The organism is Roseovarius sp. E0-M6 (genome assembly GCF_037083845.1).
Lineage (GTDB): Bacteria > Pseudomonadota > Alphaproteobacteria > Rhodobacterales > Rhodobacteraceae > Roseovarius.
Genome location: NZ_JBAPLA010000002.1, coordinates 396,508 through 450,000 on the forward strand (window position 1 = coordinate 396,508; position 53,493 = coordinate 450,000).

Sequence of the window (53,493 nt, forward strand, 5' to 3'; positions counted from 1 at the left end):
GCGTGCCTCGGAAAGCAGGGGGTTCGCGCAGTCGCGGCTTCTGACCCGGTGGGCCGAGATCGCCGGCGAAGAGGTGGCCAGCATCGCGCATCCGGTCGAGGTGTCCTATGGCCGTCAGGGATTTGGCGCGACACTAACCCTTTTGACCACCGGGGCGCAGGCGCCGATGCTGGAAATGCAGAAAGAGCAGCTTCGGGAGAAGGTGAACGCCGTCTATGGCTACAGCGCCATTTCCCGTATCCGTATTACCCAGACCGCGCCCACCGGCTTTGCCGATGGGCAGGTCGCCTTCGCGGGCAAGGCCAAGGAGCCCCCCCGCACCCCCGGCCCCGAGGCCAAGGCGCGGGCAGGCACCCTTGTCGGGCAGGTTCACGACAGCGATCTCAAACGGGCACTGGACGCGCTGGGGGCCAATATCCTATCCAAACGTAAACACTGATCCGGGAAGGAATTTCCATGAGCAGACTGATCATAGCGGGGGCCGTGGCCCTTGCCGTTATCGCGGGCGCCGCATGGTGGACCATGCAAGGCCGCAATACCGACAGCGCCGACGCCGCGCAGAACGGAGACGCGGCGCAGGAAGAGGTCGACACCTCGAGCATTGTTGAAATGACGATGGGCCCGGAAGACGCGAAGGTCACGGTGACGGAATATGCGTCGTTCACCTGTCCGCATTGCGCCAACTTCCACGACAACCAGTTCAAGAAGCTGAAAACCGATTACATCGACACGGGCAAGATTAACTTCGTTTACCGCGACGTGTATTTCGATCAGCTCGGGCTTTGGGCGTCGATGGTTGCCCGCTGTGGCGGAGAAGAGAAGTTCTTTGGCATCGCCGACATGATCTATGAACAGCAACGTGAGTGGATCGGGGAAGGTGACCCGGTGCAGGCCGGAGACGCGCTTCGCAGGATCGGCAAGGTCGCGGGCCTTGATGCCGAGCAGGTGAATGCCTGTCTCGAGAACGAAGAGCGCGCACGCACCCTTGTGGCCTGGTTCCGTCAGAACGCAGAGAAGGACGAAATCGAATCCACTCCGACGCTCCTGATCAACGGTGAAAAGCACGGTAACATGAGCTATTCTGAGCTTAGCGCGCTGATCGACGAGAAGCTGGAGGAATGACCACGCCTCTTGATGGACTGAAAGTCGTCGAACTGGCGCGTATACTGGCCGGTCCATGGGCCGGTCAGACACTGGCCGATCTCGGGGCCGAGGTGATCAAGGTCGAGAGCCCGGGTGGCGATGACACGCGCAACTGGGGCCCGCCCTTCATCGAGCGCGAAGACGACCGGACGGCGGCCTATTTCCACGCGTGCAACCGCGGCAAACGGAGCATTACCGTTGATTTCCGCACCGAAGAAGGGCAGGCGCAGCTACGCGACCTGATCCGGGACGCGGATGTGGTGATCGAGAATTTCAAGGTTGGTGGTCTTGCCAAATACGGGTTGGATTACGCGAGCCTGAGCGAGATCAACCCCGGCCTCATCTATTGTTCGATCACCGGATTTGGGCAGGACGGACCTTATGCGCATCGCGCGGGATATGATTACATCATTCAGGGCATGTCGGGTCTCATGTCGATCACCGGCGATCCGGCGGGTCAGCCGCAGAAGGTGGGCGTGGCGGTCACGGATGTGTTCACCGGGGTCTATGCGACCACGGCCATCCTTGCCGCCCTGCATCAACGGGAGCGCACCGGCGAAGGACAGCAGATCGACATGTCGCTTCTCGATGTGGCGGTGGCGGTGACCGCGAATCAGGCGATGAACTATCTTTCGACCGGGCAGGCGCCGCAGCGGATGGGGAACTATCACCCGAACCTGTCGCCCTATCAGGTCTTTGCCTGTTCGGACGGGCATATCATCATCGCGACCGGCAATGATCGGCAGTATCAGAGGCTATGCGGGGTTCTGGGCTGTGAGGGGCTGGCGCAGGCGCCCGAATTTTTGACCAATGCCGATCGGGTAGAAAACCGAGAGCGCCTGAACGTGCTTCTGGATGAGCGCACGCGCAGCTTTACCAAGGCCGGCCTTTTGGCGGCCTGCGAGGCCGAGGGTGTGCCGGCCGGGCCGATCAACGAAATGGACGAGGTCTTTGCCGATCCGCAGGTCGTGGCGCGGGGCATGCAGATCACCCCGGAGGGTGTGCCCGGAGTGCGTGCGCCGATGACGTTCTCGAATGCGGAGTTGCGGCTGAACCGGGCTTCGCCCAAGCTGGGACAGGATGACCGGGACTGACCCGGCTGCCATACCTGAAGGTGATCGAGCATGCCTGCTTCAGTGAATTATGATTTCTCGGGACGCGTTGCGCTGATTACCGGGGCGGGCGGCGGTATGGGCCTTGCCATAGCTGAGATCATTCTGCACGCGGGCGGCAGCGTGATTTGCATCGACCTCAAGCCGATGCCCGACAGCCTTGCCGCCCATGGGGACCGGGTGCATTTCGCCGTTGGTGATCTGCGAGAGGAACATTTCGTTCGCGACACCGTCGAAGCGGGCGTGGCGCGGTTCGGGCGGCTTGACTGCCTTGCGAATGTCGCGGGGGTGCTGTGGTTCGACCGGGATGTTTCACTTCTTGAGATTGACATGGACGTCTGGGACGAGGTTTTCGCCATCACGCTCAAGTCGATGGTGCATACAGCGCGGGCAGCGGTGCCGCACATGAAGCGCACAGGCGGCGGGGCGATGGTGCATTTCTCGACCGTGCAATGCCTGCGCGGCGACCCCAAGCCACAGGATGCCTATTCCACCGCCAAGGCCGGGGTCGGGGCGCTGTCACGCTCGCTTGCGATGCAGTTGGCGGGTGACGGTATCCGGTCAAACGCGATTTTCCCCGGCTCGGTCGCGACTCCGATGCAGGCGCGCTGGGATAGCGAGGACAAGCTGGCCGAGGTCGGGGCGTTTGCGCCGTTGGGCCGGGTGGCGCGTCCCGATGAGGTGGCGCAGGCGGCGGTGTTCCTGCTCTCGGAGGGGGCGTCCTATATCACCGGAACGGAGCTTGTCGTCGATGGTGGCGCGCTTCTCAGGTGACGCCCGATCGTGGGCCTCAGATCGTGGAGACAAGCGTGTCCGCGATCGCATCCAGCGTCGCGGTCGGCGTGCTGGCGCGGATCATCACGCGCAGACCCAAGTAACCGGAGACCAGAACGCGGGCCTCGGCGCGGCGGCTTTCGATATCGGTGTCGTAAGGTGGGCTTGCCGATAGCACCTGTTCAAAGAGCGCGAGGGTGCCGTCGATACCCGCACGCGCACTCTCGGCCGTGGCCGCATCCTCATGGGCGCGGTCGATGGCGGAATTGCACAGAAAACAGCCCGAACGATCCCCCCGGCGCGGCGCATCCAGCACCACATCGAGAAAATGCCGAAAGCGGGTTCTGGCGTCGCCCGGTCCCTGAAGAACGCCGGCAAGTTCGGCCACGTCGCGCGTCATGTAAAGTTCCATCGCGCGGTCATACATGGAGTCCTTGTTGCCGAATTCGCGATAGAGTGATTGCTTGCGAAGCCCGGTCGCATCTTCGAGATCATGCATCGACGTGCCATGATAGCCGTTCATCCAGAAGGCTTTCTGGATGTCCTTCAGGGCCTTGTCAGGGTCGAATTCGCGGGGGCGGGCCATTGTGTTTGCCTTCCTCATGGATACGGTGCCACCACGCCCGAAACGTGTAGTGGACCGTGTGGTCCACTATAGGTAGGCGATCAAACCCGTGTGAACAACCCCCCGGCCTTGCTGGGCCTTATTCGAGCATGTCGCGGATCACCGAAAGAAGCGCGGCGACCTCGGCTTCGGTATTATAGTGGCACAGGGAAATTCGCACCGCATCATTCAGGTCAAGTGGGGTGAGCACGTTACCCGAATAGTGATCGGCCTTGCGGATATGGGTGCGAATGCCATGGTCGTTGAGACGGGTAACCACATCGCCCGAAGCGTGCCCGTCGATGGCAATCGAGACCAGCCCTTCGCGCGCCGGGTTGTCGACGCCGCCGATGATCGTGACGCCCTCCATTTCGGCAAGGCCGGGCAAATTACCGGTCCCGTGAATCAGCGCGTTGGTGAGGTGCGTTTCATAGGCGTGGATCGCTTGGCCCGCTGCTTCGATCCGGGCCCGGGGCTCTGTGGCGTCGGACACCTCGCCGCCCAGCCAGTCGAAGTAAGAGACCACATCCGACATGGTGGCATAGGCCCCGGTGTCGCGCGTGCCGAATTCCCAGCCTGTGGCGGGCGCGTCGATCAGCATGTCATGCGGCAGAGCCGTCATCCGGTCGGAAATCCATGCGACGCCATAGCCGTGGCGCGAGAAGGCCTTGTAGGGAGAGATCACGTAGCCGTCGATGTCATAGCTGTCGAGGTCGAGCTGACCGTGGGCCGCGTGTTGGATGCCATCGACGATGATAAGCGCGTCGGGGGCGATCTCGCGGATGGTTTTGGCGATACCGGCGACATCCATTCCTATCCCGGTCACGGGCGACGCATGGACGATCGTGGCCACAGCGACATCGGGTGTAAGTTTTGCGCGGTAATGCTCAGGTGTGACCATCCCCGTTGCGGCATCGTGCCCGACATCGACATAAGGCAGGTCCGCGATTTCAGCCCAACGCCGAGCGGCAGAGCGGCTGGCCGGGTGTTCGATGGATGATCCGATGACCACCCCGCCCTGAGATGCATTGACGCAGGCGGTTCGGATCAGGCGAAAGAGCAATTCAGTGCCGCTTTCCCCGACGAAGAACTGACCAGACGAGGTATTCATCAGCGTGGCCATGTCCGCGCGTGCCCGGGCGATGATATCGACGAGCGCGTGGCTGGCCGGATTGTCACGGCCCTGATTGTCGGGGATGGCCGCAAATCGTGCCGATGTATCGACCACCGATTTGAGCGTGAGCGCGCCGCCTGCGTTTTCAAAGAAGATGCGCGGCCCCTGAAACGGGCATTCGTCCACATGGGCGAAGCGGTCACGAATGGCGGCGATAAGCTCGGGTCTGGTCTGAATCATGTCTGAACACTCGGATCATTGGTGTGAGTCGGTGCCTGTGTGCCACAGTTGCTAGGGGATTGGCAGCCTTGGATGCCGGGGTGTGACGAGAGCGAAAGAACAGGATCGACCCCGCACCTAATGGGAACAATTCGCGCAGCGCCCGGTTGTATCAGGTTGGTAGAAGTTGGAACCGGATAGGTGGGACATGCCGGAAGCTTGGCAGGGGCCGGGAATGTGCGGCCCGGAACAAACCAGTGGGATGGATGCGACCGCGCGGATGCGCGATGCCTGAGACCGGCCCGCTTAGCGAGATCATGAACCGTTTACGAACCCTCTCCGAGAGCGAACGTGTGTCATTCGGCGATATGCTGGAAAACCTTGGCAATCGCAGCATTCTTCCGTTGATCCTGATTCCCGCCCTGATCGCTGCAACGCCGCTTTCGGGGATTCCAGGCGTTTCCATGGCCTGTGGGGTGCTTATTGCGATCCTGTCCGCTGAGCTTTTGCTGCGATTTCGCAAGGTGCGGCTTCCGCACAAGCTTACCAAGCGAACGGTGGATGGCGACAGGCTCAGGTCCGCACTCGACAAGGCGGCCCCCTATGTAAACTGGATCGAGCGGCACACGCGCAACCGGATGACATTCCTGTTTCACAGGCCGATGATCTGGATTCCGCAAATCCTGTGTGTGCTGACCGGAGCGCTCATGCCGTTTCTGGAATTCATTCCGTTCTCATCCTCTCTGGGTGCGATCGCTGTCTGCTTTCTCGTCATGGCGCTTTTGACCGAGGATGGTTTGTTCTTTGTCCTTGCGCTCCTGCCTTATGCCGGTGGGGCCTATCTGATCACTCAGGTCCTACAGTGACGGGGCGAGCGGTCTGGATAAGTCTGCCTTTGCTCGCTGGCTGCTCTGGTGTGCAATCGGTGCTCGATCCGGCGGGACGCGATGCGCAGGTGCTTGCGGAGCTTTTTTGGGTGATGCTGGCGGGCGCGGTGGTGCTCTGGCTTCTGGTCAACGGTCTGATCCTTTATGTCACGCGGATCGCCCCCCAACCGCTCAGCCGGCGCGGGGCGGAGGCACTCATCATCGGGGGCGGCATCATTTTCCCCGCGGTCGTGCTGGCCGGGCTTCTGGTCTATGGATTGTCCGAGATGCCCAAGCAGCGGGCCGAAGGAGCGGGGCTGACCCTTCGGGTGACAGGACATCAGTTCTGGTGGCGGGTGGAATACTGGCCAGACGGGGCCGACGCGCCAATCCTCGCGGCGAACGAAGTGCGGCTGCCGACCGGTCAGCGCAGTGAGATCAAACTGAACGCGGAGCGGGTGATTCACTCTTTCTGGATTCCGGCATTGGGCGGCAAGACGGACATGATCCCCGGTCGCGAGACGCGCATGTCGCTCGAACCTGAAAAGCCGGGCACTTATCGCGGCCAATGCACCGAATTCTGTGGCGAAAGTCACGCTTACATGGCATTCGGTGCGGTGGTCATGAGCCCCGAGGCGTTTGACGCCTGGCTTGAGCGGGAAGCGGCGGACGCGGTCGCGCCGGAGACCCAGAAAGCCCGGCGCGGGCAGCAAATTTTTCTGTCCGAGGGATGCGGCGGGTGCCACCAGATCAGGGGCACGCCGGCCGATGCACAGGTGGGGCCGGACCTGACGCATCTTGCCGGGCGCACGACACTTGCCGCGGGGATACTGCCGATGTCCCATTCGGCGCTGCGCGACTGGATCGCCGATCCCGAGGCGTTCAAGCCGGGGGTTGAAATGCCGGGTTATGGTCATCTTTCCGACGACGACATCGGGGCTCTGGCCACCTATCTGATGAGTTTGAAATGACCGACAGCCGCACGTCATCGCATCCCGCTCCGACGGAGGAAGAACAGGCCGCCAGACCGGTGGGGACATATCCGCCGACGCAAGAGCTTCTGGATGCGCCTGACGACCCTCAGGCGCGTGCCGAGCGCGAGGCGCAGCTGCGGGAGGCGTGGAAAACCCCAAGGGGCTGGCGCTATCTTTCGGCGGTGAACAATACCGAAGTGGGCGCTTGGTATGCGCTTTCGGCGTTTGGTTTCATGCTGTGTGCGGGGGTTCTTGCGCTTTTGATCCGGGTGCAGCTTGCCGTGCCGGACAATGATTTCTTGAGTGCGGACCGCTTCAACCAGTTTTTCACGATGCACGGCTCGGCGATGATGTTCCTGTTCGCCGTGCCGATGTTCGAGGCGATATCGATCCTGCTTTTGCCAGCGTTTCTGGGTGCGCGCGACATGCCGTTTCCGCGCCTTTCGGCCTATGGCTATTGGTGTTTCCTGATCGGTGGCAGTTTTGTTCTGGGATCGGTGCTTTTTAACGTGGCGCCCAAATCGGGGTGGTTCATGTATCCCCCCCTCGCGACAGAGCAGGAGGGGATAGGGCCAGATATCTGGCTTCTGGGATTGTCCTTCATCGAAATCGCGTCGATCGCGGCGGCGGTTGAGCTTATCGTGGGGGTGATCAAATGCCGCCCGCCGGGCATGCGCATCAACATTATGCCGCTTTATGCGTGGTATGTTCTGGTGGTCGGGGTGATGATCCTGTTCGCCTTTCCGCCGCTCATCGCCGGGGATTTCCTGTTTGAGCTGCAACGCTCGCTCGACTGGCCGTTTTTCGACCCTGACCGCGGCGGTGATCCGATGCTGTGGCAGCACCTGTTCTGGATTTTCGGTCATCCGGAGGTCTATATCGTTTTCCTGCCCTCGATCGCGATTGCGGCGATGGTGGTGCCCACCGCATCTCAGCGGCCTATCGTGGGATATTCGTGGATCGTCCTGTCGGCGGTGGGCGTCGGGTTCCTGAGCTTTGGGCTCTGGGTGCATCACATGTTCACCACCGGCCTGCCGTCCTTGTCGCTTGGGTTTTTCTCGGCGGCCTCTCAGGCGGTGGTGATCCCGACAGGCGTTCAGATTTTTGCCTTTGTCGCCACGCTGATGGTGGGGCGGGTCAAAATGATTCAGCCGATGTTGTGGATCGCAGGGGCGCTCGCGATCTTTACCATGGGCGGGCTGACCGGCGTGATGGTGGCCATCGCCCCGTTCGACTGGCAGGTGCATGACACCTATTTCATCGTGGCGCACCTGCACTACACGTTATTTGGCGGTTTGGTCTTTCCGCTTCTTGGTGGGGTCTATTATTTCTATCCGTTCTTCACCAAGCGGATGATGTCCGACAGGCTTGGCCGGATATCGTTCTGGACCACATTCATCGGGTTCAATGTCTGTTTTCTGCCGATGCATTTGACCGGGCTTATGGGAATGCCGCGGCGAGTGGCCTCTTATTCAAGCGATATGGGGTGGGACTGGCTCAACCTATTGTCGTCGGTGGGGAGCTTTATCGTGGCGACTGGTATCCTGATATTCGCGTGGGATCTGGTGCGGCCCAAGCGGGATCAGCCGCTTGCGCCGCGCAATCCGTGGAACGGCGGCACTCTTGAATGGTCGCATGATGTGCCGGCGGAGGCGTGGGGGTCGCGGTCGGTTCCCTATGTGTCTTCGCGGTATCCGTTGTGGGAGGATGATAAATTCCTGGAACGGCTGGATGGCGGCCGGTTTTATATTCCCGACGCACCCGAGGGAAAACGCGAAACCCTCGTGACTTCGGCGGTGGATGCCGAACCGCAAGGCGCGCTTCCGATCACCGGGCCGGCATGGTGTACGATCTGGGCAGCGGCGTTTACCGGGGGGGCGTTCATACTTCCGGTGTTCAAGCTTTACTGGCTGGCGTCGCTATCGGGGGCCGGGGCCGTGGCCTGTGTGGTCTATTGGCTTTGGACCGCCACGGCGCAGGTTCCCAAGGCGCCGGATCGTGACGTGGGGCTCGGTCTGCGCCTGCCGGTCTACGTCACGGGGTTTCGGGCACCCGGATGGTGGGCCATGTTCATCACCATGCTTGGGGATGCGACGGCCTTTGCCAGCATTGTCTTCGGGGTGTTCTTTTTTTGGACCGCGCGGCCCGATTTCCCGCCCGAAGGCGCGGCCCATGCCGATGCCACGCTGATCGCGCTTTCGGCGTTGGGGTTCGTGTTGGCATGGGGGGCCACGATCACCGCACGCGAGGTGAACCGGAGAGGCCGGCAGCGCGCGGCACGGGCCCTGGTCGGGGCGGGTGTTCTTTGCACGCTGGGTGCCGCGGGCGCGATGGGTCTCGCGCTCTGGCTTCCGGGTATGGCGCCTTCGTCTCATGCCTATCCTGCGACCATGTATGCGCTGGGCGTTTGGGTCGGGGCGCATTCGGGTGCGGGCGTTGTGATGCTACTGTATTGCCTTGCCGGAAGCTGGGCGGGCAAGCTCACGCCGCGGTATGATGCTGATCTGGTGAATACGACACTATTCTGGCATTTCCTGTGCCTGATGGGATTGGTGACCGCCCTGATGATGGGCGTTTTCCCGAGGCTCGCCTCATGAAGGATCAAAAGCCGCCATATCGCCACCGGAGCCTTTGGCACATGGTCCTTGCCCCGACTGTCTGGGCCTTTCACTTCGTCTTTTGCTATGCGGTGATGTCTGTGGCCTGTATCAAGCTCGGGGCACCGGACATTGCGCGGCTGGGAGTGGCCGCTCTGACTGTCATCGCGCTTGGGATCATCGGATTTCTGGGATGGCGGGCCTGGGTGCAATGGAATTTCCGGCCCGGCGACAACTATAAACACGATCGCCCCACAGAGTCACAGCGCCGCGAATTTCTGGGACATGGCGGGTTCTTGCTGTCGATCGTATCGGCGGTCGGCGTCATCTTCGACGCATTGCCGATTTTTATCATCGAGAGCTGCATATGACGCGTGTGGCGACATATAGTGCGGCGCTGAGCCTTGGGGCGCTCTACCTTCTGCCCTGGGAAGGCTGGCTGGGTCAATTCGCGGGCCATATGTTGCGCCATATGGGGCTTGTGGCGGTGGTCGCGCCGCTTCTTGTGCTGGCTGCGCCCGGTCTGGCGCGGCGGGCGGGCATTCCCGTCTTGCTGGGCGCATTGATCGAGTTCCTCGTGGTGTGGTTCTGGCATCTTCCGGGGTTGCATGGACCGGCGCGCGGCGTGCTTTGGGTTGCGATGATCGAGCAGGCGAGCTTTCTGGCCGCTGGATGGGCCGTTTGGGCCAGCGCGCTCATGGCGCGCGAGCCGTTGCTGGGTGCGGGCGGGCTTTTCCTGACGTCGATGCACATGACGCTTCTGGGGGTGCTTTTGATCCTTGCGCCGACGGATCTCTATGCTGAGGTTTGTGGCCGCGCCCCCAATCTGACGGGACAACAGCTTGGTGGGATGATGATGCTGGGGATCGGCACGCCGATATATCTGTTCGGTGCGCTTGCGCTTGCGCGGGCAAGTTTGCGGGAGGGCCATGATGAGATTGCGTGATCTGGACCGTCGCACGGTGGTTGCCGTTATCGGCGCGCTGGCGCTGGCCGGTGCGATTGCCGGCTTAGCCGTCGTGTCATTGGGTCTTTACAACGTGTCCGCGCGCAAGGAGCACTGGCCCGGTGTCGGCTGGACGCTTCATACCACGTTCGAGAATGCGGTGATCCTGAGGTCCCCGAATGAGGCCGAGACGCCCGAGGATCTGGATGGCCCCGGCATGGTGGCGCTGGGTGCGGGGCACTATGACACCGCCTGCAAGGAGTGCCACGGCGCGCCGGGGGTGCCGCGCAGCGCGACGATACGTGCGATGCAGCCCGTGCCGCCCCGTCTTGACGACGTCAGCACAAAATGGACCGCCACCGAATTGCACTGGATCGTTCACAACGGTGTCAAGATGAGTGGCATGCCCGCATGGCCGGCCGAACGCCGCGACGATGTCTGGCCGGTTGTGGCGTTTCTGAGGGCGATGGGTGATATGAGCGCGGACCGATACGGCACCCTCACTGGTGGTGGTGCGCCGCCGGGGCGTTGCGCCATGTGCCACGGAGAGACTGGCGCGAGTGGCAATCCGCATGTGCCGCGTCTTGATATCCTGTCCGAGACTTATATCGCGCAAAGTCTCAGGGCCTATAAATCGGGTGCTCGTGACAGCGGGATCATGGCGCAGGTGATGTCGCGTGTGTCGGAGAGGGCGATCCCGGGATTTGCGCTCAGGTATGCCAGCATTCGCCCGGAAGGCGAAGAGGGCGACCAAGGTGAACTGTTCCAAGCGGGCCGATCCTTGGCTTATGCGCGGAATGGGTCCGACAGTGTGCCTTCCTGTCGCGCCTGTCACGGCCCGTGGCCCGAGCCGCTCAACCCTGCGTTTCCATCGCTTGCGGGGCAGGGTGCGCCCTATCTTGCGACGCAACTCAGGCTTTGGCGCGAGGGCAATCGCGGCGGCGGACCGGCGGCGCAACTCATGTTCAGGGCCGCGCATGACCTGTCGGACAAGGAAATCGAAGCGCTGGCCGCCTTTTACGGAGCGCTGACTCCTGCTAGGCTCAACTCGGTCCGAGACTGAGCCAAGGGGGAGGAATCGGACCCGCACCCCGTTTGCGGGAACAAGCGGCGGGGCTGCGCCGTTGTCACCACAAAGGGGAACGCAACGATGGCACTGTCTTTTCGCGCGAAATGGATCACGCGGCCCATACACAATTGGGCGCAATCCGTGCTGCCGCAATTGTCCGACACCGAATCCGAGGCGCTGACCGCCGGCGAAATCTGGTGGGAGTCGGACCTGTTCTCGGGCAATCCCGATTGGTCGAAGCTGCACGACGTGAAGGCTCCGAAGCTGACCGAGGAAGAGCAAGCCTTCCTGGACGGCCCGTGCGAGGAGTTGTGCAACATGATCGACGATTGGTCGATCAACCATGAAACCGGTGACCTTGCCCCTGAGGTTTGGGATTTCATGCGCGACAAGAAATTTTTCGGCATGATCATCGAAAAGAAATACGGTGGGCTCGGATTTTCGGCCTATGCGCATTCCGAGGTTGTCCGCTATATCGCCACGCGCTCGGTTGCGGCGGCGGTGACGGTGATGGTGCCCAACTCGCTTGGTCCCGGTGAGCTTCTTCATATGTTCGGCACCGATACACAGAAAGATTACTGGTTGCCGGGCCTTGCCGATGGGCGCGAACTTCCCGCCTTTGGCCTGACCAGCGATCAGGCAGGGTCGGACGCGTCCGCGATGATCGACGAAGGCATCATCGAAAAGGGCGAATGGCAGGGCGAGGAGGTGCTTGGAATCCGGCTTAACTGGGCCAAGCGATATATCACGCTTTCGCCTGTTTGCTCGGTTCTCGGGCTGGCCTTCAAACTGCGTGACCCTGATGGTCATCTGGGCGGCGAAGAGGATATCGGCATCACCTGCGCCCTTGTGCCGACCGATCTTCCAGGTGTGGAAACAGGGCGTCGGCATATCCCGTCCACGACGATGTTCATGAACGGGCCAACCACCGGCGAAGACGTGTTCATCCCGCTTGAGAACATTATCGGTGGAGAAGAGTATGCCGGGCGCGGCTGGATGATGCTGATGAGTGCGCTGGCCGCAGGACGAGGTATTTCGTTGCCGTCCATGGGGGCCGCGGCGATCGCGCTTTCGGCCCATACGACGGGGGCTTATGCGCGGATTCGGGAACAGTTTGGCCTTCCCATCGGGAAATTCGGCGGTGTGCAGACCCGGATGGGCCGTCTTGCCGCCGACGCCTATGTGATCGAATCGGCCCGGCGCCTGACCTGTGCCGGACTGGATGAGGGGCGCTCTCTCTCGGTGATTTCGGCCATCATGAAGGCTCATGCCACCTTCCGTATGCGCGAGGCGCTTAACGATGCGATGGACGTGCATTCTGGCAAGGCGGTGGTCGACGGGCCGTCAAACTATCTTCTGCCGCTGTATCGCGCGGTGCCCATCGGGATCACGGTGGAGGGCGCCAATATCGTGACCCGTTCGCTGATTATTTTCGGGCAAGGGTCGATCCGAGCGCATCCCCATTTGTTGGACGAAATGCTCGCCCTTCAGGAGCCTGACAAAGAGAAAAGCCTTGTCGCGTTCGACAAGTCATTCTGGGCGCATGTGGGGCACACGACAAAAACCGTGGGACGTAGCATTCTGCGCTCTTGGTCCGGGTCGCGCCTTTCGCCCGCGCCGGACGATGCCGCTGCTGCCGCGCCCATTTATCGCGAACTGTCGCGTTGGTCCGCCTCTTATGCGCTGATTGCCGATCTGGCGTTCCTCACCATGGGGGGCGATCTCAAGCGGAAAGAGATGATTTCGACCCGGATGGGCGATATCCTGTCCGAGATGTATCTTCTCTCTGCCGCCCTCAAACGTTGGCGTGACGACGGCAAGCCGAACGAGGACGTGCCTCTGTTGCGGTTTGCGGCGGCCCGTGCCTTTGCCGCGGTCCGCACGGCGATGGATGAGGTTCTTGCCAACTTTCCGTCGCGGTTTGCGGCCGGGCTGGGGCGGGTGCTTACGGTGCCGGGAGGTGCCGCACGTGGCCCCGCCGACAAGCTGACCGAGCAATGCGCCGACCTGATTTATACGCCATCCGGCACACGCGACCGTATCACCGGGCGAATCGATGCGGGCTGTGCCCGTAGCGGGATTGCCGTTCTGAACGAGGCCTATGAAAAAGTGACCACCCTCGCGCCGCTGATGAAGAAGCTGCGCGAGGCCGAAAAATCTCCTGACGAGGCGCTTTCCGCAGGTCTTATTTCGCAGGCTGACCGCGACCGGATCGCGGAAAGCGAGGCGTTGACCGCCCAGGTGATCGCCGTTGATGACTTCACGCCCGAGGAACTTTCCCGGTTCTATGAGGGCTTTGACAAGAACCGCATCGAAAGGGTGGCTGCGCAATGACCCGACCTGTTTACCTTGTCGATGGGGCGCGAACCCCGTTTCTGAAGGCCGAAGGAAAGCCCGGACCATTCACTCCGGTCGATCTCGCCGTGCAATGCGGCCGGCCACTTCTGGCGCGGCAGCCGTTTGACCGTCAGCTGTTCGATCTGGTGATTCTGGGATGTGTCAATGTCATCGCGGATGAGATGAACCCAGCGCGCGTCGCGGCGCTCCGCCTTGGTCTGGGCGAGGAGATGGTGGCGTTTACCATGCAGATCAATTGCGGATCTGGAATGCAATCGATCGACACGGCCTACCGCTATGTTCGTGATGGTAGCCACGACATGATCCTTGCCGGAGGTGCCGAAGCCCTGAGCCATGCGCCGCTTGTCCTGCGCAGTAGTGCGGCGGAATGGTTCGGCCAATTGGCACAGGCGCGCGGCCCGCTGGAGCAAGCGAAGGCGATGACCGGGCTCAGGCCGGAATTTTTCAAGCCAGTGATCGGGCTTGAAAGGGGGCTAACCGATCCGATTACCGACCTGAACATGGGGCAGACCGCCGAAGTTCTGGCCCATCGGTTCAATATTGATCGCAAGACGGCAGACGCCTATGCGATGGAAAGCCATCATCGTCTTGCACGTGCGCAGAACGAAGGCTGGCTCGACGATGAGGTAATGCCGGCCTTTGACCGCGACGGCAACGCCTATGATCACGATACCGGCGTGCGGCCCGATAGTGACATGGACGGGCTGGCCAAGCCGAAAGCGGCCTTTGAAAAGCCCTATGGCAAGGTGACCGCCGGCAATTCGAGTCAGATCACGGATGGCGCATCCTGGGTGATCGTGGCGTCCGAACAGGCCGTCGAAGAGCACGGTCTCACGCCGCTGGCGCGCATCGTGGATAGCGAGTGGGCCGCGCTTGATCCCTCGGTGATGGGGCTTGGCCCGGTCCTGAGCGCGACGCCCCTTGTGCAGCGGCACAACCTGTCGGTGGATGACGTGGATCTTTGGGAACTGAACGAGGCGTTTGCGGCGCAGGTTCTTTCCTGTGTCGCCGCGTGGCAGGACGATGCGTTCTGCCGGGATGTTCTTGGCCTTGATGGCGCCTTCGGCGCGATTGACCGCGACCGGCTCAATGTCGATGGCGGGGCGATTTCGCTGGGTCATCCGGTGGGCACGAGCGGCAATCGTATCGTGCTTCATCTTGTCAACGCGATGAAACGGCAAGGCCACAAGACAGGCATCGCCACGGAATGCATCGGTGGCGGCCTTGGTGGTGCAATGCTGATGGAGGCTGTGTGATGGCGGGACCTGTTCTGACGCATCTGGGCGAAACGAAACTGGAGCTTGGCCCGGCCGAGGATGTCGCGGGCCATCCGTGGCGCAGAGGTAAGGCGGACGGGATTGTCTGGCTCGCTCTCGATTGTGAAGACACGGGAACGAACACGATTTCACGAGACGTGATCGAGCGACTTGAGGAGGAGATCGCGAAGCTGGAACAAGAGACCCCGAAAGCGGTGGTCATCCGGTCCGCCAAACAGGGCGGATTTGCAGCCGGTGCCGATATCGAGGGTTTCGAGGACATGAGTGATGCGGGCGCGGCAGACCTGCTGCGACAGGGCCACAAGGTTCTTGATCGGTTCGAGAAGCTTAATTGTCCGACCGTGGCGGTGGTCCATGGTGCCGCACTTGGTGCCGGGTTCGAGATTGCACTGGCCTGCGAGTATCGGATTGCCGTGGACGGGGCCAGCTTTGCCTTTCCCGAGGTCAATCTGGGGCTGCACCCCGGCCTTGGTGGGACTTACCGCCTGACCGATCTGATCGACCCGTTCGAAGCGATGACCCTGATGCTGACTGGCAAGACCGCGCATACCAAGAAGGCCAAATCGCTTGGCATCGCCGATGTCGTGACCGAAGAGCGCCACGTGCGCGCCGCCATCGACGCCGTTATCGCGGGCAAGTTGGAGCGCGATGGCAAGAGCCTCAAGGCGCGGGCCATGGGTTTTGATCAGGCCCGCAACCTTGCCGCGCGCAAAATGCGGTCGGAAACCGAGAAGAAGGCATCGCAAACCCATTATCCCGCGCCCTATGCCCTGATCGACCTGTGGGAGGAACACGGCGACGATCGTGACGCTATGCAAACCGCCGAGATTGAAAGTTTTGCGCGGCTTCTGGACACTGATACATCGCGCAACCTGCGGCGGGTATTTTTCCTGCGGCAAGGGTTGCGGGATGCCGCCAAGGGCGACGATGGCATCGCGCATGTTCACGTTATCGGCGCCGGGTCGATGGGTGCGGAAATCGCGGCATGGGCCGCGATCCGGGGTAAGCAGGTCACACTCGGTGACGTCAAGCTTGAACCGCTAGGCGAGGCGATCAAGGCTGCCGCCGCCGTTTGCAAGGACAAGCATCTCAGCGGGATCGAGACGCGCGATGCGCTTGATCGGCTTATGCCCGATCCGAAAGGATACGGGCTTTCCCGGGCCGACCTGATCATCGAGGCGGTGCCGGAAGACCCTGACCTCAAGGCCAGCATTTATTCCGATGCCAAGGCGCAGATGAAATCGGACGCGATCCTCGCGACCAACACGTCGAGCCTGCCGCTCTCTGATTTGAAGGCGCATGTCGGCGACGCGAAACGGTTTGCCGGTCTGCATTTCTTTAATCCCGTGTCCAAGATGCAGCTTGTCGAAGTGGTGCGCCACGATGACACCGATGACGATGTCATTGATCGTTTGGCCGCCTTCTGTGGTGCGATTGACCGGTTGCCGGCGCGGGTGACGGACTATCCCGGTTTCCTCGTCAACCGGGCGCTGACCCCCTATCTGATGGAGGCCATGGTCCTGATGGACGAGGATGTGGACAAGGAAGTCATCGACAAGGCCGCAATGGATTTCGGCATGCCGATGGGCCCCGTGACACTTGCCGATCAGGTGGGGCTCGATATTTGCCTGCACGTGGCCGAGAGCTTGCGCGCAACGCTTGAAAAGCCGATGCCGGAAATCACCGGCAAGCTGCGCGAAAAGGTCGAGGCTGGCGAAACCGGTAAAAAGGCCGGAAAGGGCTTTTACGACTGGTCCGACGGAACCCCGCACCCCGAAACCGACACCGAGGTGCCGAAGGACGTGACCGACCGGCTTATCCTTCCGATGCTGGATGCCTGTGTTGAATGCCTGCGTCGGGATGTGGCCCGGAGCGCCGACGAGGTGGATGGAGCGATGATCTTTGCCACCGGTTTCGCACCGTTCCGGGGCGGGCCTATGCACTATGCCAAAACGCGTGGGGCCCAAGAGATACGCGAGAGGCTTGAGCAACTGGCGGAGCGTCATGGGGAGCGGTTCGCGCCTGATGCGGGCTGGAGCGAGTTTTGACACTGACCCGGCTGAGCGACGCCGATGCCGCGGCGCATGCCATTTTCGAACGGACCGGTGGGGAGGTGCGGCTGGCGCTGCCCTTGGGATTGGGCAAGCCTGTCACGCTGGTCAATGCATTGGTGCGGCACGCGCGCGACACCCCTGGAACAAAGCTGACGATTTTTACCGCTCTGACGCTGGAGCGCCCCGAGCCGGGTTCGGATGTCGAACGGCGGTTCCTTGAGCCCGCGATGGACCGGTTATTCGGGGCCTATCCTCAGTTGCTCTATGCCGAGATGCTGCGCGGTGAGGGCCTTCCCGAAAATATCGGCGTGACCGAGTTTTTCCTGCTGGCGGGCCGGTGGCTTGGTGTGGCGCCGATGCAGCAAAGCTATGTCTCGGCCAACTATACCCATGCACGCGATGTTCTGATCGACAGCCGGCCGAATGTCCTTGTGCAGCTTTTGCCCGAGGACAACGGCCGTTTCAGCCTGTCATGCAACACCGATATCTCGACCGATCTTTTTAGGATGCGGCGTGAGGGGTCACTTGATTTCATGGCGGCGGGAGAGGTGAACCCCGAGTTGCCGTTTCTTGGCGGTGAGGGCGCGGTGATCGGCGAGGAGGAGCTTGATCTGGTGCTTGAACCCTCTGCACCGTTTGAGCTTTTCTCGGCGGTCAAGCGCCCGGTGGACGATGCCGCGCAGGCCATCGGGCTAAATGTTTCGCGCCTCATCGAAGACGGTGGCACGCTTCAGATCGGGATTGGCGCCATCGGTGACGCAGTCTCGCAGGCGCTGCTGCTCAGGCATCGGGGTGAGATCAAGGCGATACAGGATGATTGCCCGTTCGCCATGGATTATGGCCCCGGCGGAAAATTCGAAACCGGGCTTTATGCCGTGACCGAAATGTTCGTCGGCGGCCTTCTCACGCTTTTCGAAGCGGGCGTGATCCGGCGGGAGGTCGAGGGCAAGGCGATCCATGCAGGGTTTTTCGTGGAGACACGAGACTTCTACCGGCGTCTGCGTGAGTTGCCGCGCGAAAAACGCGACAAGATCGCGATGATGCCCGTGAGCTTCACCAATCAGCTTTATGGGGATGAGGCGGCAAAGCGTGCCGCACGTGCGAAGGCGCGGTTCATCAACGGGGCAATGAAGGTCTCGCTTCTGGGTGGCGTGATGTCCGATACCGTCGCCGATGGCCAAGTGGTGAGCGGTGTTGGCGGACAGTTCAACTTTGTCGAACAGGCCTTCGCGCTCGATGATGCGCAGTCGGTCATCACGCTTCCGGCGACGCGGCGGTCGGGCGGTGAACTTGAAAGCAATATAGCGTGGGACCTCGATAGCGTGACAGTGCCCCGGCACATGCGCGACGTGGTGGTGACGGAGTATGGCATCGCGGAATTACGCGGAGCCTCGGACGCTCAGGTGATCGCGCGGCTGATCGAAATCGCGGACAGCCGGTTTCAGGAAGAATTGATCCAGCGGGCCAAGAAGGCCGGCAAGCTTCCCGAGAGCTACGCGTTACCGGATACCGCGCGCCGCAACCTGCCCGATACGGTGCGTGGCTGGCTTGATCCGCACCGGGCGGTATTGCCGGAGTTTCCGCTTGGCACGGATTTCGACGGGATCGAGAAAACCCTGATCCCGGCGTTGCAGCGCCTTTCGGACCTGTCCCCCACTATGCGCGGCAAGCTGCTTTTGCTTGGCGCTTCGGTGTTTCAGGCCCCTCACCCCAAGGAAGCGGAGGCGATGGCGCGCATGGGCTATGACGGCGATGGAGGGCTGACCGCCCGTGCGCTGCGCGGCGCGCTGCGCCTTGTCGCGGCCGAGAACAGCGACGATGACAGCCGGTGAATATGTCGCGGCGCGGCCTATTGGCGTGCTTTGCAGGCTGGTGTAAGCCGAGGGCTGTCATGACACGTAACGCCCCTACACTCATGCGGTATCTGACCGTGCTGGCGCTTCTGGTCGCCTTTGCGACGGCGGGCCTGTCCCATCGTGCGGCAAGCCAACTGCCCGATCCCGACCTTGTTGCCTATGTTCAGGCGGGTGGCGTGCTCTCGGATATCTGTGGCGATGCCGACGGGGGCGCGCATATTGGGGCGTCCACCTGTGAGGCGTGCCGCCTTGTCGGGGTGGCGGTCCTGCCGGAATGGGCAGGTATTTCCGCGCCTGCATTCGCATCGCGCGACATGGCACACCGGCCCTTGCCCAGATTGGCCAAGGCGTCAGCCGGTCTTGAGTTTTCGCGCACCGCCCGTGGGCCGCCTGCGACCTGATCGCAGACCCTTTTCCAATCGACTCAGCATGGCCCGCGAGGCGCGTGGCCCCAAACCCATGGAGACCAACCATGAAACTGAATGTTATCGCGGCATTGGCCGCTTTCACCCTGAGCGCACAACCTGTTCTTGGCCATGAATTCAAGGTGGGTGACCTCATTGTCGATCATCCGGTTGCCTTTGAAACCACACCGATGTCGAAATCCGGCGCAGGGTATTTGAGCATAACCAATGCGGGCGATGTGTCCGACCGCCTGATCGAGGTGCGGGCAGATTTTCCGCATGTGTCGATCCACAAGAGTGAAGAGGCCGACGGCGTGATGCGCATGATGCCGGTCGAGGCCATCGAGATTCCGGCTGGTGAGACTGTCACGCTCGAGCCCGGCGGGTTTCACGTCATGTTCATGGGTCTCAGCGACCCGTTGGAGGCGGGACAGGATATCCCTGCCACGCTGATCTTTGACAAGGCGGGTGAGGTTGCCGTAACGTTCGCAATCGAAGCGCGCAATGCCAAGCAGAGCGACGAGATGGATCACTCAGATCACGACATGTCCGACTGAGCCCGCATCCATAAGGTAAAACCTTGGCCGGGGCGTCGCATTGCGGCGCCCTTGAGCTTTTGCGGGATCAAAGGCCGAGCTGTTCAAGCGCGGTCTCGAGCGCGCCGGTATCGTCAAGCTCAAGCCGCACGGGCAAGGTCAGCACCTTTTGCCGAAATTCAGGCGGGAGGCGCACCGCGTCCTTTTCGGTCGTGACCAGTTGCGCGCCGAGAAGCGCCGCTTCGGCCTCAAGCCGGGTCATGAGCGCGGGTGTCAGGGGCTGATGATCGTCAAGCGGCTCGGTTCGGGCCAGCTCGGCACCTAGCGCGCGCAGGGTTGCAAAGAACTTCGCGGGATGCCCGATACCGGCAAAGGCGAGCGCGCGGGTGTCGTGCCAATCCATACCGGTCTTGAGCGGTGCAAGCTGTCCTGTAAGGTGCGGGACGGTGATTGCCTGACCCCAGTCGCGGGCAAACTGCGCCTGTGCCTTGGGCGCGCCGATGGACAACAGAAGATCGGCCCGTCGCATGCCGACGGCAACAGGTTCGCGAAGTGGCCCGGCGGGAAGGCACCGCCCGTTGCCGAACCCGGTCGCGGCATCGACCACGATAATGGATAGACCCTTGGCCAGATCGGGGTTTTGAAAGCCGTCATCCATCACGATGACCTGTGCGCCGGCCTCCTGCGCGGTGCGGGCACCGGCGGCGCGATCACGGGCCACCCATGTTGGCGCGAAGGCCGCCAAGAGAAGCGGTTCGTCCCCGACATCGGCTGCGCCGTGCATCTGCGGGTCCACCCGTGCCGGGCCGATCAGATGCCCACCATGGCCACGGCTGACAACATGGGCGGTGATGCCTCTGAGACCCAGCAGGGTGACCAAGGCGATGACCGTGGGTGTTTTGCCCGTGCCGCCCGCGTTGAGGTTGCCCACACAGATTACCGGGACCGCCGCGGAGAAGGCGGGCTCGCGTGCTACGCGGCGCGCTGTGGCATGGGCATAGAGCCGCCCCAATGGCGACAGCAGCCGCGCAAGGGGCGCGGGCCGTGCAGGCGGAGTGGACCAGAAGCGCGGTGCCCGCATCAGCGCTGCCCAAGCACGTCGAGCGTGTCCTGCACAAGGTCGAGAATCCTGTCCGTCACTTCGGCGCCGACCGTGGCCACATCCCAAGCTGCATGCGCCATGGCCGCCGACTGATCGGGTGCGATCAGATGTTCGAGAGCGGCCGAAAGCGTGTCGGCATCGCGGACTATCCGGGCGGCGCCGGCCCCTGCATAACGCTTGTAGGAGGCAAGATGGCGGCCAACATTAGGCCCATAGAGAATCGCCGACCCATGCGCGGCGGGTTCGTTTGGGTCGCGCCCTCCCTGACCGGGGACGAGCGAACTGCACATGAGCGAGATCGTCGCTAGCCGGTACCAGAGCCCAAGATCGCCGCGGGTATCTGCCAAAAGAACCTGCGTGGCGTCTTCGGGGCGGGCACCTTCGGACCACCTTGCCGTTACGTACCCGTCGCGCGCTAGCCATGACGCGAAAACATCGCCGTCATCGGGATCGTCTGGCACGAGAATCAGAAGCAAGCGGTGAAAGACACGGCTTGCCTTGCGGTGTGCGGCGAGGATGATCTCGAACTCTTCGGGCTGCGCCATGGCGGCAAGCCAGACCGGACGAGAGCCAAGCTCCTGTCCAAGGTCCTGCCGTTCATCGTCGTTACAGCCGAGCGGGTGCGCCCCTTCCTGAAAGCCGCCGGTAACGGCCACTTCTGTGTCGCGGACGCCCAGCCGGTGCAACGCGTGTTCGGTCGCGTCATTCCGTGCGAGAATGACCGAAAAACGCCGCAGAACCGAGCGCGACATATCGGGCCACCATTTCCGGCTGAGGCGCGAGAGATCTTCTTCTGTTGCGTCAACGAGAAACAGGGGCACGTCCTGACGGTCTGCGCAGGTCAGGAGCGCGGGCCGAAGGCTACCGCCCGTCCACAGACATAGATCAGGGTGCCAATGTGCGAGAAAAGCTTCGACGGCGGCTATCGATTCTTCGGGTAGCGTGTCGCGGATCATCCCGTCCGCAGTCAGCATCGTTTCTTCGAGCGCCGAGGGCGTGGTGAGCAAAAGTGTCAGGTCGGGCCTGAGCTGAACCAGCCGTTTGAAAAGTTGAATGAGCGCGTGGGCGTGTTCGACCGTGCTGGCATGGCCCCAGATGCATTCGCCATCGGGGCGCGGGGGGCGCTGCGTGTCCGGTCCGGCCCCGCCGCGCCTCCGTGCCGTGGCCAGATAAGCCGCAAGACTGATCGAACGGACCATCCGCGCGGCGTTAGCCGAGTTCTTCGGTCGGAGACGCCTCAACGTCCTCGTCCCGCAGGCGGTGAAGATGAGCTATGAAATAGCGCATGTGAGCATTGTCCACCGTGCGCTGTGCTTCGGACTTCCATGCATCATAGGCAGATTCGTAGTCTGGAAAGATGCCAACGATATGGAGGTCGTCCACATTCTTGAACACGTTCTTCGTGGGGTCGGTCAGTTCGCCCCCGAAAACAAGGTGCAGGCGTTGAGTCATGTCGATGATCCCCCAATCCGGTAAGCTGCGCGCAACCTATTCTTTTGACCAAGCGCGTCAAGGTGCAGGAGGGGGCCTGACGCCGGCCCCTTGCACAAGATCGTGTTCTGCGTAGATAACGGGATCGAAAATGTCTTTATCGGCCCCAACGCAGGGCCAAGCTTTAAGGGGCCCATGGCAAAACCGTTTCTGATCCTGCAATTGCGCCCCGAGACCCCGGCATCGGACAGTGAATTCGCGGCCTTTCTTGAGAAGGGGCGGCTTGCCCCACAGGACGTGCGCCGTGTGCGGCTGGATCAGGAGCCGTTGCCATGCGACCTTGACCTCGATGACCTGAGCGGTGTGATCGTCGGGGGAGGGCCCGGCTGTGTCAGCGACCCGCCCGAGGCAAAAAGCGATGTCGAGGCGCGCATCGAAGCTGCGGTTCTGTCGCTGATGCCCGAGATAACGTGCCGGGATTTTCCGTTCCTGGGGTGTTGTTACGGTATCGGTATTCTGGGGGCGCATTTGGACGGAGACGTGAGCAAGGACCGCTTTGGTGAACCTGTGGGCACCTCATCCTGCCGCGTGACCGAGGCAGGGCGGCAGGATGCGCTGTTGCGGGACGTGAGTGATACGTTTGACGCGTTCGTGGGTCACAAGGAGGCCATGCAAAGCCTGCCCGATGCGTGTGTGCATCTGGTCGCCTCGGATGCGTGCCCCTTTCAGATGGTCCGCCATGGCCGCAACGTCTATGCAACACAGTTTCATCCCGAGGCGGATGCGGATGGGTTCGAGACGCGTATTCATATCTACAAGGACCGTGGTTATTTCGCGCCCGAACAGGCCAATGACCTGATCGCCATGTGTCGTGCTGCGGATGTTCATGCCCCCGAAACGATCCTGCGCAATTTCGTCGCGCGGTATCGGAGCGATGCGTGATGCGCTCTTCGGGAGGCCGGTATAATGCGAAAAAGGCGCACTATTCGGCAAATATATTTCGTTTTCATGATGCCATCAGAATTGTCATGATGGCCGGGTCGGTGCCGCTCGGTCTTTGGGCCTGCACCATCCGAGGCTGGACATGGAGTATGGATTGGCACATGGAGATGCGGCGTCCGACACGCAAACCACTGGCAGGAGCGATGATCGCCCAATGAGTACCCACAGGCAGAATTTCATCGACGCGATGCGTCAGGTCGCCTCGACGGTGACGGTGGTGACGACGGACGGTCCGGCAGGCCAAGCAGGTGCCACTGTGAGCGCGTTCAGTTCACTTTCGGCTGACCCGCCTTCGGTTCTGGTATGCCTCAAGGCCGATTCCCGCATCGCGGAGGCGGTCGCGGCCAATGGCACATTCTGTGTGAACATCCTGTCGGAGGACGGTGTCGAACTTGCGCAGCGATTCGCGGGGGCCTTCGATCAGATGACACCCGACCGGTTCGAGGGACTGGACGTGAACAACACCGAGTTCGGTCCGACACTGCCGCGTGCCACCTCGTTCACCTGCACGATGCGGCATAGGCATGTTCACGGCAGTCATGCGATCTGTATCGGGGATGTCACCGGCATCTCGAACGCGGGGGAAAAACCGCTCACTTACATGAGCGGGACATTCCATATCGTGCGGCCCCAAGCGGACGACTGACCGCTGGCATCTCTTACGCGTTGAAAACGCAGTCACCTTCCGAGATATACGCAGCGCCCAGAATACCTGTCATATAGGCACCGGTATCCAGCGAAATACGTCCGTCGCCGATTGTGGGTTCGGCCATGACGGTATGGCCATGCACGACCGTTTGGCCATCGGTGCGCGGCTCTCTGAGGAAATCCTCATGTCCCCAAAGAAGCGTGCGCTGACTCTGTGACTCGGTCGATTTGTTGGGGTTCATCGCGGCGTGAACGCAATGCATGTTCCCGTTGGACCATTTGAGCGGCAGGTTGCGCAACCACCCCTGAAGCCCTTCGGGCAACGCCGCCTCAAGCGCATCGGCCGTCTCGACAGCATTTTCAGAATCCATCTTGGCGGCCTTGGCGGAAATACCGTAATTCCCGAGCGTTTCATCCCCGCCATTCACGAGCCATCGCGCGCCCTTGCCGATCGGGTCGTCGATAAACTCCAGCATCATCTTCTCATGGTTGCCCATGAGACAGATCACCGTCTCGGGAGAGTCGGTTTGCCATTTGAACAGCGTGTTGAGCGTCTCGGCCGAGTTTACCCCACGGTCGATATAATCGCCAAGGAACACGACAGGCGTCTCGGAGCCAAGATCCTTGCGGATATTCTCGAACATCGGGATCATCAGGTCGCAGCGCCCGTGTACGTCACCGATGGCGACGAAGGGCCGCTCGGGGGCGAGCACGGTTTCCACGGTGGGACGAGGCGCGACATGGCCCCTTGCCGGCTCCTGCCGGTCCGAGCCGAACATCGATTTGAGACGTCTCACAACCACGCGTCACCTCCGATCGCGCGAGTGCATTCTCCGGGAACTTTGGTGGTGCATACCCGGTCGCAATTGAAAGATCGCATGGGAAGAACAGCCCTTACATAACATGTGTTCACAGACACTTCCTGTTACGCGGCTTGGGCGGTCAAGTCCAGCTATGCGCACCTGTGGGGTATCGTCTCAGGCCAGAAGATCAAAGACGCCCGCGCCGATCCGAAGGTTGATTTCGTTCTGATCCTCGCCATCCACAAGGGCCCAGATGATCTGGGCCGTTGGCCGATAGATGATGAACGCCTCTGCAACGCCGTCCTGTCCGGCGTTGGCGGTGTCGGCCCAGTTGATCTGAAAATTCGAAGGTGCGGTCGCGCCTCCGCCCCAGAACAGGACATCGCCTTCAGCCGCGTTATAATCCTGAACCCAGTCGGAGCCGTGATCCGCGATCCCGAGGTGATAGAACCTGTCCGCGCCGGCACCGCCGTTGAGCCTGTCAAACCCGAAGCCCCCGTTGAGGAAATCATTCCCGTCCCCGCCAAAGATAAGATCGGACCATGCCGACCCCGTGATGACATCGTCGCCCCCCTGTCCGATCAGTTCATCGACACCGAAACCACCTTCGATACTGTCGTCACCGGCACCGCCATAGACAAGATCGTTCCCGTAGCCGGCTTCGACCCGATCATTCCCGCCGCCGGCAAAGACAACATCGCGCAGGTCAGCCTCTGTCGTGCCGCCACGAATGACGTCATCGCCTTCACCGCCGTTGAGTGTATCGGCACCATCGCCGCCGAACAGCCAATCTGCCCCGTCATGCCCGCGCAGCACATCGTTGCTGTCGCCGCCGCGCAGAATGTCGTCTGCGGCCCCCCCTTCAAGGACATTCGCACCCGAATCGCCGATTACGGTCTGTCCATTCACGGGGGTCGCAGCGGGCAGGGCCCCATCGCGCATTTCAAATGTCCATAGCCCGGGTTCTCCGGTGTTCCCGACTGTCAGGTGAAGCTGATCCGCCGCGCCGCCGGGCAGAACCGGATTTGGCAGGCGGTGCCCAGCAAGGATCACATCGGCGCCTGCGTCACCCTCGGCGGTGCCGCGGGTCCATTCGATCCTCTCGTAGCGGAAGCTAAGGTCGAAATCGCCGTTGCCCTGATCCGCGATCTGAACCTGAAAGAGGTTCGTATCCTCGGCCTGCCGGCGAAAGGATCCAACGCCGTCCCATGTGATCGTCAAGGTATTGGTCGCGGTGTCCTGATCTATCCAGATCTGGCCGCTTTCGGCCCCTTCCCCGTCGATGCGCGTGTCCACGTCGGCCCAGAACGGGGCAAGCACATCCTGCGCCAACGGACCGGACCCGAGTGTGGGATATCCCGCAAGCGCGCTGCCAAAGCTGATGGCGCCGTTGGTGTTAAGCCAAATATCATTGCCCGCATGATGGCTGCCGAAGACCGAAAGCCCCTCTTGAAAGAGGGCGCGCGCGTCGATTCTCAGCGCGCCGTCATCCGAGCGCGGCATCGCTGTTTCACCGAACCCGCGCGGACCACCCAGACCGCGCATGACCTGTCCTGTCGGCATGACCTGACCCCCGTATTTGTTCTGTCGCGGAACAGTCTAGGGCCAAAAGATTTCGACCGGCTGAAGATAGCTGAAGGGATTTGATGTGCTTTTTACTGGCAGAATGCTTCAGGCCAGAAGAATGATGACCACACCCAGAATCATCAGGGCACCAAGTATGCTCACGCTCCACCGGTTGCGTATAGGCGTATCGGAATAACAGCGACTACATTTCGTCTGCCCAAAACGCAGACGATGATTGCAGTTTGAGCAAGGAAAGAGGCGAAGAGCCATCACGATTGTCCGATCATTATAGCTATGGCCAAACACGGCCAAACCAATGTGCTGAGCTAAAAAATTATGTGAAATCCTGTAAATTATCTTCAAAAATTATAGCGTAGCGCGCTTGCGGTATCAATTGTGTATTTGCCTAATGTGCGAAGGCTTGGTGCGAGCTGAGCCCTTAAAAAATGAAGTCGCTGGCGGTGAAATCATCGGCTGAGAGCATGGACCCGTCATCGGTGTAAAGCCTGACGTGAAATTCGCCATGGCGAATCTCGGCACCACCCGGGCGCCCGATGATCGTCAGGGATTGCGGGTCGTGAATCCGGCCCCACCTAGTTGGATCAAAAAGATCCTCGCCATGAGAAAAGTCGGTGATGACGTCGCCTTGTATGTCCGGGCTGAGAAGGAAGGTATCGCGCCCGGCCCCGCCCGTCATACGGTCCGCGCCCGCCCCGCCCATCAGGATATCATCGCCCGCCCCGCCCGACAGCGTATCGTTTCCGGCGTCACCCCAGAGAAGATCATTGCCAGACCCCCCGCTCAGGTTGTCGGTCCCTTGGGTGCCAATCAACGGGTCGCTGATCGCGCGTGTATCGAGCGACGCCAGCGTGACGCCCGGTTGCCCGGCGGCGGCGATCTGAATTTCGTTCGGAAATGTCGCCGTGGCCAGCCCGGAAATGTTCTCAAGCGCGCCGCCGTTCATGTTGACCAACGGCTCATATGCGATGAGGCTGTAATCGGGTAGGATTTCAAGAAGGCTGATCCCGTCATCCGCGCCCCCGGCAAACAGGAAACCGCGCGCGCCGACCGAGGCGCCTGCCACTGCGTCAACATTCTGAAACCGGGATGTGAGGCTGTCGTTCTCATGGTCTTCGACAAAGAAGACACCCATCGGATTCACACGGATCAGCGTGAGCGAGGACGAATTCGTCGCCGCGACGGCGACGAAACTGTCACCATGGGCCTCGACCGTGCTCAGGCTGTCGAGGCCCGAGACCCAGAGACCATCCTTGGCGCCGAGTGTGTCAACGAGAGCCATCTCGCCATTGGCGGCCAGCGCAAAAGAGCTTATCGCACCATCCGCCGGCGAGCCGGTGATCACATAGGGCGTGCCCTCCACTGTGACGGTCTCCAGATCGCTGGTGTTCGCGACTGCCACCTTGGCGTGATCGGTCACCGTGTCGCGCAGGATCGGTGTGCCCGGTGCGGACCATTCAAAGACATTGAGCCCCGGTGCGTCGCGGGTGCCGGTGATCAGAAAATCCGTGCCCTCTACGGTGACACTGGTAATTTTCGTCACCGGGCCGGCAAGCGGGGAAATGATCAGGGTCTGATTGACGAGGCCCCCGCCCGAGGTGACGTCAAAGGTGTTGACCTGTTGGGTGTGGACGCGGCTGACCAGAAGTTGCTGATCCGGGCCGGCGCCGATCATGGCAAGGTCCGCCGCGCGAAAGTCCGAACCGTTGCCGGAAATCGAAATGGTCACCGGGGCGCGCAGGCCCGCCCCTTCGTCAAGGCCGAAGGTCGAGAGCGTTCCGGTGGCCGAGGACGCGGCATAAAGCCAAGCCTGACCGCTGTTGGCATCTTGCCATGTCAGAAAGGAATCGATCCCGCTCAGGGTGAAAGGGTCTTCGCTCAGCAAGGTGGAGCGCAACGCAAGCGATAGCATGGGGCCTCCGGCACGGGTGGAACATGCCGGGATGGTGCGCGTGCGTCATGGATCTGTCGCGGCCCGATTGTGGCGAGGCCGTGACCCTGCGTTCGGATTTTTGGAAAAGTTTCCGGGGTTCGCGCCCGGGATCAAAGACACCCCAAGCGCGCGGCGATCCGCAGAAGCGTATTTTGCCCCATGCCGTGCCGCGCGGCCGCGAGGCGGGCAGGCCCTCCGGCGTCAAGTGTGGCGCGAAACGCATCAAGCTGTGCGCGGGCGCGCGGCGTCAGGGCGGCGCGCGCGTCGTCAAGCGCGGCAAGATGCGCGCGCAGCCAGCCGCCATAGCGCCCGTTGAAAAGGCAGCGCGCGCGGTGGAGGGCGGCGCGCGGTCCCAGAGCGGCCCCGAGCACGTTCGCACCGTGCTGACGATAGAGAAGCCCCGCACGCGGATCAGTGCGCACATGACCCCCGGCACCGGTGACAAGCGCATAGATGAACCAGTCGGGAAAATACGGCATGTGGCCCGCTTTTGGAGCCATCCGCCGCAGCAGTTCGCCGGCGGCGGCATTGAGAACGGTCGCGTTGGCCGGCGCCGCGTTCTGAACCAGCGCGTTGGCGAAACCGGTGGTGCGAGGCGGCGGCAGGTACCCGCGATGGTCAAGTGCCGCATTGGTGACGATCCGCGCCGAGACATGCAGGGCGGGACGCGCCGCGCTGGCAAGAGCCACCTGCGCCTGCGCCAGCCGATCGGGCAGCCATACGTCGTCCTGATCACAAAAGGCGAGCATCCCGGATGGTGCAGCGCGGATCAGAGCGCAGACGTTGTGGGCAAGTCCAAGTCGCGGCCCCTGCATGAGCGTGACCGCGAAAGGCGCGGTGCGGGCGAAGTCGGAAACGATGTCGGGGCTGCCATCGCTTGATCCGTCATCCGACACGATCAGATGGTGTGGCGGCAGGCTTTGACGTGCGAGGCTGTGAAGCTGCTCGGGCAGGAAGCGCGCGCCATTTCGCAACGGCAACAGCACCGTGAGGACGGGATTGTTCCGGGCCCGCGCTCGCACAGGTTTAGCGCAGCCATGGGGGGAGCTGACCCCGCATGAGATATCCGTGATGTTCGATCGCGCGGGCCACACGCGCATAGAAGAAGAGCCGCCCGTTCTCGAGCACGGCACCTGAGGTGCAAAGCCGTTCGAGAAGCTCCATGGAGTGTGACACGACGACCGCGCTGGCATGTTCGAGGCGAGCATGCAGCAGCGCCTCGCTCTTTTGGCGGAAGGCACCGTCGCCAACCGATGTCACCTCGTCGATGAGGTAGGTGTCGAACGGGATCGCCATCGAAGTCGCGAAGGCCAGCCGGGCCCGCATTCCCGCCGAATAGCTTCGGACAGGAAGATGGAAATGCGCGCCCAGATTGGTGAACTCCGCGACAAAACGTGTGACCTCGTCCGTATCGGCACCATAGACGCGTGCCACGAAGCGCGTGTTTTCAAGACCGGTGAGATCAGGATGAAAGCTGCCTTGAAAGCCGACCGGCCACGAAACCTTACCGCGACGGCGGATGCGGCCGGCGTCGGGTTTCATTGTGCCCGCGATCATCTGAAGAAGGCTGGACTTGCCCGCACCGTTACGGCCCAAGAGCGCCATCGCCTGTCCCTTGGGAAACTCGAAACAAAGATCACGGGCCACGCATTTCCTGACGCCGCGGCTCACATGGCTTTTGCAGACATGGTTCAGTGAAATCATCCTGATCGCGTCCTGTCAGGTCCGGTCGCGCAGGCTATAGGCCACGAGCACGACCACCGACCACAAAAGCAGCAGCCCCGCCGCGATCGCCGCCAGAAGAACGATTCGGTCGGGATAGACAGAGCGTTCCGACAGGGTCGGATCGCTGTAGGTGGCCAGATACCGCACCTGTCGATCGGTTTCCGCGCGTGACGCCTCATATGCGGCGAGAGAGAGAACATACGCCTCCTGCGCCACCTCGACATCGACTTTGAGTCTTTCGAAGTCGCCCATGATACGGGCATAGTCACGCGCGCCGTCCGCGCCGCCAAACTTCTTGCGTTCTTCGACGATCCGGGCGCGCATGACCTCTATCTTGCGTTCGCTCTGTGTGATGCGGACATCCGTGATTTCGCCCTTGCGGGTGTTGGTTTTTCCCTGTCCGGTGGTCGCGCGCAGAATGTCGAGGGCGACCAGCTCTTCGGCGAGGCTATGTTGAAGCTGCTGGATCACTCCCATTTCCCCGGCAAGATCGGCCATGGGATCGACGATCTGATGGCGCACGCGAAACCCGGTCAGAGCCTGCCGCGCCTCACGCAGCCGGGTGACGGACCGGTCAAGTTCACGCTCTGCATGTGCCAGCCTGTCCTGCCGGGCGACGGCACTCAGACGGTTGATCAACTCGCTGCATGCGGCCTCGATGGATTCGGCGATGCGCTGTGCCCCATCGGGATCGAAGGCGCGTGCCTCGATGGTCATGATGCCCGCGCCCGAATCATACGAAACCTTGACCATGCGTTTCCAGTAGCCTGTGAGGTCTTCGATCGAGCCATCGGGATCGAACGCAAAGACCGGGTCGTTTTCGGGTGCAGACCACAGACCGCGCAGGTCCACCTTGTTGTCGATCCGGGCCACCAGCGCCTGAGAGTGGAGATATTCATAAAGAATATCGGTGTCCGAGGATTGCGCGCCCGAAAGCGCAGCCAAACCAGACATCTTTTGCAGGATGGAGCCCGAACTGTCCGACTCGCTATGCACGGCGAAGCCGAAGGTCGATCCATACTGATCCGCGGCCCGATCATAGAGATACCATCCGGCCAGAATCACCTGACCCAGAACAAGACCCACAAAGCTGAGGGCGAGCATGATATGGCGTTTGCGCGGACGCGCCGGAGAGGCGGGGGCGGGCTGTGCGCCGGATCTGGGTTGCGCGGGCACCAGTGCCGGAAACATGCGCGCCGCCGGCACCGTTTCGGTGCGGTGCTGAGGCAAGGTGTTGGTCGAACGTGACATGGCAGACCTTTGCAGGGTGAACGCTAAGAGGTTCTTCACCCCTATGGTCTAATGCTCAGGTCTCAAGATTTGCCTAATGCCGGAGCAGTCATGCCACCTTTCACCGCGACGCGCGCCACCTCGGCCCTTATCCTGCGCGAGATGGCGTCGACCTTCGGTCGCACGCCGGGCGGCTATGTCTGGGCCGTGCTTGAGCCGGTGGCGGCGGTCGGGCTTCTGGCCGGAATCTTTGCATTGGCGTTCGACAGGCCACCGCTCGGACGCGACTTTGCGCTATTCTATGCGAGCGGATACCTGCCCTTCGTATTCTATAGTGATCTGGCCCAGAAGATCGGTGTCGCGTTGCGCTTTTCCCGTCCGCTCATGACCTATCCCGCGATCAGTTGGTGGGATGCTCTGGCGGCGCGGTTCATCCTGAATACGCTCACCCATCTGGTGGTTGTCGCACTTGTACTTGCGGCGCTTTTCGCGTGGTCCGGCATCCCGGTTTCCCTGAACCTGCCCGCACTCGGCGGGGCTTTGGGCCTTGCGGCGGCACTGGGTGCTGGGCTTGGTGTGCTCAATGCCTACCTGTTCGAGGCTTGGCCGATCTGGGAGCGGGCCTGGGCCATTCTCAACCGGCCGCTCTTTATCCTGTCTGGTGTCCTGTTTCTTCCCGATGCGGTGCCGCGCCCCTATGATGCCTGGCTTTGGCTCAATCCGCTTGTTCACGTGATTTCCCAGATGCGGGCGGGCCTTTATGTGGGCTATCGCCCCGAAGAGCTGTCACCGCTTTACGTGCTTGTCGTGGCCGGGATCGCGATGGCGTTCGGCCTGTTGCTGCTGCGCCGGGCGGCGAGCGAAATCATGGCCCGGACCTGAAGAAAATCAGGCGAGACTTCAGGGGGGATTAACGGCTTTGTCCTAGTCTGGCGCAGACCGATCACAGGAGGATGCCGATGAGTCGCTTGCGCTTGACCCTGGGACGTGCCGCCAAGGCGGCGGCCCTGTTGTTTCCGCCGTTTCGCACGCTGCGATATGTGCGTGACATGCGGCGTAGCGGGCTGTTCGATGCAGCATTTTACCGGGGCGCGCATCCGGGTCTGAACCGGCTGTGCCGCGCATTGCCCATGCGCCACTATGCCTTGTGGGGCGAAGCCATGGGTCTTCAGCCCAACCCCGATTTCTCGCCCGAGGCTTATCTGCGGCTCAACCCCGATGTGGCGACTTCAGGCATGTCCGCGTTTCAGCATTTCCTCGCTTCGGGGCGGCGCGAAGGCCGGCTTGGCAAGCTGGCCGCGCCGGAAAAGGCCCTGCCGACCTACCGCATGTCGCCGCTGCGCTTCGATCCGGACCGGGCCAAGGCGCGGTTCGCGGTGCATCTTCATATATACTATCCCGAGCTTTGGTCCGAATTCGCCCGGCGCTTTGCGGCACTTGACCTTGCGTTTGATCTATACGTCACGATCACGTGGCGCGGAGACGAGACGCTTTGGCTCGCCGATGAGATCAGAGAGGCCTTTCCCCAGGCGTTCGTGACGCCGGTGCCCAACTGTGGCCGCGACATCCTGCCGTTTGTCCGTCTGGTGAACGCGGGCGCCTTCGACGGCTATGAGGCGGTATGCAAGGTGCATACCAAGAAATCACCGCACCGGCCCGATGGCGATGCGTGGCGCCGCCGTCTTGTGGATGGAATCCTTCCCGAGGATGGGCTTGGGCCACTGCTCGATAGGTTCGGAACGGATACCGATGCTGCCTTCTGGGTGGCCGACGGACAGAAATACCGCGCGGCGGATTGGTGGGGGTCCAACCGTGACAAGACCGCCGCACTTCTGCGCCGGGTGGAGCTGGACGACATGACCGATACGCTCGATTTTCCGGCGGGGTCGATGTATTGGCTCAAACCGCTGATGATCGGCATGATCCGGGCCCTTCGCCTTGGCGAGGAGATGTTCGAGCCGGAACAGGGACAGGTCGACGGCACGCTGGCTCATGCGTTCGAGCGCGGTATCGGTGGCCTTGCCGCCGCCGCAGGCCAGAAGATTGTCCAGACCACGGAAATGCAGAGGCGCACGCCCCGGGAGGCAGGCCGAGCACCGCGCTATGTCTCGGCGTTTTACCTGCCGCAGTTCCACCCCATCCCCGAGAACGATGCCTGGTGGGGCAAAGGCTTTACCGAGTGGCGGGGCGTCGTTGATGCCGTCTCGGCCTTTCCCGGCCACGTTCAGCCGGTGCGGCCCGCCGATCTTGGTTTCTACGATTTGCGGGCGACCGAGGTCATGGGCGCGCAGGCGGAGATGGCACGCGGCGCGGGGGTAGATGCTTTTTGTGTCTATCATTACTGGTTCGGTGGCCGCCGTGTGCTCGAGGCACCTCTTGATAACCTGTTGACCCGGCCCGAGGTCGCATTTCCCTTTTACCTATGCTGGGCCAACGAAAGCTGGCGGCGCAACTGGGACGGGCTCTCGGGTGAAATACTTCTGGATCAGGCCTATGCGCCGGGGTTCGAAGAGGCGCTGGTGGGCTCCACGCTGCCCTATATGCGCGACCCAAGATATCAGCGCCCCGACGGTCGCAGGCCGCGTTTCGTGATCTACCGGCCCGAAGACATGCCGGCCCCGGAACAGAACATCGCCCGGATGCGCAAGGCGTGGATCGAGGCCGGTATCGGTCCGGTCGAACTCGGTGCCGTCTGCTTCCATGTCGGTGGCGATGCGCCCGTCGACCCGGCGCTCTTCGATTTCTGGGTGGAAATGCCGCCCCATGGTCTCGTCAAAGGTGAGGATTTCGTCTTTGGCGGTGCCTTGGGCAACCGGCTCGGGGCGGCGGGGCCGGGTGCGGGCTTCGGGGGGCTGATCTATGATTATCGGGCGGTGGCAAGACGGAGCCTCTCGCCTAGATATCGCGCCTCGCTGCCGGCGAACACGATCACGGGCGTCATGCCAAGCTAGGATAACACGGCGCGGCGCGGCCCTCGGGCCCATATCGCACGCGGCGCCAATCCGGCCACCTTCCACAAGTGGATGCGCGGTTTACAGGAAGGATCGCTTTGCGGTTCCTATCGCGGTGAGCTTTTCGTCAATGCCTGGAACGAATGGGCCGAGAAGGCGATGCTTGAGCCATCGGATGTGTTCGGCCACCTTTATCTTGACGTGCTTGCGGAGTGCACAGGCGCGCGGCGTGCGCCCCTGCACCACCGTCATACCGCCCATGGCTAGGCTCGTTCTTCACATCGGGACGCACAAGACCGGCACGACCACCGTGCAGGATATCCTGCACGCGAACCGGGCGCTCTTGGCGGAACATGCGGTGATCTATCCTGACTGCGCACCGCACACCGGCCATCACGGGTTCCTGACCGATTGGATTGCGCTACCCGCGGCCTATGTCCGCGATGGGGGTGGTCGAAGGGGCCTTGCTCGGCTTGCCGATATCTGGCGCGGCACGGAGGCGACGCTGCTGCTTTCGAGCGAGGAATTCTCGCGCGCGGGCGGCGTAGGGGGGCGTGTCGATTTCGAGGAGTTGCGCCGTATCTTCGAAGGGTACGATACGCTCGTCCTGTGTGTCTTGCGCGAACAATGGCAATTCCTGCAATCCGTCTATGTCGAGGTCGCGCGCAGCCGCGTGCCGCCACGGCCCCCGAACCTCATCACCGGGGCATTGGCCACCGGGCTGGTGGATGGGCTTTTTTGCGACTATGGGCGGCTTCATGGGAAACTGCGACACCATTTCGCTGCCGACGAGATGCGCTTTTTCGATTATGCCGTGGCGCGATCATCCCCCGGCGGTGTTGTCGGAACCCTGTTGCGCCACGTTGCACCTGCGCTGACGGTGGATCGGCTGCTACCGGTCAATTGCGGCATGTCCAACGTCTCTCCAAGGGCGCTGTCGCTTTGGGCGGCGCTGGCCGTGGCGGGAAACAAGCTTCCTGATACAGAGCTGCGCGACGCGGCGAGCACCGCCTTCGATCTGGAATATCCCGGTGGGGTCGCTTCGTGCCTTTTCACCCGCGAGGAGCTGCGCGAGATGGCCGGGCATTTCACCGCGACCAACGCGGCCCTGTGTGAGGCTGTATCGCGTGTGCAGTCCGGCTTCGCGCTTTCGCGCAACAGCGTTGCCGCTGATGCCATTTGCCGCGAAGACATATCCTCGGCCTACTTCCTGCGGCTTGCCCGGCGGCTCTGGATGGCGCAGCGCGAAACGGGTGAGAGCCTCATGCGCCACGCCGACGGCTAAAGCGTTTCGCAAAATCTGTGAGCCGGGCTTTCGCGGAACGCTTTAGGGCCGCGATCTTGGTGATCCCTCTGGCAAACCGGACCGCCAGATGCAGAAGCTCAGAGCATGTGCCCGGACTTCTCGGCCTTGGTGCGCAGATAGGCCCGGTTGTGAACATTCTCGCCCAGTTGCAGGGGCACCCTTTCGGCAACCGCGATGCCCGTCTGCTCCATCATCGCGATCTTGCCGGGGTTGTTCGTCATGAGCCGCACCGAGGAGAACCCCATTTGCCGAAGAATGGTCGAGCCGATCCTGAAATCGCGCTCGTCATCCTCAAAGCCGAGCCGGTGATTGGCCTCGACCGTGTCGAACCCCTGATCCTGAAGGGCATAGGCGCGCATCTTGTTGGCAAGCCCGATCCCGCGCCCTTCCTGATTGAGATAGAGCAGCACTCCCGCCCCTTCGCGGCCCATCTGTGCGAGAGCCCCGCGAAGCTGTGGCCCGCAATCGCATTTGAGAGACCCCAAGAGATCGCCGGTGAAGCAGGCCGAATGCAACCGCGACAAAACGGGTGCGTCGCGGTCGGGGCGCCCGATTTCCACCGCATAGTGTTCCTCGCTGCCGTCCTCGGGGCGAAAGACATGCAAGCGCCCGGCCTCGGACACGGTCAGCGGCAGGCGCGCATTGATCACCTCGCCCAGCGCCACTTCGAAACCGAGATGCCCCTCGGCGGCGTCCACGTCGAACTCGGTCAGCACATTGTCCGAGTTGAGCCGCACGAGATCGGCACCGTCGAGAACCAGCGCCGCCGGCAGAAGCCGTGCCGACTTGACCAGTCGGATCGCCATCCGGTGCAGCGCGCCCGAGCCGCCGCGCGCAGATTGAAACGGCCCTTTCATCGGCGTCGCGAGATCGTCGGCGGGATCTGCCACCGCCCTGATCCAAGCCAGATCGGCGTCGGCCGGGACGAGAATGCGGGCCATGTCACCGTCGTAGGCCCGTGCCTTGAGCGTTTCCGCGCGTCGGGCCGTGATCGCCACGGTCAGCTCTCCGTGTTCGGCGCGCAATGTGGACAGGCGCGCCGCGCTGGCGGTCTCGGCGGCCAGCACGATGGCGGTCTCTTCGCCCGAGCGCATCGCAATGGGCACGCCCATGCGCAGGTCGGCCCGCGCCCGGGCCAGTATCTCGGACATGTCTGGGTGCAGGGTCATCGGTGATTCCTGATCAATGCGCCACGAGGTCTACGGCATTCGTTCGCATAATGAAACAAAACGCCCCATTGCAACACTTGGGCGTGATCGGGGGACTGAAAGGGTTGCCCGGGCCCGCATGATCGCCAACAGTGATGGGCAATCCGCATCAGGACGGAACACCGCAAAGAGCAAGGGAACGCCATGGGACAGCTCAAGAAAATTCTTCTTGTCGATGATGACGAGGATCTGCGCGAGGCGCTGAGCGAACAACTGGTCATGACCGAGGATTTCGACGTCTTCGAGGCGGGCAATGGCAGCGAAGGCATGACACGGATCAAGGACACGATATTTGATCTCATCATCCTTGATGTGGGCCTGCCTGATACCGACGGGCGCGAGCTTTGCCGCGTGATGCGAAAGCAGGGGGTCAAAAGCCCGATCCTGATGCTGACAGGGCATGACGGCGATGCCGATACGATTCTAGGGCTGGACGCGGGAGCGAACGATTACGTCACCAAGCCCTTCAAGTTTCCCGTCTTGCTTGCCCGTATCAGGGCGCAGCTTCGCCAGCATGAACAGTCCGAGGACGCGGTGTTTCAGCTTGGGCCCTATACCTTCAAGCCGGCGATGAAGATGCTGGTGGACGAAGAAGACCGCAAGGTCAGGTTGACCGAGAAGGAAACCAACATCCTGAAATATCTTTACCGGTCACCGGACGGCGTGGTTGCGCGCGATGTTCTGCTGCACGAGGTCTGGGGATACAATGCGGGGGTCACGACCCACACGCTTGAAACCCATATCTATCGGCTCCGCCAGAAGATCGAGCCAGACCCCTCGAACGCGAGGCTTCTTGTGACGGAATCCGGGGGCTATCGGCTTTTGGGCTAGGGTGGACGGTTATTCACGCCGCCCGAGTGTGGCCTGAAGGTTCCCGTCCATGACGATTCTCTCCTCGCCGTCGATAATCTGACCGTCCGCCCCGCCTGGCACCATAGCGGCGACCAAACTTGCAGCGACGATCAGGTCTTCTCCGACAATATCCAACGCCTCGATATCGAACGAGACATTTGTGCCTTCCCCCTCCAGACGGCGTCGGCGTTTGGTTTGTGATAGGCCACAGAGACGTCCGACGCCTCAAGACGCGTTGGGCCACCCTCTGCACTGAACTCCACCACCAGAGCCCCGGAAAGGCTATCGGCGCCGGCGCCGGGCGTGCCAACAATCCTGACGTCATAGCCGGCGTCTGTCGCGGTCCAGCCGCTCGATATGTCTGTCCTGTCGGCTGAGGTGATGACCCAAGTGGCCTCCTCAAGCGCGAGTGTGCCAGAGATCGTGCCATTGGCGGATTGTGCGCCTGCCGACGTTGCGATGGTCGCAACCGCGAGCATGGCGCTGAAGGGGAGTTGGGACAAGGTGCGCATCGGCGACATAGATTTCATCCTTCTGTCATTTTCGACGTGTCATGACCGAGATGTCAAAGTTGAAACGCGGGGCCCAAGTCGATGGTTCCACCCTTCGTTGCCTCTTCGGTAAGGTCTTTAGAGTGCGCGCGAGGCCGCTGGACCTTCGGGCGTGACGCGCATAGGGTCCGGCCAAAATTGCCGGAGGCCCGAATGACCCTTACTCTCGCCACCTGGAACATCAACTCGGTCCGCCTGCGCGAGCCTATCGTGTGCAAGCTTTTGCAAGAAGAGGGGCCGGACATCCTGTGCCTTCAGGAATGCAAGAGCCCGGTCGAGAAAATCCCGACCGATGGCTTCACCGAACTTGGGTATCCTTACATGGTTGCCCGGGGCCAGAAGGGCTATAACGGGGTTGCGATCCTGTCGAGATTTCCGATCGAGGATGTGGGCGACAAGGATTTCGCGCGCCTTGGGCACGCGCGTCACGTTGCCGGACGGCTTGAGAACGGGGTTACCATTCACAATTTCTATGTGCCCGCCGGGGGCGATGTCCCGGACCGTGAGGTGAATGCGAAATTCGGTCAGAAGCTCGACTATCTGACCGAGATGCGCGACTGGATGCGCGGCGACAAGCCGCAAAAGTCCATTCTTGTGGGCGACCTCAACATAGCGCCGCGTGAGGATGACGTCTGGAGCCACAAGCAGCTTCTCAAGGTGGTGAGCCACACACCTGTCGAGGTGGAGCATCTTGGACAGGTGATGGAGGCAGGTGACTGGTCCGATGTGACCCGTGCGGACATTCCGGATGGCCAACTCTATAGCTGGTGGAGCTACCGCGCCCGCGACTGGGACGCCGCCGACAAGGGCCGAAGGCTCGATCACATATGGGCCTCGTCAGATATCCGCAACGCCGCCCATTCAAGCCGCATCCTGCGCAGTGCCCGTGGATGGGAAAAGCCGTCGGATCACGCGCCGGTCTTTGCCAGCTTCGACCTTTGACCGCCTGTCGGGCCTGACCCCTTGCAACCGAAAGGGTGCTGCGCCATGTAGGCGGCATAAATGCGGTCCGAACACGAGAGGCGAGAGATGATCGAACTTGGCGCAAACCAACCAGCCGCGGACGACCTGATTAAGGACGTGTCCGAGGCCGACTTTATGGCCGAGGTGGTCGAAGCCTCGCAAACCGTTCCCGTCATCGTGGATTTTTGGGCACCTTGGTGCGGTCCTTGCAAGACGCTTGGTCCGGCGCTTGAGGCGGCGGTGACCAAGGCCAACGGCGCGGTGCGCATGGCCAAGGTCAACGTGGATGAAAACCAGATGATCGCCAGTCAGCTTCGGGTGCAGTCAATCCCCACAGTCTATGCTTTTTGGCAGGGTCAGCCCGTAGACGGGTTTCAGGGGGCCGTTGCGCAATCCGAGCTTGAGGCATTTGTCGAACGCGTGGTTCAGGCCGCCGGCGGCGATGAGGGAAACGGGCTGGATGATGCGATCGCTGCCGCCGAAGACATGCTGGATGCCGGTGCCGCCACCGATGCCGCCCAGACTTTCGCCGCCATCCTTGAAGAGGACCCGCAGAACGCCCGTGCCTTTGCAGGCATGGCGCGCGCCCACATCACGATGGGCGATACCGATCAGGCCGAGGCGATTCTGAACGGTGCGCCAGCCGAAATTGCCAAAACGCCCGAGATCGAAGCCGCCCACGCCCAGCTTGCGCTGGCGCGGCAGGCGGCAGATGCCGGCCCGGTGGGCGAATTGCGCGCCGCGGTCGAAGCCGATCCAGACGATCATCAGGCGCGCTTCGATCTTGCGCAGGCACTGCACGCCAATGGTGAGGCCGAAGAAGCCGTCGATCAGCTTCTTGAGCTTTTCCGCCGGGATCGGGAATGGAACGACGGCGCCGCGAAACAGCAGCTTTTCACTATTTTCGAGGCGCTAAAACCGAACGATCCGATCGTCCTTAACGGGCGGCGCAGACTCAGTTCAATGATATTTGCCTGAGCCGGGTTTTGGACTAGGTCCACGATCATGATTCAGCAACCTGACCTTCCCGAGGTGATCCCGGTCTTTCCATTGCCCGGAGCCCTTCTTCTGCCGCGCGCGCGGCTTCCGCTGCACCTGTTTGAGCCGCGCTATCTTCAGATGCTTGAAGATTGCCTGAAAACGCCGGGCCGCCTGATCGGGATGGTTCAGCCGATGACGGTTCCGGGCCGTGAGGAAAAGGGCCTGCACCGGATTGGATGTGTGGGGCGGGTCACGCAATTCTCGGAAACCGAGGATGGCAGATACATGATCACGCTGACCGGGCTGTCACGGTTTCGCGTGCTCGAAGAAGTCGACGGCTTCACGCCATATCGCCGCTGCAAAGTAAGCTGGGAAGGGTTCGGTCGTGATCTTGGTCCTGCTGAACTTGATCCCGAATTCGACAGGGCCGCGTTCCTTGGACTGCTCGCCCAGTTTCTGACCGCCGAGGAATTGCAGACCGACTGGGAATCTCTGAAAGAGGCCGATGACGAGTTGCTGATCAACTCCTTGTCGATGTTGCTTGGCTTTGATTACGAGGACAAGCAGGCCCTGCTTGAGGCCCCTTCGCTTTCGACACGGCGCGAAACTCTTGTGACCCTGATGGAGTTCGCGCTGCGTGGCGGAGCAAATGACGAGGTGATGCAATGACCGATTCAGCCCAACCCGATCATTTTGACAGGCGCATGCTCGAGGTGCTGATTTGCCCCAAAACGCATGCCGGCCTTGAATATGACGCGGATGCACAGGAATTGATCAGCCGCAATGCCGGGCTGGCCTATCCTATTCGCGACGGCATTCCCGTTCTTTTGATCGATGAGGCACGGGTGCTGCCGGATTAAAGCGTTTCGAGCAAAACCCGAGACACAGATTTCCGCGCAACCGTTCGGAAGATTGACCTTGGGTGCGCAAACCATCCGCATTGCGCATGTTCCGGGTCGTCTGCCGCCGGGGGCCGGGTAAAACAGGTGCATGACACCTCAAAAGACACCCGGAATTGACCTCGTTTCCGCCGCGATGCTTCTGCTTCTGGCGCTTGTCTGGGGTGGCTCTTTCTTCTTTGCCGAGGTGACATTGACCGAGGTGCCGCCGCTTACGATCACGCTTCACCGGGTCAGTTGGGCGCTGCCGGTTCTCTACATGGTGCTTCGCCTGCGCGGCTTTGTCCTGCCGCGGGGGGCGCGGATCTGGGCGGCCTATCTTGTGATGGGCGCGCTCAACAATGCGATCCCTTTCTCGCTCATCTTCTGGGGTCAGACACAAATCACCAGCGGTCTGGCCGCGATCCTCAATGGAACAACAGCAGTGTTCGGCGCCGTGGTGGCCGGGCTTCTTCTGGCGGATGAACCGCTGTTGCCGCGCAAGGTGGCGGGGGCCTGTCTTGGGCTTGCCGGGGTGGCGGTGATCATCGGGCCCGGTGCCCTGACGGATCTTTCCCTACGCAATATCGCCCAACTTGCCGTTCTTGGCGCGGCGCTGTCCTATGCGCTGGCGAGTGTCTGGGCCAAGACCGCGCTTGGGGCACAGCCCCCTGTGGTCAACGCGTTTGGCATGCTTGCGGGGAGCACGGTTCTGATGATCCCCGTCGTGCTCGTGGTGGACGGTGTGCCGTCGGTCTCGCTCGGGCTTGGGGTTTGGGCCGCGCTGGGCGGTGTGGCGCTTCTCTCGACCGCGCTGGCCTATATGCTTTACTTTTCCATTCTGGCGCGGGCAGGGGCCGCGAACCTGATGCTGGTCACCCTGTTGATCCCGCCCTTCGCGATCATCCTTGGCGCGCTCTTTCTGGATGAGCGGATCGACGGTGCGGCCCTTGCCGGGTTCGGCATTATCGCCCTTGGGTTAATCGTGACGGATGGTAGGATTCAGGTGGGTGTCAGGCGGTGCATATTGCGCACAGTAATGAAACAATAATGTTGATTTTGTTCTGTTGTTGCGCGAATTCGCGGGGCTGGCTTATACTGACCTGAAAATAGTGCAGACGTGCCAAGCGTTGCAAACCGAAACGAAGCAGGCAGTTACAAAGATGGCGTCACAACCCGATGACGAAGCCCCGGCCGTTCCGCGATGGTTCGATGATTTGCGGCCCGGTGCCGAGGGCGAGGGCTTCCTGATCAAGACGTTGCGCCACAGCCTGCTTTGCGCCCAGCGCAAGAGCGACCGGCTTCTGGTCACGTTCGACAATCTTTCCAACGTCAATGACGACAAGACCGAGCGCGAACCCTGGGCCTACAAGTTCGCGCAGGACGAGGGCCTCGCGCATCTGGGCATCATGGCGCATGTGTCCGACTGGTATCGCGATGCCGCCCTCATGGAGCGGTTCGAGAAAATGGCCGCCGGAGGTTTCTTCGAAGGCTACAAGCGGGTGATCTTTGCCGGTGTGTCGATGGGCGGCTACGCGGCGCTTGCCTATTCGTCTTATGCGCCGGGCGCGCATGTCATCGCCGTCAACCCGCAAAGCACGCTGGATTCATCGCTCGTGCCTTGGGAGACCCGGTATGAGAACGGGCGCCGACAGGATTGGGCGTTGCCGCTGGCCGATGCTGCGGCGGTGACCGGATCGGCCGAGCGTGTGAACATCTTCTACGATCCCTATCACGCGCTTGATCAGAAGCATGTGGACCGGTTTTCGGGGGATAACATCCGCATTTTCAAGTGCTGGTTCTCGCATCACAAGACGGCTGTTTTCCTGCGCAAGATCGACGCGCTAAAGCCTGTCATGCGGCATGTCATCTTTGATGAGTTGACCGAAAAGGATTTCTATCAGCTTTACCGGGCGCGGCGGAATCTTCCGTGGTATCGCGGGTCGGTGGCAGGCTATTTTCGCGACAAGGGCCGCGAGGAGCTGGCGACTCATTTCGACAAGACGTTTCGCCGGCGGTTGCGGCGCAAGGCCCGCAAGGATGCCGAAGCCCAGGCGGAACCGCCCGCCGCGCCCGCCGCAGAAAAACCCAAGGAGCCGGCCTATACTGAAGAGGCCAAGCCAAAGCCCACGCCAAAGAAGGCCGAAGGCCCCGACCATGATTGCCAGATCGTCGCCCCGGCGAACGCGGGCGCCAAAGCACCGGCCAAGCAGGGCAAGGGCAGCCGCCTGATCGTCACCACGATGAAGAACGAAGGCCCGTTCATGCTTGAATGGGTGGCCTTCAACCGAGCCATCGGCTTTACCGATTTTCTGATTTATACGAACGATTGCGCCGATGGCACCGACAAGATTGCCGCGCGGCTTGAGGAAATGGGCCTCGCTCAGCATCGGCAGAATCCATTCAAAAAAGGCGGCAGCCCACAGCGTGCCGCACTCAGGGCGGCCCGCAAAGAGCCCGTATATCAGAACGCCGACTGGCTCATTTGTGCTGATTGTGACGAATTTCTGAATATCCGTGTGGGCAAGGGGCGTCTTGACGATCTTTTTGCCGCTGTGGGGGATGCTGATGGCATCTCGGTCTGCTGGAAGCTTTTTGGCAATAGCGGCCGGGTGGAATACGCTGATGGCTTTGTTCTGGAACAGTTCGACCGCTGCTGTGGTGAATTCGAGTTTCCGAATTATCGCGCGCAAGGAATGAAAACGCTGGCCCGCAACACCGACCGGTTTGAGCGGCTCAAGATTCACCGCCCGTCCTATCACGTCGATCGGGGCGATGTGGCTTGGGTGGATGGCAGCGGCAAACCGATGCCCAGCGCCTATCTGGATCAGGGATGGAAAGCATATTCCGGCTTTGGTCATGACCTCGTGCGAATGCATCACTATGCGGTGCGGTCGGTCGACAGCTTTCTTGTGAAACGCGACCGTGGCCGCACCAACCACGTCAATGACGACCAAGGCGTGACCTATTGGGAGAATATGAACTTCAACACGACGCGCGATGTGTCGCTTCATGCCCGCCTGCCGGATCTCAAGCGGGAGTTCACGCGCCTGATGAAGGACGAAACACTGGCCGCGCTGCACAAGGAGGCCTGTACTTGGCACCGGTCCAAGATCGAAGAGCTCAAGGCGCGCGATGGCTGGGGCGAGTTCCGCGAGAAGATCACCCATATCAACGCGGCCCCCGATCTGGTCGAAGGGTGAGCGCGCGTGGACGGCGACCTGCCTTACGTCGTTGTGCATGGCGGAGTGCACAAGACCGCGACAAGCTTCATTCAGGGGCGGCTTCAGCGCAACGCCGGGCGGTTGCGCAAAAGCGGCGTTCACTATCTCAACCATCGTCAGGTGCGCAAAGAATACACCTTCCCAAGTCAGCTTAATGGCTATGAGAAAATCGGTCTGAACTATAAGACCAAGGTGCCGGATGCCGATCTTGATACGCGGGCGCGTGCGTTCTTCGGTGACATCGGCGCGGGCCCCGGTGAGCGGATCATCCTGTCAGACGAAAACATGCCGGGCCATTCCGGCCATTGCGTGCGCTCGGGCAAGCTTTACCAGAGGCGCAACACGCTTATTCCGATCTTTGCAGAGTTCATTCCCTATCCGGTGACCGAAGTGCATCTCGCGCTTCGCAACTATGCGGATTTCTTCGCCTCGACCTATGTGGAATTTCTGCGCTCGGCCACGGGGCGAAACGTCTTTCCCGAGGCCCAGATGAAGCGGCGCGTTCTGTCGAAAGTGCCAAGCTGGGCGCGGTTCATCGATCTCGTGCAGAAGTCTTTTCCCGATGCCGAGCTTATTCTGTGGCGCCATGAGGATTTTCGCGACCTTTCCCAGCGCATCCTTGCCAATCTCTGTGGCCCCGACATCGATGTGGCCGACCTCGCCGTGCCCCAGCGAAACCGTGGCCGCCCTTCGGCGAGTCATCGCGCGGTTCAGGAAATCCTGATCGAGATCGAGCGGTCCGGTGGGGAAACCGCGCTGGCCAAACGGGTCGAGATTCAGGAAGCCTTTCCACGTGGTCCAGAGTTCCCCGGCTATGATCCGTGGGAGCCGAGTGAGCGCGCGCATCTGAGCCGGGTCTATGATCAGGACATCGAAACCATACGCAAGAAGACGGGGGTGCAGTTCCTTGAACCGTCGTGATCCCCCACAACCACGAACCACACAGATTTACGGGATAGCCACATTCCGAATAGGCATTTTGAAGTAGAGAAAGTGCGCGGACAACGCGCAGAACAGGTGCGGAAATGAGACGTCAGAAGCTTGAAGAACCTACCGTGAAAAGGGGCGTAGGATGAATGTAACCGTGGTCGCATGCATGAAGAATGAAGGGCCGTTCATTCTGGAATGGCTCGCCCATCATCGCGCCATCGGGGTCAATCGTTTCATTATCTTTAGCAATGATTGCACCGACGGCACCAAGGAACTTCTGGATGCGCTTGATGATGCCGGGGTGATCCGACATCTCGAAAATCCAAACTGTCTTGTGCAATCGAACCAGCGCATCAACGTGGCCTTCGCCTATGCCCGCCATCTCAAGGAATATCAGCGCGCGGATTACGTAGCGTTGATCGACGTGGATGAATTCATCAACGTCAAGGCGGGCGACGGCACGCTAAAGGCCGCGTTCGACGAAATCGGTCCCTTCGATGTGCTGTCTTTCAATCATGTCAATTTCGGGTTCGGCGGAGTGATCAGCTTTGATCCCGTCCCGCTTACCGATCAGTTTTTCATGACCGGGGGCGAACAGGTGGGTGCCGGCGTCAAGGCGCGCACCGCGATCAAAAGCTTGCACCGTGTGCGCGACGATATCCTGCCGTTCAATCACTTTCCGACCATTCCGCCCGCGTCCTACGATAAGGTCGCATGGTGTGACGGGTCGGGAAACCACCTTCGGATTTCGGCGAAAAAACCCCGGCGCAAGATGCTTAAGGTCAGCCAGCGTACCGAGCTGTTGCAGCTCAATCATTATGTGCTCCGCTCGGTCGAGAGCTTTCTTGTGAAGCATGACCGCGGCAATGTCTTTGGCTTCGACAAGATCGACGCCATCCGATACGCGACCGAATATAACCATAACCGGGTCGAAGACCGCTCGATCCTGCAAAGCAGCCAGATACGCGAGACCGAGATGGACCGGCTTCTTGGCTTGCCTGATATTCGCCACTGGCATGACATAAGTGTCGCACGCCACCGCGCCCGGATCGAGGCCCTGATGGAGGATGAGCAGGGCAAGAAGCTTTATGATACGCTTGCGGAGAAGGTTCATGCCGAGAAGGCCGAGTCTTGTGCGAGCTTGTGATCATAGCGGATGACTTCGCCAAAGTGATGAGCCGCGCAGGATGACAGGCAAACACGTAAATGGAAGCATAAGGCCGGGTTGCATATGCTCCCGGCATAGCCAAGGGGATACATGGGACAGATGCCAGAGGACGTAGCAGTCGACCAAGGAGCCGAAACAGAAGAGTTCATCGATATCTATCGACTCAAGATTCGCAATGACCCCAAGATCATCACGCCACGCATGTATCGCGTGCTCAAGAACGGTCGCTATGAAGAGACCGAAGCCAAGCTTGCCCGCCGTTATCTTAACGCCGATGATACGGTGCTTGAGTTCGGGTCGGGGCTTGGCGTGGTAGCGGCCATTGCTATCAAGCGGGCCAAGGTCAAAAAGGTCGTTTCAGTCGAGGCGAACCCCGATCTTCTTCCAATCATTCGGGACACGCTGGCCAATTCGGGCGTGCCGCAGGACAGATACGAGCTGATTTATGGTGCAGTATCTCTCGAACCGGATGAGGAACTGACATTCTATCGGCGCGGTGATTTCTGGGGTTCATCCCTTTCGCCCAAGCCGGGCAAGGTCGTCTCGACCGAAACCGTGCCGTGCATCGACCCTGCCGAGCTTATTGCGACGCACAATCCCACCGTCATCTTTTCGGATATCGAAGGCGCCGAGCTTGACCTCTTTCCCGCGCTCGATCTCAGTAGTCTGCGCGCCGTTGTGATGGAGGTCCACCCGCGCGTCTATGGCGACAAGGGCGTTCTCTCAATTTTCAAGGCAATGCACGACAAGGGCTTTGTCTATAACAAGCAAAGCAGCGGCTCCGTGATCGTGTTTCAGAAGATGTGAGAGTCGACGAGGAGCCCAAGCGCAATGACCATCGCCCAGCCTAAGGGTGCGCTGCCTCTCTTTCTGTTTCTCGGCCAGAGCTATTTTGGCAAGAACAGCAATAATGGCCGCATCCTGTCGCCGCCCGAACCGAACCCTGCGCGCATGCTCAATGGCCCCCATCAGCTTTTCGGGGCAGGGGCCGAGCCGCTGCATGAGCCTTTTGATGGACTGACCGCCGCGGTGGATTTCATGCCGCGCGTCCAAAGCCCGGTGACTGCGTTTCTATACCGCTATGCCGCGCGCGCCTCCGGGGCGGGGTTGCCACCGGAATGCCTTGGCCATTCCGAATCCCGCAGCAATGGTTCGATTGCGCATCTCTTGCCACCTGCGCATGAATGGCACAGCGATTCTGCCGTTTTCGAGAACCTGATGGCGGCGGTTTCGGCGGCAGTTCGCGACGTTTCGGCCGAGGGCGGCAAGGTTCATGTGCCCGCGCTTTTCTTTTGTCAGGGCACCGGCGACCGCGAGATGGACAAGGCCTCGTATCTCGCGCGGCTTGGGGCGCTGTTCGATGCGCTGGGACCGGCGATCACGTTGCGCACCGGCCAAGAGGCCCCGCCGCATTATTTCATCGTGCAGCCACCGGCAAAGCCCTTTGACGGGCGCTGGCCTTGCCTTCAGGCCCATCTCGATATTTGCGAGACGCGGAGCGATTGCACGCTCGCCATGGCGGGCTGGGCCGTGCCGCAGCATGACCGCACCCATTTTACCGGCGCGGGCTGTGTCTCCGTCGGGGAAATCTTGGCCGAGGTCTATCTTGCCGCACTTCGCGGCGAGGATCTTTCTGCCCCGCGCATCGCGCGCGTTCGTCGCACGGGGCGCACCCTCCATGCCGATATCGCCGGGGCCGCCGATGTGATCGCAGATATGGGCCCCGATACCCCGCGGCACCGCGTCGGGGGGGCTCCGCTTCCGCATCATGGCCTGCAACTGGACCAAGGCGAGATCGAGACGGTCGAGATCGAAGGCAGGACCCTGCGCCTCACCCTCACCGAAGAGAGCGCGCCACCCACCATACTGCACTTTGCCCATGCAAATCGCCAAAGTCTTGGCCTGCAAAAGATGAAGGACAAGGCCAACCAGTCGCTCAATCGTGGGAACATCCGTGCCGACCGTCAAATCGACAGCCTGTTCCTCGATACCCCGCTACATCAGTGGATGGCCTCTTCGGTCCACAGCATCGAGACGGTTTAGACCTGCGCAATGTGGCGCGACAGACTCACCCAGCTAGCAGTTTGTCACGGTCGAACTGTTCGATTGCCATGAAATTTCCGAAACGCTAACCTTTCGGTGGGCAAAACAGGCGCGATATCAACGGGCCGGCCCGAGCAGGTTCAGAACGGGCAGTCCATGGGTCAGACATATCATATCGCAATGCTGTGGGTCGAAGGCCCACTCAGCTATGTTGAGCAGCTTTGCGCGAAATCCTTCCTTGATGCCGGCCATGAGGTCACGCTTTATCACTATGGTCCTGTGGATCGTGTGCCAAAGGGTGCGAATGTCGTGCATGGCGACCAGATTCTGGCGCGCGATGATTTCATTCAGCACGGCCGCACCGGAAGCCTCGCACTTTTTTCCGATGTGTTTCGCTATCACCTTCTGACCAAGCTCGACCATACGATCTGGGCCGACACGGATGCTTATTGCATGCGCCCGTTCGAAACGCCGACAGGGCATTATTTCGGGTGGGAATCGATGAGCCATATCAACGGTGGGGTTCTCGGCCTGCCCAAGGATAGCGCCGCTCTCGCCGGTCTGCTTGAGATGACCGAGGATGAATACGGCATCCCCTTTTGGTTTAGTGATACCGCCAAAGCCAAATACCAGGCCCTGGCGGATGCGGGCACACCCGTCCATGTCAGTGAGATGCCCTGGGGTGTCTGGGGGCCTCATGCCGTCACAGCCCATGTCCACAGAACGGGTGAAGACAAGTATGCCTTCCCGCGCGACGTGCTTTATCCCGTGCCGTTTGAACACCGCCGCCGCATGGTAAAGAAAGCCCGCCGCAAATCGGCGGAAGCATACCTGACCGACAAGACAACCTCGATTCACCTTTATGGTCGGCGTATCCGGGAATTCTTGGCCAGCCGTCCCGAGGGGCTGCCGGATGAGGGCGGACTGATAGACCATCTTTTGAAAAAACACGACATTGACCCGCACGAGGCGCCCATTCCCAGAAAGGCGGAGCCCAAGGATACCGCCGACGCCGCGGAATAGCACAAGGAATAGAGCATGCTGGATTCGGGGTCTTCGACCATGAGCACGAAAAACATGAACCTGACGGACCTTGCAGATCATTACGGATCGGACAAGGGCAGCACGAAGCATCGCTACACCGAGCTTTATCACATGCTCTTTCACCCCTATCGCCCGCGCAAGATCAACTTTCTGGAGATGGGTCTGCTGATTGGTGGCCCCGAGCATGGGGTGGACAAGGACCGCAAGACCGAAGACCTGCCATCGATCCGCATGTGGCTGGATTATTTTCCGAAGGCGCGGATTCACGGGCTTGATGTCTCCGACTTTTCTTGGTTCGAACATGAGCGATTTTCGTTCCATCGGTGCGATATGGATGACCGCGCCGAGATCGCCGCCGCGATGGATGGGATCGAAGGCGGGCTCGATATCGTGGTCGACGACGCGAGCCATGCCTCGCATCATCAACAGAACGCATTCCTTGAAATCTTTCCCAAGCTAAGGCCGGGCGGGCTATACGTGATCGAGGATCTGCGCTGGCAGCCCGAAACCTACGAACAACCGGGCATCACCAAAACGGCCGCCCTTTTCCGGTCGTTTGTCGATGACCGAAAGTTCAGCCATTCCGACCCGGCCATCGCCGAGGCGTTCAATGCCCTTGTTCCCGACATGTCGGCCTGTATCGTTGTTCCCGCGCTCTATCAGAAAAAGCGCAAGGATCAGGTTGCGGTCATTCACAAGCGGTAAGCTCCGCGCGCTGCTGATGATTGGCGCGTGCCTGTCGCAGTTTGCTCGGGGCACAGGATTGTCTATCGGAGATTTGCCGTGAGTTACGCCATGAACCTGCTGGAACTTCTCGCCGTCACCTTCGTGCTGGCGCTGGGCATTGTGGTTCTCGCGGTGCTTTTGTTCTACGTGATCGACCGGACCCAGACGGGTGATGCGATCCGGCGCAATTATCCTGTGATCGGACGCTTTCGTGGCTGGTTCAGCACCTTGGGCGAATTCTTTCGTCAGTATTTCTTTGCCATGGACCGCGAGGAGATGCCTTTCAACCGGGCGCAGCGGGATTGGGTCAAGCACGCGGCCCGCGGCAAGGGCAACACAGTGGCCTTCGGCTCGACCCGAAATATAACGGTGGCCGGCACGCCGATTTTCGTGCCGGCGGCCTTTCCTCCGCTCACGGCACAATTCGCGCATACCGAACCGATGGAGATTGGACCCTATGCCGCGATCCCCTATCGCGCGCCATCGATCTTCAACATCTCCGGTATGAGTTATGGCGCCATATCGCGCCCCGCGATCGAGGCCCTTAGCCGTGGCGCGGCCAAGGCGGGCGTGTGGCTCAACACCGGGGAGGGTGGGATTGCGCCCTATCACCTCAAGGGCGGCTGCGACGTGGTGTTTCAGATAGGAACCGCCAAATATGGCGTGCGGGATGAGAATGGCACGCTCAACGACGATAAACTGCGCGAGATCGCGGAAAACCCCTATGTCAGAATGTTCGAGTTGAAGCTCGCGCAAGGGGCCAAGCCCGGCAAGGGCGGTATCCTTCCCGGTGAAAAGGTCACGGCCGAGATCGCCGCGATCCGCGGCATCCCCGAAGGAGAGGACAGCATTTCACCGAACCGGCATATAGAGGTGGACGATTACGGCACGCTTCTGGACATGATCGGACACATCCGGGACGTCACCGGTAAGCCGGTGGGTTTCAAGACGGTGATCGGATCATCCGATGCCTGGGCAGGTTTCTTTCAGCTCATCAACGAGCGCGGTGTCGAAAGCGCGCCGGACTTTATCACCGTGGATGGCGGTGAAGGCGGAACGGGTGCGGCACCGATGCCGCTGATGGATCTGGTGGGCCTGCCCCTGCGCGAGGCTTTGTTGCGAATGGTGGACATGCGCGACCGGCATGGATTGAAGGAGCGAATTCGCATCATCGCCAGCGGCAAGCTCGTGAATCCCAGCGATGTGGCCTGGGCGATCTGCGCGGGTGCGGATTTCGTGACCTCGGCGCGCGGTTTCATGTTCTCGCTCGGCTGTATTCAGGCGCTCAAGTGCAACCGCAATACATGTCCCACCGGCGTGACCACGCATGTTCCGCGCCTTCAGGCCGGGCTTGTCGTTGAAGACAAGTTCAGGAAGGTTGCGCATTACGCCGATCAGATCATCAAAGAGGTTGAGACCATCGCCCATTCTGTCGGTGTGGCCGAACCGCGCGAGATGCGCCGCCGGCATGTGCGCATCGTTCAGCCCGATGGCAGTTCTATCCCGATGAACAAGATCCGCCCCAGCATCAATTCCGAATTGGCGGGCTAAGCCGCGCCGTTTGTTACAATCACCCCAACCGATTGTGAGGCGGATTGTTTTGCGCGAAACGCAAATGACCTATTACTTAGCTGGGACGTAATCTTTCCGGAGTTTTTCATGGCCCGCCGCTGGACGAATACGCTTGGCCCACGGGATGTCACCCCCGAGGCCGTCTTTTTGAACCGTCGTCAGATCATTGCCGGGGCCGCCGGGGCCGCGCTTGTGGGCCTGCCGGGGGCAGGGCGCGCGAATACGCTCGAGCCCAACAGCTGGGAGGATATCACCAGCTACAACAATTATTACGAATTCGGGACCCGTAAGGACGACCCTGAGAAATACGCCCATATGCTGACGACCGAACCGTGGACGGTGAGGATCGAGGGCATGGTGGACCGACCGGGCGATTATGCGTTTGCCGACATCATGCAGGAAATGACGGTGGAGGAGCGCATCTATCGTTTCCGCTGTGTCGAGGCGTGGTCGATGGTGATCCCATGGACCGGCTTTGAGTTGGCCGACCTTCTGGGCCTGGCGGGGGCACAGTCGGGCGCAGAATATGTGGCGTTTGAAACCGCGCTGCGGCCTGATGAAATGCCGGGTGTTCACTATAATGTTCTGGACTGGCCATATGTCGAGGGTTTGCGCATGGACGAGGCGCTGCATCCACTGACGATCATGGCGACCGGAATTTATGGCAAGGATATCCCGAACCAGAACGGCGCACCGCTTCGATTGGTGGTGCCGTGGAAATATGGATTCAAGTCGATCAAGTCCGTGGTGCGCATCACCGTTACCGAGGACGAACCGCCGACAAGCTGGAACAAGGCAAACGCGCGTGAATACGGGTTCTACAGCAACGTGAACCCGAATGTGCCCCATCGGCGTTGGTCCCAGGCCAGCGAGAAAGTGATCGGCACCGGTCTCTTCCCCACGCGGCAGGACACCCTGATGTTCAACGGATATGCCGACGAGGTTGCCGGCCTCTATGAGGGAATGGATCTCTCGCGGAATTTCTGACGAGGATGGACCGTCTCAATAAGCTTCTGCGCAATCTTCCCGCATGGCCCGCCTATCCGGTCAGCCTTCTCTATATAGGGTGGCTGGTCTGGCTCGGTGCGACAGGCCAACTGGGGGTCGAGCCGGTCGAGACGCTCGAGCACGAGTTGGGCAAGGTTGCGCTGTATCTTCTGGTGGCCGGTCTGGCCGTGACACCGCTCCGGCGTTACGTCGGGCTCAACCTCATGAAGTTCCGACGCGCAATCGGTCTGTCGTGCTTTATCTTCGTGCTCGCGCATCTGCTTGTCTGGGCCGTGCTCGATGTTCAGGCGCTCGGGCGGGTCTGGGCGGATATTCTGCGCCGGCCTTATGTCACCGTTGGCATGGCCGGGTTCCTTTTGCTGCTGCCATTGGCGATCACATCGAACAACCTGTCTGTCCGCAAGCTCGGGCCGCGGTGGCGAAAGCTGCATCGCCTGACCTATGGGGCGGCGATTCTGGGGGCGGTCCACTATGTGATGGTCGTCAAAGGGTTTCAGATTCGTCCGATCCTGTTTCTGGTCGCGATTCTTGGACTTCTGGCGCTTCGGATTCGATGGAAATCGGTGATTCAGTCGGTTCGGAGGAAGAATCTCACCCCGACTCGCTGAAATTTCGGGCGAGTCGGTGGCGATGATCCCGATTCCGACGGCCGAGTCTCGGGATTCCGGTCCGGATTCTGGGGATAAGTCGGTGTGGTGGCCCGAAATGCCCTGATTTGGGCCGATCT

General features: G+C 61.2%; 50 protein-coding genes and 1 pseudogene (1 of these 51 only partly in view). 38 read left to right on the forward strand and 13 right to left on the reverse strand.

The window, feature by feature from the left end; genetic code table 11:
• The 4 genes in view from V8359_RS08325 to V8359_RS08340 are tightly spaced (at most 30 nt apart) and all read left to right on the forward strand, a layout consistent with a single transcriptional unit that may run on beyond the window.
• Positions 1-439: the 3' portion of a DUF721 domain-containing protein gene (locus V8359_RS08325; protein WP_336428299.1), read on the forward strand. It extends 65 nt beyond the left edge of the window; 439 of the gene's 504 nt are visible here — the last part of the coding sequence; the start codon falls outside the window, past its left edge; its stop codon occupies positions 437-439.
• A 17-nt stretch (positions 440-456) separates the two neighbouring features.
• On the forward strand, positions 457-1,122 hold the full coding sequence (locus V8359_RS08330) for a DsbA family protein (RefSeq protein ID WP_336428300.1): 666 nt from the start codon (positions 457-459) through the stop codon (positions 1,120-1,122).
• The gene (locus tag V8359_RS08335) at positions 1,119-2,237 is read left to right on the forward strand and encodes a CaiB/BaiF CoA transferase family protein (protein WP_336428301.1); all 1,119 of its coding nucleotides are present in this window, start codon (positions 1,119-1,121) and stop codon (positions 2,235-2,237) included. Before V8359_RS08330 ends, V8359_RS08335 begins: the two co-directional genes overlap by 4 nt.
• Positions 2,238-2,267: 30 nt before the next feature.
• Positions 2,268-3,029: an SDR family NAD(P)-dependent oxidoreductase gene (locus tag V8359_RS08340; RefSeq protein ID WP_336428302.1), complete on the forward strand. Its 762-nt coding sequence runs from the start codon at positions 2,268-2,270 to the stop codon at positions 3,027-3,029.
• 16 nt (positions 3,030-3,045) lie between these two features.
• Here the strand turns inward: V8359_RS08340 and V8359_RS08345 are convergent, their stop codons facing one another.
• Positions 3,046-3,615 carry a TetR/AcrR family transcriptional regulator gene (locus tag V8359_RS08345; protein WP_336428303.1) on the reverse strand — a complete coding sequence of 190 codons (570 nt, stop codon included), beginning with the start codon at positions 3,613-3,615 and terminating at the stop codon, positions 3,046-3,048.
• Positions 3,616-3,733: 118 nt separating this feature from the next.
• Positions 3,734-4,987 carry an aminotransferase class V-fold PLP-dependent enzyme gene (locus V8359_RS08350; RefSeq protein WP_336428304.1) on the reverse strand — a complete coding sequence of 418 codons (1,254 nt, stop codon included), beginning with the start codon at positions 4,985-4,987 and terminating at the stop codon, positions 3,734-3,736.
• Positions 4,988-5,253: 266 nt separating this feature from the next.
• On the opposite strand from V8359_RS08350, the gene V8359_RS08355 reads away from it, so the two are divergent.
• From V8359_RS08355 to V8359_RS08410, 12 genes are all read left to right on the forward strand, one after another.
• Positions 5,254-5,832, forward strand: a complete 579-nt coding sequence (locus tag V8359_RS08355; RefSeq protein ID WP_336428305.1) for an exopolysaccharide biosynthesis protein — start codon at positions 5,254-5,256, stop codon at positions 5,830-5,832.
• Positions 5,829-6,803 carry a cytochrome c oxidase subunit II gene (gene coxB, locus V8359_RS08360; RefSeq protein WP_336428306.1) on the forward strand — a complete coding sequence of 325 codons (975 nt, stop codon included), beginning with the start codon at positions 5,829-5,831 and terminating at the stop codon, positions 6,801-6,803. The genes V8359_RS08355 and coxB overlap by 4 nt, the downstream gene beginning before the upstream one ends.
• Positions 6,800-9,403 (forward strand): cytochrome c oxidase subunit I, encoded by a 2,604-nt coding sequence (ctaD, locus tag V8359_RS08365; protein ID WP_336428307.1) that lies wholly within the window; start codon positions 6,800-6,802, stop codon positions 9,401-9,403. Before coxB ends, ctaD begins: the two co-directional genes overlap by 4 nt.
• On the forward strand, positions 9,400-9,774 hold the full coding sequence (locus V8359_RS08370; protein WP_336428308.1) for a hypothetical protein: 375 nt from the start codon (positions 9,400-9,402) through the stop codon (positions 9,772-9,774). Before ctaD ends, V8359_RS08370 begins: the two co-directional genes overlap by 4 nt.
• On the forward strand, positions 9,771-10,349 hold the full coding sequence (locus tag V8359_RS08375) for a cytochrome c oxidase assembly protein (RefSeq protein WP_336428309.1): 579 nt from the start codon (positions 9,771-9,773) through the stop codon (positions 10,347-10,349). The genes V8359_RS08370 and V8359_RS08375 overlap by 4 nt, the downstream gene beginning before the upstream one ends.
• Positions 10,336-11,412, forward strand: a complete 1,077-nt coding sequence (locus V8359_RS08380; RefSeq protein WP_336428310.1) for a c-type cytochrome — start codon at positions 10,336-10,338, stop codon at positions 11,410-11,412. Before V8359_RS08375 ends, V8359_RS08380 begins: the two co-directional genes overlap by 14 nt.
• A gap of 87 nt (positions 11,413-11,499) precedes the next feature.
• Positions 11,500-13,752, forward strand: a complete 2,253-nt coding sequence (locus V8359_RS08385; protein WP_336428311.1) for an acyl-CoA dehydrogenase — start codon at positions 11,500-11,502, stop codon at positions 13,750-13,752.
• Positions 13,749-15,032, forward strand: coding sequence for an acetyl-CoA C-acetyltransferase (locus V8359_RS08390; RefSeq protein WP_336428312.1), 1,284 nt, complete (start codon positions 13,749-13,751; stop codon positions 15,030-15,032). Before V8359_RS08385 ends, V8359_RS08390 begins: the two co-directional genes overlap by 4 nt.
• The gene (locus V8359_RS08395) at positions 15,032-17,101 is read left to right on the forward strand and encodes a 3-hydroxyacyl-CoA dehydrogenase NAD-binding domain-containing protein (protein ID WP_336428313.1); all 2,070 of its coding nucleotides are present in this window, start codon (positions 15,032-15,034) and stop codon (positions 17,099-17,101) included. Before V8359_RS08390 ends, V8359_RS08395 begins: the two co-directional genes overlap by 1 nt.
• Positions 17,098-18,939 (forward strand): acetyl-CoA hydrolase/transferase C-terminal domain-containing protein, encoded by a 1,842-nt coding sequence (locus V8359_RS08400; protein ID WP_336428314.1) that lies wholly within the window; start codon positions 17,098-17,100, stop codon positions 18,937-18,939. Before V8359_RS08395 ends, V8359_RS08400 begins: the two co-directional genes overlap by 4 nt.
• Before the next feature lie 59 nt (positions 18,940-18,998).
• Positions 18,999-19,364, forward strand: coding sequence for a hypothetical protein (locus V8359_RS08405; RefSeq protein ID WP_336428315.1), 366 nt, complete (start codon positions 18,999-19,001; stop codon positions 19,362-19,364).
• A 71-nt stretch (positions 19,365-19,435) separates the two neighbouring features.
• Positions 19,436-19,924: a copper chaperone PCu(A)C gene (locus V8359_RS08410; protein WP_336428316.1), complete on the forward strand. Its 489-nt coding sequence runs from the start codon at positions 19,436-19,438 to the stop codon at positions 19,922-19,924.
• Positions 19,925-19,991: 67 nt separating this feature from the next.
• Here the strand turns inward: V8359_RS08410 and lpxK are convergent, their stop codons facing one another.
• Genes lpxK through V8359_RS08425 form a run of 3 tightly spaced genes read right to left on the reverse strand, consistent with a single transcriptional unit; the run spans position 19,992 to position 22,457 of the window.
• Complete coding sequence (gene lpxK, locus V8359_RS08415; protein WP_336428317.1) at positions 19,992-20,984, reverse strand: tetraacyldisaccharide 4'-kinase; 993 nt, start codon at positions 20,982-20,984, stop codon at positions 19,992-19,994.
• Complete coding sequence (locus V8359_RS08420; RefSeq protein ID WP_336428318.1) at positions 20,984-22,204, reverse strand: 3-deoxy-D-manno-octulosonic acid transferase; 1,221 nt, start codon at positions 22,202-22,204, stop codon at positions 20,984-20,986. The genes lpxK and V8359_RS08420 overlap by 1 nt, the downstream gene beginning before the upstream one ends.
• 10 nt (positions 22,205-22,214) lie before the next feature.
• A complete protein-coding gene (locus tag V8359_RS08425; RefSeq protein WP_336428319.1) occupies positions 22,215-22,457 on the reverse strand; it encodes a DUF4170 domain-containing protein in 243 nt (80 codons plus the stop codon).
• Between the two features lie 174 nt (positions 22,458-22,631).
• Between V8359_RS08425 and V8359_RS08430 the strand changes: the two genes are divergently transcribed.
• Both V8359_RS08430 and V8359_RS08435 read left to right on the forward strand, forming a co-directional pair.
• Positions 22,632-23,378, forward strand: coding sequence for a glutamine amidotransferase (locus V8359_RS08430; protein WP_336428320.1), 747 nt, complete (start codon positions 22,632-22,634; stop codon positions 23,376-23,378).
• A gap of 214 nt (positions 23,379-23,592) precedes the next feature.
• Positions 23,593-24,084 (forward strand): flavin reductase family protein, encoded by a 492-nt coding sequence (locus V8359_RS08435; RefSeq protein ID WP_336428321.1) that lies wholly within the window; start codon positions 23,593-23,595, stop codon positions 24,082-24,084.
• 13 nt (positions 24,085-24,097) lie between these two features.
• Here V8359_RS08435 and V8359_RS08440 read toward each other — a convergent pair whose 3' ends face one another.
• The 6 genes from V8359_RS08440 to V8359_RS08465 all read right to left on the reverse strand — a co-directional run bounded on the left by V8359_RS08440 (position 24,098) and on the right by V8359_RS08465 (position 31,382).
• On the reverse strand, positions 24,098-24,883 hold the full coding sequence (locus tag V8359_RS08440) for a metallophosphoesterase family protein (protein ID WP_336428322.1): 786 nt from the start codon (positions 24,881-24,883) through the stop codon (positions 24,098-24,100).
• 180 nt (positions 24,884-25,063) lie between these two features.
• Positions 25,064-26,452: a calcium-binding protein gene (locus tag V8359_RS08445; protein WP_336428323.1), complete on the reverse strand. Its 1,389-nt coding sequence runs from the start codon at positions 26,450-26,452 to the stop codon at positions 25,064-25,066.
• Positions 26,453-26,894: 442 nt separating this feature from the next.
• Positions 26,895-28,385 carry a calcium-binding protein gene (locus tag V8359_RS08450; protein ID WP_336428324.1) on the reverse strand — a complete coding sequence of 497 codons (1,491 nt, stop codon included), beginning with the start codon at positions 28,383-28,385 and terminating at the stop codon, positions 26,895-26,897.
• Positions 28,386-28,516: 131 nt separating this feature from the next.
• Positions 28,517-29,428 carry a glycosyltransferase gene (locus V8359_RS08455; RefSeq protein WP_336428325.1) on the reverse strand — a complete coding sequence of 304 codons (912 nt, stop codon included), beginning with the start codon at positions 29,426-29,428 and terminating at the stop codon, positions 28,517-28,519.
• Between the two features lie 4 nt (positions 29,429-29,432).
• Positions 29,433-30,110, reverse strand: coding sequence for an ABC transporter ATP-binding protein (locus tag V8359_RS08460; RefSeq protein WP_336428326.1), 678 nt, complete (start codon positions 30,108-30,110; stop codon positions 29,433-29,435).
• A 15-nt stretch (positions 30,111-30,125) separates the two neighbouring features.
• The gene (locus V8359_RS08465; protein ID WP_336428327.1) at positions 30,126-31,382 is read right to left on the reverse strand and encodes a sugar transporter; all 1,257 of its coding nucleotides are present in this window, start codon (positions 31,380-31,382) and stop codon (positions 30,126-30,128) included.
• Between the two features lie 90 nt (positions 31,383-31,472).
• On the opposite strand from V8359_RS08465, the gene V8359_RS08470 reads away from it, so the two are divergent.
• From V8359_RS08470 to V8359_RS08485, 4 genes and pseudogenes are all read left to right on the forward strand, one after another.
• Positions 31,473-32,243, forward strand: a complete 771-nt coding sequence (locus V8359_RS08470; RefSeq protein WP_336428328.1) for an ABC transporter permease — start codon at positions 31,473-31,475, stop codon at positions 32,241-32,243.
• 77 nt (positions 32,244-32,320) lie between these two features.
• The gene (locus V8359_RS08475) at positions 32,321-34,312 is read left to right on the forward strand and encodes a glycoside hydrolase family 99-like domain-containing protein (RefSeq protein WP_336428329.1); all 1,992 of its coding nucleotides are present in this window, start codon (positions 32,321-32,323) and stop codon (positions 34,310-34,312) included.
• A gap of 12 nt (positions 34,313-34,324) precedes the next feature.
• Positions 34,325-34,579, forward strand: a pseudogene (locus V8359_RS08480) (glycoside hydrolase family 99-like domain-containing protein); the annotation flags it as partial.
• Positions 34,572-35,597, forward strand: a complete 1,026-nt coding sequence (locus tag V8359_RS08485) for a hypothetical protein (RefSeq protein ID WP_336428330.1) — start codon at positions 34,572-34,574, stop codon at positions 35,595-35,597. The pseudogene V8359_RS08480 and the gene V8359_RS08485, both read left to right, overlap by 8 nt.
• A 98-nt stretch (positions 35,598-35,695) precedes the next feature.
• Here V8359_RS08485 and ribA read toward each other — a convergent pair whose 3' ends face one another.
• Positions 35,696-36,787 carry a GTP cyclohydrolase II gene (gene ribA, locus V8359_RS08490; protein ID WP_336428331.1) on the reverse strand — a complete coding sequence of 364 codons (1,092 nt, stop codon included), beginning with the start codon at positions 36,785-36,787 and terminating at the stop codon, positions 35,696-35,698.
• 183 nt (positions 36,788-36,970) lie between these two features.
• Here ribA and V8359_RS08495 point away from each other — a divergent pair, with 183 nt between their 5' ends.
• Positions 36,971-37,657 (forward strand): response regulator transcription factor, encoded by a 687-nt coding sequence (locus V8359_RS08495; RefSeq protein WP_336428332.1) that lies wholly within the window; start codon positions 36,971-36,973, stop codon positions 37,655-37,657.
• Between the two features lie 131 nt (positions 37,658-37,788).
• On the opposite strand, the gene V8359_RS08500 is transcribed toward V8359_RS08495, so the two are convergent.
• Complete coding sequence (locus V8359_RS08500; RefSeq protein WP_336428333.1) at positions 37,789-38,199, reverse strand: hypothetical protein; 411 nt, start codon at positions 38,197-38,199, stop codon at positions 37,789-37,791.
• Between the two features lie 183 nt (positions 38,200-38,382).
• Between V8359_RS08500 and V8359_RS08505 the strand changes: the two genes are divergently transcribed.
• From V8359_RS08505 to msrQ, 15 genes are all read left to right on the forward strand, one after another.
• Positions 38,383-39,171 (forward strand): exodeoxyribonuclease III, encoded by a 789-nt coding sequence (locus V8359_RS08505; protein WP_336428334.1) that lies wholly within the window; start codon positions 38,383-38,385, stop codon positions 39,169-39,171.
• A gap of 87 nt (positions 39,172-39,258) precedes the next feature.
• Positions 39,259-40,170 (forward strand): thioredoxin, encoded by a 912-nt coding sequence (gene trxA, locus V8359_RS08510; RefSeq protein ID WP_336428618.1) that lies wholly within the window; start codon positions 39,259-39,261, stop codon positions 40,168-40,170.
• A 27-nt stretch (positions 40,171-40,197) separates the two neighbouring features.
• Positions 40,198-40,842: an LON peptidase substrate-binding domain-containing protein gene (locus tag V8359_RS08515; protein ID WP_336428335.1), complete on the forward strand. Its 645-nt coding sequence runs from the start codon at positions 40,198-40,200 to the stop codon at positions 40,840-40,842.
• A complete protein-coding gene (locus V8359_RS08520; RefSeq protein ID WP_336428336.1) occupies positions 40,839-41,033 on the forward strand; it encodes a Trm112 family protein in 195 nt (64 codons plus the stop codon). The genes V8359_RS08515 and V8359_RS08520 overlap by 4 nt, the downstream gene beginning before the upstream one ends.
• Before the next feature lie 130 nt (positions 41,034-41,163).
• Positions 41,164-42,102, forward strand: coding sequence for a DMT family transporter (locus tag V8359_RS08525; protein WP_336428337.1), 939 nt, complete (start codon positions 41,164-41,166; stop codon positions 42,100-42,102).
• A gap of 112 nt (positions 42,103-42,214) precedes the next feature.
• The gene (locus V8359_RS08530; RefSeq protein ID WP_336428338.1) at positions 42,215-44,254 is read left to right on the forward strand and encodes a glycosyltransferase family 2 protein; all 2,040 of its coding nucleotides are present in this window, start codon (positions 42,215-42,217) and stop codon (positions 44,252-44,254) included.
• 6 nt (positions 44,255-44,260) lie between these two features.
• Positions 44,261-45,196, forward strand: a complete 936-nt coding sequence (locus V8359_RS08535) for a hypothetical protein (RefSeq protein WP_336428339.1) — start codon at positions 44,261-44,263, stop codon at positions 45,194-45,196.
• A 151-nt stretch (positions 45,197-45,347) separates the two neighbouring features.
• Positions 45,348-46,352, forward strand: coding sequence for a glycosyltransferase family 2 protein (locus V8359_RS08540; protein WP_336428340.1), 1,005 nt, complete (start codon positions 45,348-45,350; stop codon positions 46,350-46,352).
• A 111-nt stretch (positions 46,353-46,463) separates the two neighbouring features.
• Positions 46,464-47,180 carry an FkbM family methyltransferase gene (locus V8359_RS08545; RefSeq protein ID WP_336428341.1) on the forward strand — a complete coding sequence of 239 codons (717 nt, stop codon included), beginning with the start codon at positions 46,464-46,466 and terminating at the stop codon, positions 47,178-47,180.
• A 24-nt stretch (positions 47,181-47,204) separates the two neighbouring features.
• Positions 47,205-48,416: a hypothetical protein gene (locus V8359_RS08550; protein WP_336428342.1), complete on the forward strand. Its 1,212-nt coding sequence runs from the start codon at positions 47,205-47,207 to the stop codon at positions 48,414-48,416.
• Positions 48,417-48,572: 156 nt separating this feature from the next.
• Positions 48,573-49,439, forward strand: coding sequence for a hypothetical protein (locus V8359_RS08555; protein ID WP_336428343.1), 867 nt, complete (start codon positions 48,573-48,575; stop codon positions 49,437-49,439).
• 39 nt (positions 49,440-49,478) lie between these two features.
• Complete coding sequence (locus tag V8359_RS08560; RefSeq protein WP_336428344.1) at positions 49,479-50,165, forward strand: hypothetical protein; 687 nt, start codon at positions 49,479-49,481, stop codon at positions 50,163-50,165.
• A 90-nt stretch (positions 50,166-50,255) separates the two neighbouring features.
• Entirely contained in the window at positions 50,256-51,737 is a 1,482-nt protein-coding gene (locus V8359_RS08565; RefSeq protein WP_336428619.1) for an FMN-binding glutamate synthase family protein, read from the forward strand.
• A gap of 108 nt (positions 51,738-51,845) precedes the next feature.
• Positions 51,846-52,745 (forward strand): protein-methionine-sulfoxide reductase catalytic subunit MsrP, encoded by a 900-nt coding sequence (gene msrP / locus V8359_RS08570; RefSeq protein ID WP_336428345.1) that lies wholly within the window; start codon positions 51,846-51,848, stop codon positions 52,743-52,745.
• Between the two features lie 5 nt (positions 52,746-52,750).
• Positions 52,751-53,374 (forward strand): protein-methionine-sulfoxide reductase heme-binding subunit MsrQ, encoded by a 624-nt coding sequence (gene msrQ, locus V8359_RS08575; protein ID WP_336428346.1) that lies wholly within the window; start codon positions 52,751-52,753, stop codon positions 53,372-53,374.
• Positions 53,375-53,493: the final 119 nt, after the last annotated feature.

Bases quoted from the DNA above. Each gene is read 5' to 3' on its own strand.
- V8359_RS08330 (WP_336428300.1), top strand. From the start codon at position 457: ATGAGCAGACTGATCATAGCGGGGGCCGTGGCCCTTGCCGTTATCGCG.
- V8359_RS08335 (WP_336428301.1), top strand. From the start codon at position 1,119: ATGACCACGCCTCTTGATGGACTGAAAGTCGTCGAACTGGCGCGTATA.
- V8359_RS08340 (WP_336428302.1), top strand. From the start codon at position 2,268: ATGCCTGCTTCAGTGAATTATGATTTCTCGGGACGCGTTGCGCTGATT.
- V8359_RS08345 (WP_336428303.1), bottom strand. From the start codon at position 3,615: ATGGCCCGCCCCCGCGAATTCGACCCTGACAAGGCCCTGAAGGACATC.
- V8359_RS08350 (WP_336428304.1), bottom strand. From the start codon at position 4,987: ATGATTCAGACCAGACCCGAGCTTATCGCCGCCATTCGTGACCGCTTC.
- V8359_RS08355 (WP_336428305.1), top strand. From the start codon at position 5,254: ATGCCTGAGACCGGCCCGCTTAGCGAGATCATGAACCGTTTACGAACC.
- ctaD (WP_336428307.1), top strand. From the start codon at position 6,800: ATGACCGACAGCCGCACGTCATCGCATCCCGCTCCGACGGAGGAAGAA.
- V8359_RS08370 (WP_336428308.1), top strand. From the start codon at position 9,400: ATGAAGGATCAAAAGCCGCCATATCGCCACCGGAGCCTTTGGCACATG.
- V8359_RS08375 (WP_336428309.1), top strand. From the start codon at position 9,771: ATGACGCGTGTGGCGACATATAGTGCGGCGCTGAGCCTTGGGGCGCTC.
- V8359_RS08380 (WP_336428310.1), top strand. From the start codon at position 10,336: ATGAGATTGCGTGATCTGGACCGTCGCACGGTGGTTGCCGTTATCGGC.
- V8359_RS08385 (WP_336428311.1), top strand. From the start codon at position 11,500: ATGGCACTGTCTTTTCGCGCGAAATGGATCACGCGGCCCATACACAAT.
- V8359_RS08390 (WP_336428312.1), top strand. From the start codon at position 13,749: ATGACCCGACCTGTTTACCTTGTCGATGGGGCGCGAACCCCGTTTCTG.
- V8359_RS08395 (WP_336428313.1), top strand. From the start codon at position 15,032: ATGGCGGGACCTGTTCTGACGCATCTGGGCGAAACGAAACTGGAGCTT.
- V8359_RS08405 (WP_336428315.1), top strand. From the start codon at position 18,999: ATGACACGTAACGCCCCTACACTCATGCGGTATCTGACCGTGCTGGCG.
- V8359_RS08410 (WP_336428316.1), top strand. From the start codon at position 19,436: ATGAAACTGAATGTTATCGCGGCATTGGCCGCTTTCACCCTGAGCGCA.
- lpxK (WP_336428317.1), bottom strand. From the start codon at position 20,984: ATGCGGGCACCGCGCTTCTGGTCCACTCCGCCTGCACGGCCCGCGCCC.
- V8359_RS08420 (WP_336428318.1), bottom strand. From the start codon at position 22,204: ATGGTCCGTTCGATCAGTCTTGCGGCTTATCTGGCCACGGCACGGAGG.
- V8359_RS08425 (WP_336428319.1), bottom strand. From the start codon at position 22,457: ATGACTCAACGCCTGCACCTTGTTTTCGGGGGCGAACTGACCGACCCC.
- V8359_RS08430 (WP_336428320.1), top strand. From the start codon at position 22,632: ATGGCAAAACCGTTTCTGATCCTGCAATTGCGCCCCGAGACCCCGGCA.
- V8359_RS08435 (WP_336428321.1), top strand. From the start codon at position 23,593: ATGAGTACCCACAGGCAGAATTTCATCGACGCGATGCGTCAGGTCGCC.
- V8359_RS08445 (WP_336428323.1), bottom strand. From the start codon at position 26,452: ATGCCGACAGGACAGGTCATGCGCGGTCTGGGTGGTCCGCGCGGGTTC.
- V8359_RS08450 (WP_336428324.1), bottom strand. From the start codon at position 28,385: ATGCTATCGCTTGCGTTGCGCTCCACCTTGCTGAGCGAAGACCCTTTC.
- V8359_RS08460 (WP_336428326.1), bottom strand. From the start codon at position 30,110: ATGATTTCACTGAACCATGTCTGCAAAAGCCATGTGAGCCGCGGCGTC.
- V8359_RS08465 (WP_336428327.1), bottom strand. From the start codon at position 31,382: ATGTCACGTTCGACCAACACCTTGCCTCAGCACCGCACCGAAACGGTG.
- V8359_RS08470 (WP_336428328.1), top strand. From the start codon at position 31,473: ATGCCACCTTTCACCGCGACGCGCGCCACCTCGGCCCTTATCCTGCGC.
- V8359_RS08475 (WP_336428329.1), top strand. From the start codon at position 32,321: ATGAGTCGCTTGCGCTTGACCCTGGGACGTGCCGCCAAGGCGGCGGCC.
- V8359_RS08485 (WP_336428330.1), top strand. From the start codon at position 34,572: ATGGCTAGGCTCGTTCTTCACATCGGGACGCACAAGACCGGCACGACC.
- ribA (WP_336428331.1), bottom strand. From the start codon at position 36,787: ATGACCCTGCACCCAGACATGTCCGAGATACTGGCCCGGGCGCGGGCC.
- V8359_RS08495 (WP_336428332.1), top strand. From the start codon at position 36,971: ATGGGACAGCTCAAGAAAATTCTTCTTGTCGATGATGACGAGGATCTG.
- V8359_RS08500 (WP_336428333.1), bottom strand. From the start codon at position 38,199: ATGTCGCCGATGCGCACCTTGTCCCAACTCCCCTTCAGCGCCATGCTC.
- V8359_RS08505 (WP_336428334.1), top strand. From the start codon at position 38,383: ATGACCCTTACTCTCGCCACCTGGAACATCAACTCGGTCCGCCTGCGC.
- trxA (WP_336428618.1), top strand. From the start codon at position 39,259: ATGATCGAACTTGGCGCAAACCAACCAGCCGCGGACGACCTGATTAAG.
- V8359_RS08515 (WP_336428335.1), top strand. From the start codon at position 40,198: ATGATTCAGCAACCTGACCTTCCCGAGGTGATCCCGGTCTTTCCATTG.
- V8359_RS08520 (WP_336428336.1), top strand. From the start codon at position 40,839: ATGACCGATTCAGCCCAACCCGATCATTTTGACAGGCGCATGCTCGAG.
- V8359_RS08525 (WP_336428337.1), top strand. From the start codon at position 41,164: ATGACACCTCAAAAGACACCCGGAATTGACCTCGTTTCCGCCGCGATG.
- V8359_RS08530 (WP_336428338.1), top strand. From the start codon at position 42,215: ATGGCGTCACAACCCGATGACGAAGCCCCGGCCGTTCCGCGATGGTTC.
- V8359_RS08540 (WP_336428340.1), top strand. From the start codon at position 45,348: ATGAATGTAACCGTGGTCGCATGCATGAAGAATGAAGGGCCGTTCATT.
- V8359_RS08545 (WP_336428341.1), top strand. From the start codon at position 46,464: ATGGGACAGATGCCAGAGGACGTAGCAGTCGACCAAGGAGCCGAAACA.
- V8359_RS08550 (WP_336428342.1), top strand. From the start codon at position 47,205: ATGACCATCGCCCAGCCTAAGGGTGCGCTGCCTCTCTTTCTGTTTCTC.
- V8359_RS08555 (WP_336428343.1), top strand. From the start codon at position 48,573: ATGGGTCAGACATATCATATCGCAATGCTGTGGGTCGAAGGCCCACTC.
- V8359_RS08560 (WP_336428344.1), top strand. From the start codon at position 49,479: ATGAGCACGAAAAACATGAACCTGACGGACCTTGCAGATCATTACGGA.
- V8359_RS08565 (WP_336428619.1), top strand. From the start codon at position 50,256: ATGAACCTGCTGGAACTTCTCGCCGTCACCTTCGTGCTGGCGCTGGGC.
- msrP (WP_336428345.1), top strand. From the start codon at position 51,846: ATGGCCCGCCGCTGGACGAATACGCTTGGCCCACGGGATGTCACCCCC.
- msrQ (WP_336428346.1), top strand. From the start codon at position 52,751: ATGGACCGTCTCAATAAGCTTCTGCGCAATCTTCCCGCATGGCCCGCC.